52 protein-coding genes (1 of these 52 only partly in view) are annotated in these 56,277 nt (G+C 71.0%); 34 read left to right on the top strand and 18 right to left on the bottom strand.

The window, feature by feature from the left end; translation table 11 throughout:
- Window positions 1-675 carry the 3' portion of a hypothetical protein gene (locus tag AB0M88_RS03205; protein ID WP_364094594.1) on the top strand. 99 nt of this gene lie to the left of the window's left edge, so the window shows 675 of its 774 coding nt (coding positions 100-774); its start codon lies off the left edge, out of view; the stop codon is at window positions 673-675.
- Window positions 676-683: 8 nt separating this feature from the next.
- A complete protein-coding gene (locus AB0M88_RS03200; protein ID WP_364094591.1) occupies window positions 684-1,334 on the top strand; it encodes a hypothetical protein in 651 nt (216 codons plus the stop codon).
- Here AB0M88_RS03200 and AB0M88_RS03195 read toward each other — a convergent pair.
- A complete protein-coding gene (locus tag AB0M88_RS03195) occupies window positions 1,288-2,019 on the bottom strand; it encodes an alpha/beta fold hydrolase (protein ID WP_364094589.1) in 732 nt (243 codons plus the stop codon). The two genes, AB0M88_RS03200 and AB0M88_RS03195, sit on opposite strands and share 47 nt — an antisense overlap.
- A gap of 58 nt (window positions 2,020-2,077) precedes the next feature.
- On the opposite strand from AB0M88_RS03195, the gene AB0M88_RS03190 reads away from it, so the two are divergent.
- Window positions 2,078-3,025, top strand: a complete 948-nt coding sequence (locus tag AB0M88_RS03190) for a YafY family protein (RefSeq protein WP_364094586.1) — start codon at window positions 2,078-2,080, stop codon at window positions 3,023-3,025.
- Window positions 3,026-3,032: 7 nt separating this feature from the next.
- On the opposite strand, the gene AB0M88_RS03185 is transcribed toward AB0M88_RS03190, so the two are convergent.
- Window positions 3,033-3,707: a GNAT family N-acetyltransferase gene (locus AB0M88_RS03185; RefSeq protein ID WP_364094583.1), complete on the bottom strand. Its 675-nt coding sequence runs from the start codon at window positions 3,705-3,707 to the stop codon at window positions 3,033-3,035.
- 80 nt (window positions 3,708-3,787) lie between these two features.
- On the opposite strand from AB0M88_RS03185, the gene AB0M88_RS03180 reads away from it, so the two are divergent.
- Together AB0M88_RS03180 and AB0M88_RS03175 are read left to right on the top strand one after the other, a co-directional pair.
- Window positions 3,788-4,603: an alpha/beta hydrolase gene (locus AB0M88_RS03180; RefSeq protein ID WP_364094580.1), complete on the top strand. Its 816-nt coding sequence runs from the start codon at window positions 3,788-3,790 to the stop codon at window positions 4,601-4,603.
- On the top strand, window positions 4,596-5,147 hold the full coding sequence (locus AB0M88_RS03175; protein ID WP_364094577.1) for a TetR-like C-terminal domain-containing protein: 552 nt from the start codon (window positions 4,596-4,598) through the stop codon (window positions 5,145-5,147). The genes AB0M88_RS03180 and AB0M88_RS03175 overlap by 8 nt, the downstream gene beginning before the upstream one ends.
- 1 nt (window position 5,148) lies before the next feature.
- Here the strand turns inward: AB0M88_RS03175 and AB0M88_RS03170 are convergent, their stop codons facing one another.
- On the bottom strand, window positions 5,149-6,465 hold the full coding sequence (locus AB0M88_RS03170; RefSeq protein ID WP_364094575.1) for an FAD-binding oxidoreductase: 1,317 nt from the start codon (window positions 6,463-6,465) through the stop codon (window positions 5,149-5,151).
- Between the two features lie 81 nt (window positions 6,466-6,546).
- On the opposite strand from AB0M88_RS03170, the gene AB0M88_RS03165 reads away from it, so the two are divergent.
- The 6 genes from AB0M88_RS03165 to AB0M88_RS03140 all read left to right on the top strand — a co-directional run bounded on the left by AB0M88_RS03165 (window position 6,547) and on the right by AB0M88_RS03140 (window position 17,260).
- Window positions 6,547-7,362: a helix-turn-helix transcriptional regulator gene (locus tag AB0M88_RS03165; protein ID WP_364094572.1), complete on the top strand. Its 816-nt coding sequence runs from the start codon at window positions 6,547-6,549 to the stop codon at window positions 7,360-7,362.
- A gap of 103 nt (window positions 7,363-7,465) precedes the next feature.
- Window positions 7,466-10,990 (top strand): hypothetical protein, encoded by a 3,525-nt coding sequence (locus AB0M88_RS03160; RefSeq protein ID WP_364094570.1) that lies wholly within the window; start codon window positions 7,466-7,468, stop codon window positions 10,988-10,990.
- A 99-nt stretch (window positions 10,991-11,089) separates the two neighbouring features.
- The gene (locus AB0M88_RS03155) at window positions 11,090-14,161 is read left to right on the top strand and encodes an EAL domain-containing protein (protein WP_364094567.1); all 3,072 of its coding nucleotides are present in this window, start codon (window positions 11,090-11,092) and stop codon (window positions 14,159-14,161) included.
- A complete protein-coding gene (locus tag AB0M88_RS03150) occupies window positions 14,158-15,420 on the top strand; it encodes a pyridoxal phosphate-dependent aminotransferase family protein (RefSeq protein ID WP_364094564.1) in 1,263 nt (420 codons plus the stop codon). Before AB0M88_RS03155 ends, AB0M88_RS03150 begins: the two co-directional genes overlap by 4 nt.
- A gap of 2 nt (window positions 15,421-15,422) precedes the next feature.
- On the top strand, window positions 15,423-16,880 hold the full coding sequence (locus tag AB0M88_RS03145; protein ID WP_364094561.1) for an MFS transporter: 1,458 nt from the start codon (window positions 15,423-15,425) through the stop codon (window positions 16,878-16,880).
- A complete protein-coding gene (locus tag AB0M88_RS03140) occupies window positions 16,877-17,260 on the top strand; it encodes a nuclear transport factor 2 family protein (RefSeq protein ID WP_364094559.1) in 384 nt (127 codons plus the stop codon). The genes AB0M88_RS03145 and AB0M88_RS03140 overlap by 4 nt, the downstream gene beginning before the upstream one ends.
- Before the next feature lie 167 nt (window positions 17,261-17,427).
- On the opposite strand, the gene AB0M88_RS03135 is transcribed toward AB0M88_RS03140, so the two are convergent.
- The gene (locus AB0M88_RS03135) at window positions 17,428-17,625 is read right to left on the bottom strand and encodes a hypothetical protein (RefSeq protein ID WP_364094903.1); all 198 of its coding nucleotides are present in this window, start codon (window positions 17,623-17,625) and stop codon (window positions 17,428-17,430) included.
- A 267-nt stretch (window positions 17,626-17,892) separates the two neighbouring features.
- On the opposite strand from AB0M88_RS03135, the gene AB0M88_RS03130 reads away from it, so the two are divergent.
- A complete protein-coding gene (locus tag AB0M88_RS03130; protein WP_364094556.1) occupies window positions 17,893-18,261 on the top strand; it encodes a hypothetical protein in 369 nt (122 codons plus the stop codon).
- A 139-nt stretch (window positions 18,262-18,400) separates the two neighbouring features.
- Here AB0M88_RS03130 and AB0M88_RS03125 read toward each other — a convergent pair whose 3' ends face one another.
- Window positions 18,401-18,670, bottom strand: coding sequence for a hypothetical protein (locus tag AB0M88_RS03125; RefSeq protein ID WP_364094553.1), 270 nt, complete (start codon window positions 18,668-18,670; stop codon window positions 18,401-18,403).
- A gap of 184 nt (window positions 18,671-18,854) precedes the next feature.
- Between AB0M88_RS03125 and AB0M88_RS03120 the strand changes: the two genes are divergently transcribed.
- The 4 genes from AB0M88_RS03120 to ugpC are packed head-to-tail and all read left to right on the top strand — an operon-like array spanning window position 18,855 to window position 23,131.
- Window positions 18,855-20,141: an ABC transporter substrate-binding protein gene (locus AB0M88_RS03120; protein WP_364094551.1), complete on the top strand. Its 1,287-nt coding sequence runs from the start codon at window positions 18,855-18,857 to the stop codon at window positions 20,139-20,141.
- The gene (locus tag AB0M88_RS03115) at window positions 20,138-21,082 is read left to right on the top strand and encodes a sugar ABC transporter permease (RefSeq protein ID WP_364094549.1); all 945 of its coding nucleotides are present in this window, start codon (window positions 20,138-20,140) and stop codon (window positions 21,080-21,082) included. The genes AB0M88_RS03120 and AB0M88_RS03115 overlap by 4 nt, the downstream gene beginning before the upstream one ends.
- Complete coding sequence (locus tag AB0M88_RS03110; RefSeq protein WP_364094546.1) at window positions 21,082-21,915, top strand: carbohydrate ABC transporter permease; 834 nt, start codon at window positions 21,082-21,084, stop codon at window positions 21,913-21,915. The genes AB0M88_RS03115 and AB0M88_RS03110 overlap by 1 nt, the downstream gene beginning before the upstream one ends.
- Window positions 21,916-21,925: 10 nt before the next feature.
- Window positions 21,926-23,131: a sn-glycerol-3-phosphate ABC transporter ATP-binding protein UgpC gene (gene ugpC, locus AB0M88_RS03105; RefSeq protein ID WP_364094543.1), complete on the top strand. Its 1,206-nt coding sequence runs from the start codon at window positions 21,926-21,928 to the stop codon at window positions 23,129-23,131.
- Window positions 23,132-23,412: 281 nt separating this feature from the next.
- On the opposite strand, the gene AB0M88_RS03100 is transcribed toward ugpC, so the two are convergent.
- The gene (locus tag AB0M88_RS03100; protein WP_364094540.1) at window positions 23,413-24,531 is read right to left on the bottom strand and encodes an acyltransferase; all 1,119 of its coding nucleotides are present in this window, start codon (window positions 24,529-24,531) and stop codon (window positions 23,413-23,415) included.
- A gap of 97 nt (window positions 24,532-24,628) precedes the next feature.
- Here AB0M88_RS03100 and AB0M88_RS03095 point away from each other — a divergent pair, with 97 nt between their 5' ends.
- From AB0M88_RS03095 to AB0M88_RS03085, 3 genes are all read left to right on the top strand, one after another.
- Window positions 24,629-26,263, top strand: a complete 1,635-nt coding sequence (locus AB0M88_RS03095; RefSeq protein ID WP_364094537.1) for a glycoside hydrolase family 43 protein — start codon at window positions 24,629-24,631, stop codon at window positions 26,261-26,263.
- 98 nt (window positions 26,264-26,361) lie between these two features.
- Window positions 26,362-27,078, top strand: a complete 717-nt coding sequence (locus tag AB0M88_RS03090; RefSeq protein WP_364094534.1) for a dienelactone hydrolase family protein — start codon at window positions 26,362-26,364, stop codon at window positions 27,076-27,078.
- Between the two features lie 14 nt (window positions 27,079-27,092).
- Entirely contained in the window at window positions 27,093-27,608 is a 516-nt protein-coding gene (locus AB0M88_RS03085) for a DUF6368 family protein (RefSeq protein WP_364094531.1), read from the top strand.
- On the opposite strand, the gene AB0M88_RS03080 is transcribed toward AB0M88_RS03085, so the two are convergent.
- Complete coding sequence (locus AB0M88_RS03080) at window positions 27,577-28,218, bottom strand: GNAT family N-acetyltransferase (protein WP_364094529.1); 642 nt, start codon at window positions 28,216-28,218, stop codon at window positions 27,577-27,579. The genes AB0M88_RS03085 and AB0M88_RS03080 overlap by 32 nt on opposite strands.
- Window positions 28,219-28,297: 79 nt before the next feature.
- Here AB0M88_RS03080 and AB0M88_RS03075 point away from each other — a divergent pair, with 79 nt between their 5' ends.
- On the top strand, window positions 28,298-29,521 hold the full coding sequence (locus AB0M88_RS03075) for a serpin family protein (RefSeq protein WP_364094526.1): 1,224 nt from the start codon (window positions 28,298-28,300) through the stop codon (window positions 29,519-29,521).
- On the opposite strand, the gene AB0M88_RS03070 is transcribed toward AB0M88_RS03075, so the two are convergent.
- The 3 genes from AB0M88_RS03070 to AB0M88_RS03060 form a co-directional block, all read right to left on the bottom strand.
- Complete coding sequence (locus AB0M88_RS03070; protein WP_364094523.1) at window positions 29,518-30,999, bottom strand: family 16 glycosylhydrolase; 1,482 nt, start codon at window positions 30,997-30,999, stop codon at window positions 29,518-29,520. The genes AB0M88_RS03075 and AB0M88_RS03070 overlap by 4 nt on opposite strands.
- Before the next feature lie 1,089 nt (window positions 31,000-32,088).
- Window positions 32,089-33,915 carry an anthranilate synthase family protein gene (locus tag AB0M88_RS03065; RefSeq protein WP_364094520.1) on the bottom strand — a complete coding sequence of 609 codons (1,827 nt, stop codon included), beginning with the start codon at window positions 33,913-33,915 and terminating at the stop codon, window positions 32,089-32,091.
- A gap of 170 nt (window positions 33,916-34,085) precedes the next feature.
- On the bottom strand, window positions 34,086-34,319 hold the full coding sequence (locus tag AB0M88_RS03060) for a hypothetical protein (RefSeq protein ID WP_364094518.1): 234 nt from the start codon (window positions 34,317-34,319) through the stop codon (window positions 34,086-34,088).
- Between the two features lie 202 nt (window positions 34,320-34,521).
- Between AB0M88_RS03060 and AB0M88_RS03055 the strand changes: the two genes are divergently transcribed.
- The gene (locus AB0M88_RS03055; protein WP_364094515.1) at window positions 34,522-34,896 is read left to right on the top strand and encodes a response regulator; all 375 of its coding nucleotides are present in this window, start codon (window positions 34,522-34,524) and stop codon (window positions 34,894-34,896) included.
- A 45-nt stretch (window positions 34,897-34,941) separates the two neighbouring features.
- Here the strand turns inward: AB0M88_RS03055 and AB0M88_RS03050 are convergent, their stop codons facing one another.
- A complete protein-coding gene (locus tag AB0M88_RS03050) occupies window positions 34,942-35,775 on the bottom strand; it encodes a polysaccharide deacetylase family protein (protein ID WP_364094512.1) in 834 nt (277 codons plus the stop codon).
- Between the two features lie 219 nt (window positions 35,776-35,994).
- Between AB0M88_RS03050 and AB0M88_RS03045 the strand changes: the two genes are divergently transcribed.
- Window positions 35,995-38,169, top strand: a complete 2,175-nt coding sequence (locus tag AB0M88_RS03045; RefSeq protein ID WP_364094509.1) for an MMPL family transporter — start codon at window positions 35,995-35,997, stop codon at window positions 38,167-38,169.
- A 52-nt stretch (window positions 38,170-38,221) separates the two neighbouring features.
- Here AB0M88_RS03045 and AB0M88_RS03040 read toward each other — a convergent pair whose 3' ends face one another.
- Together AB0M88_RS03040 and AB0M88_RS03035 are read right to left on the bottom strand one after the other, a co-directional pair.
- Window positions 38,222-39,010, bottom strand: a complete 789-nt coding sequence (locus tag AB0M88_RS03040) for an ABC transporter permease (RefSeq protein WP_364094507.1) — start codon at window positions 39,008-39,010, stop codon at window positions 38,222-38,224.
- On the bottom strand, window positions 39,007-39,900 hold the full coding sequence (locus tag AB0M88_RS03035; protein ID WP_364094505.1) for an ATP-binding cassette domain-containing protein: 894 nt from the start codon (window positions 39,898-39,900) through the stop codon (window positions 39,007-39,009). Before AB0M88_RS03035 ends, AB0M88_RS03040 begins: the two co-directional genes overlap by 4 nt.
- A 110-nt stretch (window positions 39,901-40,010) precedes the next feature.
- Between AB0M88_RS03035 and AB0M88_RS03030 the strand changes: the two genes are divergently transcribed.
- Genes AB0M88_RS03030 through AB0M88_RS03020 form a run of 3 tightly spaced genes read left to right on the top strand, consistent with a single transcriptional unit; the run spans window position 40,011 to window position 41,592 of the window.
- On the top strand, window positions 40,011-40,265 hold the full coding sequence (locus AB0M88_RS03030) for a hypothetical protein (protein ID WP_364094502.1): 255 nt from the start codon (window positions 40,011-40,013) through the stop codon (window positions 40,263-40,265).
- Window positions 40,190-40,936: an ATP-binding protein gene (locus AB0M88_RS03025; RefSeq protein WP_364094501.1), complete on the top strand. Its 747-nt coding sequence runs from the start codon at window positions 40,190-40,192 to the stop codon at window positions 40,934-40,936. Before AB0M88_RS03030 ends, AB0M88_RS03025 begins: the two co-directional genes overlap by 76 nt.
- Window positions 40,936-41,592, top strand: coding sequence for a response regulator transcription factor (locus AB0M88_RS03020; protein WP_364094498.1), 657 nt, complete (start codon window positions 40,936-40,938; stop codon window positions 41,590-41,592). The genes AB0M88_RS03025 and AB0M88_RS03020 overlap by 1 nt, the downstream gene beginning before the upstream one ends.
- Window positions 41,593-41,643: 51 nt before the next feature.
- Here AB0M88_RS03020 and AB0M88_RS03015 read toward each other — a convergent pair whose 3' ends face one another.
- Complete coding sequence (locus AB0M88_RS03015) at window positions 41,644-42,213, bottom strand: helix-turn-helix domain-containing protein (protein WP_364094497.1); 570 nt, start codon at window positions 42,211-42,213, stop codon at window positions 41,644-41,646.
- Between the two features lie 85 nt (window positions 42,214-42,298).
- On the opposite strand from AB0M88_RS03015, the gene AB0M88_RS03010 reads away from it, so the two are divergent.
- From AB0M88_RS03010 to AB0M88_RS02990, 5 genes are all read left to right on the top strand, one after another.
- A complete protein-coding gene (locus AB0M88_RS03010; protein ID WP_364094494.1) occupies window positions 42,299-43,192 on the top strand; it encodes an NAD(P)H-binding protein in 894 nt (297 codons plus the stop codon).
- Window positions 43,193-43,273: 81 nt separating this feature from the next.
- The gene (locus tag AB0M88_RS03005; RefSeq protein WP_364094493.1) at window positions 43,274-44,230 is read left to right on the top strand and encodes a cyclase family protein; all 957 of its coding nucleotides are present in this window, start codon (window positions 43,274-43,276) and stop codon (window positions 44,228-44,230) included.
- 95 nt (window positions 44,231-44,325) lie between these two features.
- The gene (locus tag AB0M88_RS03000) at window positions 44,326-44,538 is read left to right on the top strand and encodes a 4-oxalocrotonate tautomerase family protein (protein ID WP_364094490.1); all 213 of its coding nucleotides are present in this window, start codon (window positions 44,326-44,328) and stop codon (window positions 44,536-44,538) included.
- Window positions 44,539-44,923: 385 nt separating this feature from the next.
- Complete coding sequence (locus tag AB0M88_RS02995) at window positions 44,924-45,310, top strand: nuclear transport factor 2 family protein (RefSeq protein WP_364094487.1); 387 nt, start codon at window positions 44,924-44,926, stop codon at window positions 45,308-45,310.
- A 745-nt stretch (window positions 45,311-46,055) separates the two neighbouring features.
- A complete protein-coding gene (locus AB0M88_RS02990) occupies window positions 46,056-46,817 on the top strand; it encodes a hypothetical protein (RefSeq protein ID WP_364094484.1) in 762 nt (253 codons plus the stop codon).
- Window positions 46,818-46,822: 5 nt separating this feature from the next.
- Here AB0M88_RS02990 and AB0M88_RS02985 read toward each other — a convergent pair whose 3' ends face one another.
- Genes AB0M88_RS02985 through AB0M88_RS02970 form a run of 4 tightly spaced genes read right to left on the bottom strand, consistent with a single transcriptional unit; the run spans window position 46,823 to window position 50,777 of the window.
- Window positions 46,823-47,644, bottom strand: coding sequence for a carbohydrate ABC transporter permease (locus AB0M88_RS02985; protein WP_364094482.1), 822 nt, complete (start codon window positions 47,642-47,644; stop codon window positions 46,823-46,825).
- The gene (locus tag AB0M88_RS02980) at window positions 47,641-48,564 is read right to left on the bottom strand and encodes a sugar ABC transporter permease (RefSeq protein ID WP_364094479.1); all 924 of its coding nucleotides are present in this window, start codon (window positions 48,562-48,564) and stop codon (window positions 47,641-47,643) included. Before AB0M88_RS02980 ends, AB0M88_RS02985 begins: the two co-directional genes overlap by 4 nt.
- Window positions 48,549-49,820 (bottom strand): extracellular solute-binding protein, encoded by a 1,272-nt coding sequence (locus AB0M88_RS02975; RefSeq protein WP_364094478.1) that lies wholly within the window; start codon window positions 49,818-49,820, stop codon window positions 48,549-48,551. Before AB0M88_RS02975 ends, AB0M88_RS02980 begins: the two co-directional genes overlap by 16 nt.
- 18 nt (window positions 49,821-49,838) lie before the next feature.
- Window positions 49,839-50,777, bottom strand: coding sequence for an N-acetylmuramic acid 6-phosphate etherase (locus AB0M88_RS02970; protein ID WP_364094476.1), 939 nt, complete (start codon window positions 50,775-50,777; stop codon window positions 49,839-49,841).
- A 445-nt stretch (window positions 50,778-51,222) separates the two neighbouring features.
- On the opposite strand from AB0M88_RS02970, the gene AB0M88_RS02965 reads away from it, so the two are divergent.
- The 4 genes from AB0M88_RS02965 to AB0M88_RS02950 form a co-directional block, all read left to right on the top strand.
- On the top strand, window positions 51,223-52,578 hold the full coding sequence (locus AB0M88_RS02965) for a DUF1343 domain-containing protein (RefSeq protein ID WP_364094474.1): 1,356 nt from the start codon (window positions 51,223-51,225) through the stop codon (window positions 52,576-52,578).
- The gene (locus tag AB0M88_RS02960) at window positions 52,575-54,251 is read left to right on the top strand and encodes a serine hydrolase (RefSeq protein WP_364094471.1); all 1,677 of its coding nucleotides are present in this window, start codon (window positions 52,575-52,577) and stop codon (window positions 54,249-54,251) included. Before AB0M88_RS02965 ends, AB0M88_RS02960 begins: the two co-directional genes overlap by 4 nt.
- A 23-nt stretch (window positions 54,252-54,274) precedes the next feature.
- The gene (locus AB0M88_RS02955; protein ID WP_364094470.1) at window positions 54,275-55,195 is read left to right on the top strand and encodes a MurR/RpiR family transcriptional regulator; all 921 of its coding nucleotides are present in this window, start codon (window positions 54,275-54,277) and stop codon (window positions 55,193-55,195) included.
- Between the two features lie 109 nt (window positions 55,196-55,304).
- The coding region (locus AB0M88_RS02950) for a serine/threonine-protein kinase (protein ID WP_364094467.1) at window positions 55,305-56,277 on the top strand (973 nt) is incomplete at its 3' end.

Raw genomic sequence — 56,277 nt, 5'->3', positions numbered from 1 at the left:
ACCTCCGCCGCCGACGGGGCGAGCGACGGCCGGAACGCCAGCTACTGGTACTCGACGATCTTCATCGCCATCGCGTTCTTCGGTCCCCTGTTCGTCCTCTTCGCGGCCAACCTGGTCGCCGGCGGCGCCCGCCGCAGCCGGGCCGAGGAGATGCTGAGCGTCACGCCGACCACGGACACGCGCCGGACCTGGGCGATGTGCCTGGGCATCGCGCTTCCCCTGGCCGCAGCGGGCGTGATCGGCGTGGCCGCCATGGCTCTCATCGACAGCCTCAACACCATTTCGCCTGACGACCAGATGACCGCGGGCGAGCTCGCCCAGCTGCCGTTCGTCCTCGCCGGGGCCGGACTGCTCGGCGTGCTCGCCGCCCGGTGGCTGCCCTTCACCGGCGGCGTGCTGATCACGTTCGCCGCCGCGACCATGGGCGCGCTCGTGGTGTTCGGCCGGTTCGACTCCGGCATCTGGTGGATGTGGTGGACGACCGGAACCACCTTCGAGAACCGGGCGCCGGTTCCGGGCGAACCGTGGCTGCACGCCGCCTATCTGGCCGGGCTCTGCGCCTGCGCCGTCGTTGCCGCGGTCTACCGCGACCGCGCCCAGTGGACCCGCCTGGCCGTCGTCGGCCTGCCGGTCCTGGCCACTACCCTCGTTCTGGGCTGGCTCCAGCTGCCATGACAGCCTCGGTGGCGTGGGAGCTCGTCCGCAGCGGCCACCTGGTGCGCAGCCTGCGACTGGCCCCGTTCGGGCCCGGCGTCGCCGCGGTCGTGGTGCTCCTGGTCGCCCGTCGCGGTGGCACCCACGACGTCGCCGGAGACCTGCGCACGCTGGGCCTGCTGCTGGCGCTGGGCAGCGGTTACGTGCTCGACGACGGCGCGGCGGTCACGCTGCAGGCCAGCCCGTACGGCCTGGCCCGGCGGCTCGGGCTGCGCATCGGCTGTGCGGTGGTGGCGGTGGCACCACCGTGGACGGTGATGCTGATTCGCCTGCTTCCCTCCGCACCGGCCGGCGATCGGTGGGCCCTCGGTCTCGGCCTCACGGTCGAGCTCGCCGCCGCGCTCACCCTGGTCTGGGCGGTGGCCGCCTGCGGCCGCCGGCACGGCGTCGAGCACCCCGGCATCATCACCACTCCCGCGCTCCTGGCGGTGCTGCTGCTGGCGACGTCGATCTCCCGGGCGCCGATGCTGGTCGGCACCGGCCCGCAATGGACGGCGGCCCACCTGCGGTGGTCGGGCGTCCTGCTCGGCGCGGCCGCGGTGCTCGTGGCCGCGATGCGCGATCCGGCCGGGGTCAGGAGCCGGCCAGCAGGAGGGCGGCGAGGTCGGCCGGGCGGCTGAACATCGGCCAGTGCCAGGTGGGCAGTTCGGCGTAGTGCCAGTCGTCGCCGGCCATGTGGCGGAAGAGCGGTGCGCTCGCCGCCAGTGCCTCGATCTGGGCCACGGTGAAGCTGCAGGTGATCGAGTAGCGCGGCAGTTTCTCCCAGGCGCCGGTCAGCCGCATCGGCGCGGTGGCGGTGGCGTACGGCTGGGGCGTGCCGAACTCGGCCAGCCGGTGCAGCGTCGCCTCGTCGACGCCCTCGACGCCGGCGGCCAGGGCGGCCCACGGCGGGGGTGGCAGCAGCCAGCCGTCGCCCTGTTCGTCGACGACGGCGCGGTCACGGGCCGCCTGCTCGGGGCCGGCGAAGTCGGCCTGGGCGGCGCCGTCGGGCAGCGGGCCGGTGTCGACGTAGACCAGGCGGGCGACCCGGTCGGGCACCCGGTCGGCGGCGTTGGTGGTGACCAGCCCGCCGTAGCTGTGGCCGACCAGCACGACGTCGTGGAGGTCCTCCCAGCGCAGCAGGTTGACGACGTCGTCGGTGTGCACGCCGAGGTCGACCGGCGGCGCGGCGAGGTGGGAGCGCTCGGCCAGGCCGGTGAGGGTCAGCGGGTAGACGTCGTGGCCGTGCGCTCGGAGCGTGTCGGTCACCGGCCGCCAGGACCAGCCGCCGAGGAAGAAACCGGGAACGAGGACAAAGGTCGTCATGCGGTCGAGGCTACGATCGATACCGGACAGTATCCGCCCGGATAAACCAGGGATGTTCATGACCCGGCCGACCGCCCGCGTGCTCGCCCTGCTGGAGATCCTGCAAGGGGGCGGCTCGATGACCGTCGGCGCGCTGGCGGAGCGGCTCGGTGTCGACGAGCGGACCGTCCGGCGGTACGCCACGCACCTGTCCGACCTCGGCATTCCGGTCGAGGCGCGGCGAGGGCGGTACGGCGGATACCGGCTGGCCCCGGGATACAAACTGCCGCCGCTCATGCTCACCGACGACGAGGCGGTGGCGGTGCTGCTCGGCCTGGTCGCCGGGCGCCGCAGCGGGCTGGTCACGGCCGAGCAGGCGGCCGCGGACAGCGCCACCGCGAAGATCCGCCGGGTGCTGCCGGCCGCGCTCGGCCGGCGGATCGACGCGCTGCTGGCCAAGCTCGACGTCACCGCGCCGATGCGGAACGCCGCGCCGCCCGAGGCCGGGGTGCTGCTCGTCCTCGCTGAGGCGGCCCGGCACGGCCGGCCGGTCCAGATGCACTACACGAGCTGGCGCGGGGCCGGCGAAGGACGCCGCTTCGATCCGTACGGCCTGGTGTTCCACTCGGGCCGCTGGTATGCGACCGGGTTCGACCACGCGCGCGGTGCGGTGCGCACGTTCCGCCTCGACCGGGTCGACTCGGTCCGGCCGCGCGAGGGCGCGTTCGAGGTGCCGGCCGGCTTCGACCCGACCGCGCAGGTGCTCGCCGGCCTGGCCGCGGTGCCCTACGCCCACCAGGTCAGCGTGGTGCTGCGGACCGACCTGGCCTCGCTCCGCGGGCGCCTGCCGGCCGGCGTCGGCACGCTGACCGAGGTGCCGGGCGGCGTACGGCTGGAGACCCGGGCCGAGCACCTCGACGGCGCCGCCCGGATGCTCGCCGGCCTCGGACTGCCGCTGCGGGTCGAGCAGCCGGAGGCGCTGCGGGACGAGCTGCGCGCGCTGGCCGCCCGGCTCGCCGAGGCCTGACCACGGATCAGTGACGCCAGTAGGTGATGCCCTCGCCGATCGGGCGGAAGCCGCACGTCTCGTAGAGGAGCTTGCCCTCACCGGTGGCGTTGAGGATCGCCCGCTGGGCGCCCGAGGCGACGCAGACCGCTCTCAACAGGGCGGTGCCGAGGCCTCGGCGGCGGAAGGGCGGCCAGACGGCCATGTCGAAGACCCCGGCCAGGCCGGAGGAGGAGGCGAAGGACCAGGCGCGGCCGGCGAAGCGGCCCTCGTCGTACGCGGCGGCGTACCAGGCCCGGGTGGGCCGCAGCCGGGTGACCGCCAGTTGGCCGGCGTAGGAAGCGTGCTCGCCCTCGTAGTCGGTGGAGGACGTCTGCAGCTCGACGCGCGGGTCGGCGGCGGTCATGCCGGTGAGGTCGGCGGCCATCCACCACGGGGACCAGCCGCGCTCGAAACCGGCCCGGAGCAGGGGAGCGGGGTCGACGTCGAGGCTCAGCCAGGCGCCGACCGGCCGGGTGCCGGCGCGCAGCAGGCCGCGCAGGAGCGTCGCGTCGGTCAGGGTGGACGGGAACATCAGATTCCGGCCGTCCGGGCCGTCGGTCCAGGTCAGCGGGCCGTCCTCCCAGACGGCGCCGCCGAGGTTGGTGGCCCGGTAGCGGAACCACTCGGTCTGTACGCGCTCGCAATCGGCAACCGTGATCACGGTCGCATCTTGCCATGTTGACAGTTCCAGCTAACGGGATTAGCTTTTGGCTAACGACGTTAGCCACACCGGAGGTTGTCATGAAGCTGGATGTCAAGGGCGGGACGCTGGCGTACGAGGTGGCCGGCGCGGGGCCGCTGATCGTGCTCGCGCACGGGATGGGCGACAGCCGGGAGGCCTACCGGTTCGTGATGCCGGCGCTGGTCGAGGCCGGCTACCGGGTCGCCGCGGTCGACCTGCGAGGGTGCGGGGAGTCGAGTGCGGTGTGGGACAGCTACTCGCGTACGGAAATCGCGGGTGACCTGATCGCCCTGATCAGCCACCTCGGGGATCCGGCCGTTCTGGTCGGGCACTCGATCTCGGGTGGGGCCGCGACCATCGCCGCCGCGCTGGAGCCATCGCTGATCACCGCCGTCGTCGAGCTGGCGCCGTTCACGCGGAAGCAGCAGATCCGGCTCGGCGACTTCACGAACGGCCGCTACCGCAAGGGCGCGCTTCGACTGCTCGGCACCGGCATCTTCGGCAGTGTCCGGATCTGGCGCGACTACCTCGACGTGGCCTACCCGGGGCGGCGGCCGGCCGACTGGGATGCCCGCCTGGCCGCGATCGACGCGATGATGCGCGAGCCCGGCCGCATGAAGGCCATGCAGAAGATGGGCCGGACCCCGCCGGCCGACGCCGGGGCCCAGCTGCCGAACGTGCGGTGCCCGGTGCTGATCGTCGAGGGCACCCTCGACCCCGACTGGGCCGACCCGGAGGCCGAGGGCCGGGCGATCGTCGCCGCGCTGCCCGCCGGCCGCGGGCGCCTTGCGATGATCGAGGGCGCGGGGCACTACCCGCACGCGCAGTACCCCGAGCGGGTGGTCGAGCTGATCCTGGAGGTGGCCCGTGCCTAGGGCGGGACTGGACGCGGCCACGGTCGCGGCGGCCGGGGCGGCGCTGGCCGACGAGGTCGGGTTCGCCAACCTGACGATGGGGTTGCTGGCCGAACGACTGGGGGTGCGCACCCCGTCGCTCTACAAGCACATCGCCGGCCAGGACGACCTGAACCGGCGCATCGCGGCCCTCGCCCTGGACGAGGCGGCCGGCGCGATCGGCACCGCGATCCAGGGCTGTGCGGGCCGCGACGCGCTGGCCGCGGCGGCGCGTGCCTTTCGTGACTACGTGCTGGCCCACCCCGGTCGTTATGCGGCCACGATCCCTCTGGTGGCCGACGACAGCCTCGCCGCCGCCGGCAGCCGGGCCCTGGACGCGTTCCGGGCCGTGCTCCGGTCCTATCCGATCAAACCCGAGAACACCGACCACGCGCTGCGGACGGTACGCAGCCTGCTGCACGGCTTCGCCACGCTCCAGTCGGCCGGCGGCTTCCAGTGGTCGGCCGACGTCGACGAGAGCTTCGAGTGGCTGATCGACTTCGCCGACCGGGGTCTCCGCGGGTAGCTCAGAGCTCGTGGTTGGCCTGGAACAGGCGGCCCGGGTCGACCTGATCACGGACCGCCCGCAGCCTGTCCAGGACCCCGGAGCCGAACGCCCGGCCCGGGTCGACCCTCTCCTCCTGGAAGTTCAGATACTCACGGCCGCGCGACCATTCGCCCAGGCCGTCGATGACCCGCTGGGTGTGCCGCAGAGTCTGCTCGGCGAAACCGCCGATCATCATGCCGCCGGAGACGAGCTGGAACTGGCCGTCGATCGCGCTCAGCGCACCGCCGCCGGCGACCGGCCGGGCCATCGCGCCGCCCAGGTGCCGGACCTCGACCGCCAGCGCCAGGTCGTTGCCGGAGCCGGGGCCGGCCACCTCGATCAGCCGGTCCACCGCCGCGGCCGGGAAGTCGTCCAGCAGCGCGGACCGGCCCCAGCCGGGCGTCGGGTGTTCGGGGTCCATGTGGATGCGGACCACGGCCGAGGGCGGGACCTCGGCGAACGTGTCGACCTCGGGTTTCAGCTCGTGGAACGGCCTGACGTTCTCTTCCGGAGACGATCCGAGGACCGCCCCGTCGATGATCACGAGGTTGCGCCCGCGGAACGGCTCCGGCACCTCGGGGATCAGCGGGAAGTTCATGTGCCGGTACGACAGGGTCATCTCCTCCGGCGCGTCCGACACCACCTCCTGGAAGCGGGTGAGTACCCGGTGCGCGTCCCGCTGGTCCCACAGCATCATTCCGGCGTAGACCGACTTCAGCTCGAACAGCGCGAACTCCAGCGAGGTGACCAGGCCGAAGTTCGCGGCACCGCCTCCGCGCAGCGCCCAGAACAGGTCGGCCTCGTGCTCGGCGTCGGCCCGCACCAGCGAGCCGTCGGCGGTGATCAGCTCGACCGCGGTGACGCTGTTGACGGCCAGCCCCCTCGACCGGCCGTACCAGTTGATGCCGCCGCCGAGCGTGTAGCCGACCACCCCGGCGTCCGGCGACGAGCCGTGCGGGGCGGCGAGGCCGTGGGCACTCGCCCGCTCGGCGATCGGCCCCCAGAGCGCTCCGGCTTCGACCCGGGCCCGGCGATCCTCCGGCGCGACGGAAATAGCCGGCATGCTCGACATGCGAACGAGCACGCTGCCGCTCAGATCGCCCAGCGGATACGCGTTGTGGCCGGTGCTGAGCGGCGCGACCCGCATACCCTCGGTAGTTGCCAGCCGGACCACCTCGGCGGCCTCGGCCACGCTGGTGGGGAACGCGATAGCGGCCGGCCGCAGGTCAGCGACGAGAGCCCAGGTCGTACGGGCCTCGTCGTAGCCGGCATCGCCGGGCCTGATCATCGTTGTCATGCGGCGACCATCACCGACCGTGGCCGCCCTTACCAGGGGAGCGTCTGTGCCCCGCTGACGATGAACAGTCAGAATGGCCCGGTGAGTTCGCGTGAGCTGGCCTCGTTTCTGCGCTCCCGTCGGGCCGCGCTCCAGCCGGACGAGCCGCGCGCCCGCCGCCGCACGGCCGGCCTGCGGCGCGAGGAGGTGGCCGCCCGGGCCGCGGTCTCGGCCGACTACTACCGCCGGCTCGAGCAGGCGCGCATCGGGCCGCCGTCCGCGCAGGTCGTGGCGTCGCTGGTGCGGGCGCTGGAGCTGACCCCGGACGAGCGCGACTACCTCTACCGGCTCGCCGAGCGCCCGCTCCGAACCGGCCCGGTGCTGACCGATGTCGTCGACCCCGGGCTGCGGCAGATCGTGGAGAACCTGGGCGACTCCCCGGCCGCGGTGATGAGCATGATCGGCGACAGCCTGCTGCAGAATCGGGCCGCCTCGGCGCTGATGGGCGACACCACCGGGCTGACCGGTGACGAACGCAACACGACCTACCGCTGGTTCACCGACCCGTCCACGCGGGCCATGCACCCGGCCGAGGAGCACGAGGAAGAGGGCCGCGCCCGGGTGGCCAACCTGCGCGCCCGGGCGGCGACCGTCGGAGACCCGCGAGCCGGCCGACTGATCGGGCTGCTGCGCCGGCGGAGCGCCGAGTTCGAGCGGTACTGGCTGGAACACCGGGTGGCCATCTGCCGCTCGGGCACCAAGACCGTGCTGCACCCGCTGACCGGCCCGATCGACCTCGACGTGCAGATCCTCGACCACACCGGCGTCGGCCAGGTGCTGGTCGTCTTCACCGCTCCGCCGAACTCGCCCGCGGCCGGGAAGCTGCCCCTGCTGACAGCGGCGCCGTCTGCCTCGTAAGGATTTTCGCAGGTCTCGCGGGCCGCCCGGGTCTCGACCATCGCGGTGGGTTTTAGGTATGCGTGCTCAACCCTCGGACCGTCCGGCCGACCAGGATCGCCATGTGACCTACCCTTGTCCCTTCTGCGGAGCGGCCGCGTCCAGCGAGGCCGGTTGCCCTGCCTGCGGTCGAGGTCCCGACCGGCTCGCGCTCGAGGTCGTCCGCCTCGACGGCGTCATCGCCGAACTCACGACGCGGCTCACGGCCGCCCGCCTGACGGCGCAGCGGCTCGACGGAGAGCTGAAGCAGACCTGGGTGCGCCGGGCGGCGGCTGCGGCCGAGGTACGCGCCGAAGTCGCCCAAGCCCAATCGCCGGCCGTCACCGGCCTCCCTCTCGGCGCCACCCCGCCCCGCGCCGATGCGTCCCGTTCACACGACCCCAACGCCCCTCAGCCTCGCGGCGCTGAGCCCGGCCCGCATGGCCGCAGCACGCCTCGGCCTCGCCGCGATGCGTCCCGGGTGGACGGCGGCGCGTCCCCAGCTCGCGCCGACGCCTCGACCAAGTGGATCCAGAACTCGCTGTTCCTGCTCGGCGGCCTGCTCCTGGCCGTGGCCGCGATCGTCTTCACCGCCGTCGCCTGGGCCCAGTTCGGCGTCGGCGGCCGGGCCGCTGTGCTGGCCGCGTTCACGGGCGCGGCCCTCGCCGTACCCCCGCCGGCCGTGCGCCGCGGCCTGGCCGCGACCGCCGAGACCTTCGCCGCCATCGGCCTGCTGTTGATTCTGCTGGACGGTTACGCCGCCTGGTACGTCAACCTGCTCGACGTCACCCGCCTGTCACCCTGGTCCTACGCCGCCCTGGTAGTCGCCGCGACCGCCCTGACCGCGCTCGCCTTCCCGCGCCTGACCGGCCCCCGCTTCGCGGCGCTGCTCCTCGCCCAGCCGGTCCTGCCGCTGCTGCTGGTCCCGGCGGGCTTCGCGGCGGCCGGCCACGCCTACACCTACGCGGGCGTGCTGGCACTCGACCTGACCGTGCTGGTCCTGGCCCGCGGCCCCCTCCGCATCATGGGCGGGTTGCTCGCGGGTGCGGCCTTGCTGCCGACCGGCGCCTTGGCCCTGACGGCGCTGCTCTCAGCCGAAACCCTGGGCCGCGCCACAGTCGCCGGCGCCGCGCTCCTCCTGACGGCGGCCCTCCCGCTGACCGCGCTCGCTTTCCTCGCCCCCCAGTTGAAGGGGCCGGCCGACCGCTCCGCCGCGACACCTGACGCCGCTTCGGTTCTGCGCGTGGCCCGCGCCATCTTCGCCGCGCTGATGGTTGTCGAGGTCGCCGTGATCGCCGTCCGGATGGCGGTGCTGGTCGCCCCGGGGCAGGTCTTCCTGGCCGACTCGCTCGCCCTTCTCGGCGTCGCCATCCTGGCCGCAACGGTCCGGTCCGTCTGGCTTGACCGCGTCGTCGGCCGGGGCGTTCAGATCGGGGCCGGCATCGCCCTGTTCCCCTTCGCCGTGGCCGCGCTCGGAGCCGGCGTCTCGGATGCCGTTGACACCCTGGATACCGCGCGTCCTCCGCTCAACGCCACCCTGACCACACTCGTCCCCGCCGCCGACCCGAGCCTGCTGCCGGCCCTGGCGAGCCTGGCCGCCGCGGTCGCCGTCACGGTTCCCTCCGCGTGGCGCCGCCTGACCGTTCTGTCCGCCGGCACGCTGACCGTCCTGGCCGTCCCGGCCGCCCTGCACCTGCCGTGGTGGACCGCCCCGATCCTCGACCTGGCGGCCACAGCGGCGGCCCTGTTCCCGGCCACCCGCTACCGCGCCCCGTCGCTCGCCGCCTTCTGGGCGCCGCCCGCTTCGCCGCCGCCCGCATCGGCAGAGTCTGCCGTGGGGATGCCTGCTTCGCCGGCGCCCGCATCGGCAGCGAATGCCCCAGCCGTCCCTTCGGCCACGCCCGCAGCCCCCTTCACCTACAGCAGCGAGCTCGTCGCGGCCCTGCTCCTGACCGCGCACGGGGTGACCGCGGCCTTCGGCAACGCAGCCGTGGCCGCCGCGACCCTCACCGCGCTCGCCGCCCTCGCCGTCGCCGTCACCCTCCTGACCCGCCGCGGCCCGCGCCGGATCGAGCTGGCCGGTCCGGGCGTCTTCGTCAGCCTCCTGACCCTCCCGGCCATTGCCTGGGCGACCACCGCTGCCCTGACCTCGTCGCCGCTCTGGCCGCCCCGGATCGCCCTGGCCGCCGCGCTGCTCCCGCCTCTGGCGCTCCGCCTCCGGGGCCGCCGCCTGGGTGACCTCCGCCCGTTCGCCCTGGCCGCCGCCCTCCTGCCGATCACTGTGGCCCCCACCTGGGCGGTCCCGGCCGGTGACTCCGTCGGCATCTACGCCGGCGTGGCGCTCCTGACCCTGTCCTTCCTCGCCGCCGACCGCGCCGGCTGGTTCGCGGCGTTCCTCCCCGCCGCCGCGTTGGTGACCGCCACCGCTGAGCCCGTCTGGCGCCTCCTTTTCGTGAAGCAGACCCCTGACGTCCCGGCCTCGGCCGCCATCGCCGTCCTGCTCGCAACCGCCGCCACGCCGAGGGTCATCAAGAGAGCCACCGGCCTTCTGGCCCTCACCGCCGCGCTCGCGCTCGCCGCGGCAGGCGTCCCGTGGCCCTGTCTTCCAGCGGCGGAACTCCTACTCGGTCTCGCCGGACTCGTGGCGGCCGCTCTCCGGGCCCCCACCCCGTACGGAATCCCGGTGATCTCCCTCCTCCTGGCCGGGGCCGGCCTGGCCGGCACCACCCCGAGCCGGCCCGTCCTGACCGCCGCCGAAGGTGCCGTCCTGATCGCCGCCGCGGTTGTCGGCGTCGCCGGCCGCACCCGGACGGCCCGGGTGATCGGCTGGCTCTGCGCGGTCGCCGCCGGCATCGGCGTCGTACACAACGTGGCACCGGGCGACGACGCGTTCCCGGTTCTCGGCGTGGCGGCCGGGACCCTTGCGCTGTCCTGGCTTCTGCACCGCACGGCGCGGCATCTCGAGTCCCGGGCGGTCGAGGCCGCCGCGCACGCCACCGCGGCCCTGTCCTTACTGCTCACGCTGGGCGGTGAGCGCACGGCGCCGGCGGTGGTCTGGTTCGTCTGGGGTGCCGCGCTCGCCGTGCGGGCGCTGCGCCGTGATCGCCGGGACGCCTACCTGGTCGCCGCCGGGTCGGCCGAGCTGGCCGGGTGGTGCTGGCTGATGGTCGTGCATCACGTCGGGCTGGTCGAGGCGTACTCGGTTCCGGCCGCGGCCGTCGCCCTGCTGGCCGGTGTCCTGGCCCGCCGCCGGCAGCGGGAGCTCACGAGCTGGGCCGCCTACGGCCCGGCGCTGGCCGCCGGGCTGCTCCCGAGTCTGGCGTCGATCGCCGGGAGCGACGGCCAGTACCCGCGGCGCCTGCTGCTCGGGCTGGCCGGGCTGGCGATTCTGCTGGCCGGTGCCCGCGTCCGGCTCCAGGCGCCGGTCGTCGTCGGCGGGGGCGCGCTGGCTCTGGTCGCGCTGCACGAGCTGGCGCAGGTCTGGGATCTGGTTCCGCGGTGGATTCCGCTCGCCGCGGCGGGACTGCTGCTGGTCGCGCTGGCGGCGACGCTGGAGCGGCGGCGCCGCGACTTCGACCGGCTGCGGACGGCGCTCACCCGCATGAGCTGACGGAGTTGCGGTTGGGTTGCGGGCGCCGGCGGTTGGTTGAGCCGGCGTCCGGCATGCCGATCTGGGTGGCACATGTTCCCCCGGAAGATCGGAGCACCGATGAGTGCCGCGGCGCGCCTGCAAGCCTGTTTCGCGGGCTGGATGGTCGCACTGTTGACGGTCTTCTACTGCTTCCCGGCGATCAGCATGTTCACCTGGGCGGCGATCGGGTTGTCCGCCGCGGCGGGCGTGCTGGTGGGCGTACGCCTGAACCGGCCCTCGAAGAAGCTGCCCTGGTATCTGCTGTCCGCCGTCCTGGTCAGCTTCACCGCCGGTGACACGACCTACAACGTCCTGACCGACTACCTGGGCCGGGCGAATCCGTTCCCGTCGCTGGCCGACGCGTTCTATCTGCTGGTCTACCCGATGCTCGCCGTCGCCCTGCTGATCTTCATCCGGGTGGGTTCGGGCACCGACAAGCGGGCCGCGCTGCTCGACGCGCTGGTGCCGACGGCCGGACTGGGCCTGCTCGCGTGGGTGTTCCTGATCGCGCCGTACGTGCACAACGGTGACCTGACCATGGCCGAGAAGCTGACCTCGGTCGGCTACCCGCTGGGTGACGTGCTCGCCCTGGCCATGCTCGCCCGCCTGCTGACCGACGCCGGCCGCAAGCCGCTCGCCCTCACCATCCTGGGCGGCGGGATCACCAGCCTGCTCGTGACCGACGTGCTCTACGGCCTGCGCCAGCTCGCCGGCACGTGGCACGTCGGCGGCCCGACCGACTCCGGCTGGGTGCTGTTCTACGCCGCCACCGCGCTGTCGGCCCTGCACCCGTCCATGCGCCGGCTCACCGACCAGCAGGAGCGGCCGAAGGCGCCGGGTGGCCGCCGCATCGTCGCCATGTCGCTGGCCGCCCTCATCGCGCCGGCCGTGCTGCTGGTCGAGGACCTGGGCGGCGGCATCCACGACGCCCCGATGATCGCGACCGCCTCGGCCGCCATGTTCCTGCTGGTCATGGGCCGCGTCGCCGGCCTGCTCAAGGGGCAGCGGGAGACCGCGGGCCGCGAGCGCACGCTCCGGCTGAGCGGCGCCGACCTGGTCGCCGCCGGCACCGAGGTGGAGGCCGCGGCCGCGCTCCGCAAGGCGGTCGACGACATGATCCCGGCCGGCCGGTCGTACGTCTTCCACATGCGCGGCGTCGACGCCGAGGCCGAGGACCTGCGCACCGGTCCCGGCGCCGTCGAGCAACACGCGGTCGGCGAGATGGACGACGACATCAAGACGGTGCTGAAGGACTTCGAGCAGGTGCTCACCGCCGAGATCGTCACCGCGGGCCGGCGCCAGGGCAGCCCGAACCGGCGCAAGCAGGCTTTCCTGGCCGCCGACGAGGACCTGCTGGCGATCATCCAGCCGGCCTTCGAGTCGTTGATGAACCAGGGAACCATGGCGGTCGAGCGGATCGTGCTCACCGACGAGGTCACCCGCCGCAACAGCGAGGACTACTTCCGGGCGCTCATCCAGAGCGCGTCCGACGTCATCATGATCGTCGGCGACGACGAGCTGATCCGGTACGCCAGCCCGTCCGCCCTGCCGGTCTTCGGGCGTACGGATCTGGTCGGCACCCCACTGAAGGGCCTGATCGCCCGCACCGACCACATCGAGCTGCGCCACCTGATCGACCAGGTGCGCAACGGCCAGGGCCCGCGCGACGGCGTCGACCTGACCGCGCTCTCCGGCGAGGACCTGCTGCTGCAGGTCGAGGTGAGCTGCCGCGACCTGCGCGACGACCCGGCGGTCGGCGGCCTGGTCGTGACCATCCGCGACGTCACCGAGCGGCGCCGGCTGGAGAGCGACCTGGCCCACCAGGCCTACCACGACTCGCTCACCGGGCTGGCCAACCGCGCCCTGTTCCAGAACCGGCTCCAGCAGGCGGCCCTGATCGCCGAGAACGGCGACCGGCTGGTCGGCGTGCTCTTCATCGACCTGGACGACTTCAAGGAGATCAACGACAGCCTCGGGCACGCGGCCGGCGACCAGTTGCTGGTCGAGGTCGGCAAGCGGATCACCGACGTGGTGGGCCCGGTGAACACGGCCGCGCGTACCGGCGGGGACGAGTTCGCGGTGCTGGTCGAGCAGATCGACGACCCGGCCGAGGCGGAGGAGATCGCGGCCCGGATCGTGGCCGCGCTGGCCGAGCCGATCGACGTCACCGACGCGACCGGCTCCCAGCACCAACTGCACGGCGCGGCCAGTGTCGGCGTGGCCACCAGCAGCGAGGCCGAGGGCATCTCGGAGCTGCTGCGCCGGGCCGACGTGGCGATGTACGGCGCCAAGACCGAGGGCAAGAACACCTGGCAGCGCTACCAGGACGAGGTCCACCACGCGATGATCCGCCGGCTGGAGATGCGGTCGGCGCTCAACGAGGCGGTCCCCGGCGACCAGATGCGCCTGCGGTTCCAGCCCATCGTCGACCTGCCGACCGGCGAGATGATCGGCCTGGAGGCGCTGGTCCGCTGGCAGCACCCGGTGCGGGGCCTGCTCGGCCCGAACGAGTTCATCGAGCTGTCGGAGGAGAACGGCTCGGTGGTCACGATCGGCGGCTGGGTGCTCCGCGAGGCCCTGCAGACGTTCGCCGCCTGGCGGGCCGAGGCGCCGGACAGCCTGCTGCGCTACGTCAGCGTCAACGTGTCGGCCCGGCAGTTCCGCCACCCCGGCTTCGTCGAGCGGGTACGCGAGGTGCTCGCCGAGACCGGCAGCCGGCCCGAGTGGCTGCTGCTCGAGATCACCGAGAGCCTGGTGCTGCACGACGCCGACCAGGTCTGGCGTGACCTGCGCGAGCTGCGGGCCCTCGGCGTACGCATCGCGATCGACGACTTCGGCACCGGCTACTCGTCGCTGAGCTACCTGAGCCACATGCCGGTCGACGTATTGAAGATCGACAAGTCGTTCATCGACGACATCCTGCTCAACCCGCAGCAGATGGCGCTGGTCGAGACGATTGTCGCGCTGGCCCGCACGCTGGATCTGGCCGTGGTCGCCGAGGGCATCGAGCTCGCCGAGCACCGCGACGCGCTGGTCCGGATGGGCTGCCCCTACGGACAGGGCTACCTGTTCTCGAAGCCGGTCACCGCGCAGGAAGCGGGCGCCTGGCTCACCTCTGAAGAAAACCCCATGGTGAAAGGAACCACATGACCCTCGCCTCCCTCACCGGATCCGGCCTGGATTTCGTGAAGCGCGAGCAGCGCTGGGCCGACCTCGAGCGGCTGCGCAGCGGCAACCCGATGTACGACGCGACGATCGAGGAGATCAAGGGTCGCCGGATCCGGGTCGGCGACCACTGGCTCGCCGACTTCGCGTCCTGCAACTACCTCGGCTTCGACCTCGAGCCGGAGATCATCGACTCGATCGACGTGCAGGTGAAGCGCTGGGGCACCCACCCGAGCTGGTCCCGCCTGCTCGGTAACCCGGCGCTCTACCCGCAGATCGAGGAGCAGCTGACCGAGCTGCTGGACGCGCCGGACACCCTGGTGCTGCCGACCATCACCCACATCCACATGTCGGTGCTGCCGATCCTGGCCGGCAAGGGCCACATCTTCCTCGACTCGCAGGCCCACAAGACCATCTACGACGGTTCGATGTACGCCCGCGGCCTGGGCGCCACGGTCCAGCGGTTCCGGGCCAACGACCCGGCCCACCTGGCCGAGCTCCTGAAGGCGGCGCCGGTCGGCGAGGCCAAGATCGTGGCGATGGACGGCGTCAACTCGATGACCGGCAACGCGCCCGACCTCAAGGCGTTCGCCGCGGTCGCCCGCGAGTACGGCGCACTGCTCTACGTCGACGACGCGCACGGCTTCGGGGTCATCGGGGAGCGGGCGGCCAACGAGACATCGCCGTACGGCATCCGGGGCAACGCGATCGTCAAGTACTCCGGCGAGACCTACGACAACATCGTGCTGGTCGGCGGCTTCTCCAAGTCGTACTCGTCGCTGCTCGCCTTCCTGGCCCTGCCGACCTGGCTGAAGAACCACCTGAAGGTGTCGGCCCCGCCGTACCTCTATTCGGGCCCGGCCCCGACCGCCTCGCTGGCCACCGTCCTGGCCGGTTTCGAGGTCAACGCGAAGCGGGGTGACGCGATCCGCGCCGACCTGTACCGCAAGAGCATGAAGGTGCTCGACCACGTCCGGGCCCTCGGCGTCTTCACCCCGAACACCGGCAACACGCCGGTCGTCGAGCTGCCGCTGGCCGCCGGCGAGGACATCGACGCGGTCGGCAAGCTGCTCTGGGACCGCGGCATCTACGTCACGCTGGCCGCCTACCCGCTGGTCCCGCGCGACCAGGTCGGCTTCCGGGCCCAGCTCACCGCGGCCAACACCGACGAGGAGATCGACGAGCTGAACGCCGTCATCACCGAGCTCGCGCGGGCCGGCAAGCTGCGTACGACCGAGGGCTGACGATGGCTCTCGCCGGTCCGCTCGCGCCTCTGCGCCACCAGCAGTTCCGGATGCTGTGGACCGGCATGAGCGTCTCGCTGGTCGGCGACGGGATGCTTCTCGTCGCCCTCGCATGGCAGGTCTACACGCTGTTCGGGGTGCCGCGTGCGATGTCCGCGGTCGGTGTCGCGCTGTCGCTCCCGCAGGTGGTCACCCTGCTGTTCGGGGGAGTGGTCAGCGACCGCTTCGACCCGCGGCGCGTGATGCTGGTCAGCGACATCGTGCGCGGCACCGTGCTGGCCGTACTGGCTGTGCTCAGCATCACCGGGACACTGACGTCCCTGTGGATGGTGCTCGGCCTCATCGCGGTCTACGGCGCCGCGGCCGGCTTCTTCGGACCGGCGTTCGACGCGCTGGTCCCGCGGATCGTGCCGGAGGAGGACCTGGTCGCGGCCAACGCGCTCGACCAGTTCGTCCGGCCGGCCGGTCTGCAGATCTTCGGCCCCGCCCTCGGCGGAGCGGTCATCGCCGCCGTCGGCTCGGGCTGGGCCCTCGCCGGCGACGCCGGGACTTTCCTCATCTCGGCGATTTGCCTGCTCATCATGAGACGTACGATTTCTCGCGTACCCGATTCACACCAGTTCCCCGCGTCCGCGGAATCCTCGGATGACGTTCCGTCCGTCTGGGCGGAGATCAGAGAGGGCGTCTCGTTCGTCCGCGGGCACGTCTGGTTGTGGGGTACGTTCCTCTCGGCCACCTTCACCTACCTGCTGTTCGTCGGCCCGACCGAGGTTCTCCTGCCCTACCTGGTCAAGCACGTCATGCACGGCACCGCCGGGCAGCTGGGCCTGATCCTCACCTCGGGCGGCATCGGCGCGGTCACGGCCGCGCTGCTCGTCGGCTGGGCCGGCATCCCGCGCCGGTTCATCACCTACATGTACGTCACGTGGGCGATCGCCACGCTGGCCGTGGCCGGCTACGGCCTGGCCACCCACACCTGGCAGCTCGCTCTCGCGTGCGTCCTGGTCAACGGCCTGGAGGCGGCGGGAACGGTGGCCTGGGCGACGACCAAGCAGCGCCTCGTACCCGAGGGGATGCTCGGCCGGGTGTCCAGCGTGGACTGGTTCGTCTCGACCGCGCTGCTCCCGCTCTCGTACGCGCTGGCCGCCCCGGTGGCGCAGGCGATCGGCGTGCGGCACACCCTGCTCGGCGCCGGGCTGCTCGGTGCCGTGGTCACGTTCGGCTTCCTGTTCCTGCCCGGCATGCGGGTCCCGGAACGGATGACGTCGCACTCCCTGTCGGGCGACCCGGTCCCCACCAGGGTTTACCTGGAACGGCCGGACGGGTTTCCGCCCGGTCGTCTGCCGTCGACCGGTCCCGGGTCGGCGGCAGACGAGTCGATCGCTAGTGTGCCCACGGTCCCCGGGCCGGTGGCCGCCGGTCGGGAGGGCTCCGAGATGGAGAAAGAGGTGGCCGCATGAGCGGACCGATCCAGGCGGTTCACGATCTCAGCGAGGCCTTCGCGGCCCGCGATCTCGACACGGCGCTGGGCTGTTTCGTGCCCGACGACGAGATCGGCTACGCCGGTTCGGAACGCGACGAGGCCGCGAACGATCGGGGCGGCGTCGCCGCCCTGCTCGGCAAGCTCTTCGCTCGCGACGAGTCCTATTCGTGGCAGCCCACCACGGTCACGATCCACCAGTACGGCCCGACGGCCTACGTCTTCGCCGAGGCGGACGGCCTGGTGCGGCACGACGACGAGACGGAGGAGTTCTTCGCCTACCGTCTCGGCGGCCTGGTCGAACTGGTCGACAACCGCTGGCTGTGGCGACACTGCCAGGGCAGCGAGCCCACCGGATGATGCGGCGGACGACCGAGTGACGAAGCAGAGCCGGCGGGGCGACCCGCCGGCTCTGCTTTTTGGCGGGTGGCCGGTCCGCGCTGTCTCGCAGAGCCTGCCGGTTGGCCCGTCACGAATACGCCTTATCGCCGGTCCGATCCCTTCGCGTGCCCGTGTTTCCGGGACCGTCAGCCCCTTTGGCGCCCCCGGCCGCGTGCTGGTGGCTTCGCACGATCGTCGCGTCGACCTGAGCGTCGCCGTCGAGGTCGCCGTCGAGTTTCGGCCAGAGCGATGACCTGCGCCTTCCATCTGACCCACGTGCCGCCGGCGGCCCATCGGCTGGACCTGCGGTGGGCGCTCTGCCACGGGCCGTAGCGTTCGGGCAGGTCACGCCATGGCTAGGCCGTGTTTCGTAGTCGTCGATGTTTCGGCGTGGCGGTGTTCGATAACTGTTGCAGTCCGGAGCCGACGCGGCTGGCCTGGACGGTGAGGGTGGACTCCACCGTCAGCCGCGCTCATCCGTACGCGGCCGGCGCCCGCCGCGACCCTCGGACGTAGAAGGAACCGCCGGGTGGTATGCCGGGCCGAGTCGGCCGATCAAGGGGCGGCTGGAGCACCAAGACCTATCTGGCCTGCAGCAAGGCCGCAAACTCATGGCCGTGCTGGTCACCGCCGGTCAGCGTGGCGACAGCCCGCAGTTCATCAGTGTGCTGGCCAAGTGTCGTCCGGAGATCGTGTTGGCCGACAAGGCGTTCACGTCCAAGGCCAACCGCAAGAGTGACCAGGACGCGCACCGCAGGGCCAAGGGGGGCCCAAGGCGGCCGCCCGGCCGCCTTCGACTCCCAGCTCTACCGCCTGCGGCATGCCGTCGAATGCGGCATCAACCAGCTCGAACAACACCGCGCCATGGCCACCAGGTACGACAAACCCTCACCATCGCCGCCATCAACCAAGGGCTTCGCGCCCTGCGAAACACGCCCTGGCCGGCGCGTTTGACCCAGCAGATCGCGTTGATGACCTGACGATGATCCACCGCGGCCGGGCTGTGCCGGCAGCATGACTGCCAACCCAGCCCACTCGTCATTGCTCACATCACCACGGGCCGCACATCGCCCAACGACCATCATCCGTGATCGCTATGCATGATCCGCGAGACCGAACCTAGCGGCCGGCGGCGATTGCCTGGGCGACCTGCAGGAGCTGGTCGTGGTCGGGCCGGAAACCGGCCGCGATGTCCGGGTGCAGGTGCTCCCTGGTGCGCTCCAGGAGCTGCCGGCACACCGCCTCGACCGGTTCCCCGGCGTACGTCTGCCGGGTCTGCTCGGTCGCGGCCTGGAGGGCCGACGTGAGCTGCTCCTCGAGCGGCCGTCGCAGTTTCTCCTCGACCGGGTTGAGGCTGTGCGGATCCAAGGTGATCTGCGGCTCGGTCATGAACGAAAGCTCCCTCTGGCTCGACGGCGCGACGCGGATACCCATACCTCTCTCCGGGATAAACGCGCCGGCGGCGAGATCGTTGTTTCGGAGTTTGCCCGGTCACGTAGGGGGGCAGTGGGATCACGGACCGCTAAAGTGACACCTGTCACTTCAGCGGGTGAACCTGCCGGATGGAGGGTTTATGACCGAGCCCGACCGACATCCGCAACGGCGTTCCCGACGCGCCCGGGCCCTGGCGGCCGGTGTCGCGCTCGCCCTGGCCGGCCCACTGGCCGCCTGCGGATCCAGCGACGAGGGCGGCGTGCCCGTCCTCAACCTCTACCAGTTCCCCGTCGAGCACATGCAGGACGTGGTCGACACCTGCAACCAGCAGGCCGCGGGGAAATACCGGATCGACTACCAGGTGCTTCCGCGCACCGCCGACGACCAGCGCATCCAGATGGTGCGCCGGCTCGCGGCCAAGGACAGCAGCATGGACATCCTGGCCCTCGACGTCACGTGGACCCAGGAGTTCGCCAGCGCGAACTGGATCAAGGAGTTCACCGGGGCCGACAAGTCGCAGGTGGAGAACGGGACCCTTCCGGGTCCGCTCGCCTCCGCGACCTACAACAACAAGCTGTACGCGGCGCCCGCCAACACCAACGTCCAGTTGCTCTGGTACCGCAAGGATCTCGTCCCCACCCCGCCCCGGACGTGGGACGAGATGATCCAGATGTCCCGCCAGCTCAAGCAGCAGGGCAAGCCCTATCAGGTGCTCACCATGGGCGCGCAGTACGAGGGCCTGGTCGTCCTGTTCAACAGCCTGGTCGCGAGCGCCGGCGGCAAGGTGGTCAGCGACGACGGCAAGACGGCGATCATGGACGCCGGGGCGGTCAAGGGGCTCCAGGAGCTCAAGACGTTCGCCACGGCCGGTGTGACCAGCCCGTCGTTCTCCAACATGATCGAGGACGACGTGCGGCACGCGTTCCAGAACGGGGACGGCGCGTTCGAGCTGAACTGGCCGTACGTCTACGCCTCGATGCAGAGCGAGGATCCGGCGCTGCTGAAGAACTTCGGCTGGGCGCGGTACCCGGGGATCGACGCGAGCACGCCGAGCATCACCACGATCGGCGGCTCCAATCTGGCCGTCAGCTCGTACAGCAAGCACTCCGACCTGGCCTTCCAGGCCGTGCAATGCATGCGGGGGCCGGAGGCGCAGAAATATCTCGCGGTCAATGCCGGTGAGCCGCCGTCGATCGAGTCGGTCTACAACGACCCCGACATGGTCAAGGCCTACCCGATGAAGGAACAACTGCTCGACGAGTTGAAGAACGCGTCGCCCCGGCCGCGGACCCCGGCCTATCAGAACCTGTCGACCGTGGTCGCCGCGCAGTTGTCGCCGCCGTCGTCGATCGACCCACCGAAGACCGCGGCCTCGCTGAAGAAGGCGATCCAGGACGCGATCGACTCGAAGGGGGTGCTGCCGTGACCGCGGTCGCCACGCCAGAACAGAGCACGGCGAAACAACGGGCGAAACGATCCGCGCTCAGCGAGGGCAAGCGTCAGGAGAGGAGACTCGGCTGGCTGCTCTGCGCACCGGCCGCGATCGTGATGGTCGCGGTGACCGCCTATCCGATCCTCTATTCGCTGTGGCTGTCGTTCCAGCGCTATGACCTGAAGTTCCCGGACGAGCGCAAGTTCGTCGGCCTGTCGAACTACGCGACCGTTCTGAGCAACAACTACTGGTGGACCGCGTTCGGCGTGACCGTGCTGATCACGGTCGTCTCGGTGGTGGTCGAGCTCGTTCTCGGCATGGCCCTGGCGCTGCTGATGCACCGCACGGTCATCGGTCGCGGCCTGGTGCGAACTTCCGCTCTGATTCCGTACGGGATCGTCACCGTCGTCGCCGCGTTCAGCTGGCGCTACGCCTGGACGCCCGGCACCGGTTATCTGGCCAACCTGGTCACACCGGACGGCGCTCCGCTGACCGAGCGGGCCGACGCGCTGGCCATCATCATCCTGGCCGAGATCTGGAAGACCACGCCGTTCATGGCCCTGCTGCTCCTGGCCGGGCTGGCGCTGGTGCCCGACGACCTGCTCAAGGCGGCCTCGATGGACGGGGCGAGCTGGTGGCAGCGGTTCACCAAGGTGATGCTGCCGGTGATGAAGCCGGCCATCCTGGTCGCGCTGCTGTTCCGCACGCTCGACGCGTTCCGGGTGTTCGACAACATCTACGTGCTGACCAACGGCGCCAACGAGACGTCGTCGGTGTCGATGATCGCCTACAACAACCTGATCAAGGGCCTGAACCTCGGCATCGGCTCGACCATGTCGGTGCTGATCTTCATCGCGGTGGCGATCATCGCGTTCATCTTCGTGAAGCTGTTCGGCACGGCGGCGCCCGGCAGCAGCGACGACGGGAGGCGCTGATGGCTACCGTGACCGCCGGCACCAAGGTCAAGTACGGCGTTCTGGACGCCATCGTGGTGATCTTCGCGCTGTTCCCGGTGCTGTGGATCGTCTCGCTGTCGTTCAAGACGACCGCCACCCTGACCGACGGCAACTTCATCCCCCGGCAGTGGACCTGGGACAACTACCGGACGATCTTCCAGACCGACCAGTTCGTCCGGGCGCTGATCAACTCGATCGGCATCGCACTGATCTCGACCCTGATCGCGGTGGTGCTCGGCACGATGGCCGCGTACGCGATCAGCCGCCTCGATTTCCCGGGGAAATCGCTGCTCGTCGGGGTTTCGCTCTTGATCGCGATGTTCCCGCAGGTGTCGCTGGTGTCGCCGCTGTTCAACATCGAGCGCAACACCGGCCTGTTCGACACCTGGCCGGGGCTGATCCTGCCCTACATCACGTTCGCCCTGCCGCTGGCGATCTACACGCTGTCGGCGTTCTTCAAGCAGATCCCGTGGGACCTCGAGAAGGCGGCCAAGATGGACGGCGCGACCCAGGGCGAGGCGTTCCGCAAGGTGATCGCCCCGCTGGCCGCGCCCGGCGTCTTCACCACCGCGATCCTGGTCTTCATCTTCTGCTGGAACGACTTCCTGTTCGCGATCTCGCTGACCTCGACCGAGCGTTCCCGCACGGTGCCGGCCGCGCTGTCGTTCTTCACCGGCGCGTCCCAGTTCGAGGACCCGACCGGCGCGATCTCGGCCGCGGCGGTCGTCATCACGATTCCGATCATCCTGTTCGTGCTGTTCTTCCAGAGGCGCATCGTCGCGGGCCTGACGTCCGGCGCGGTGAAGGGTTAGGTGTGCTGAATTGGCTGACATCGTTCTCGACAAGGTGACGAAGAAATACCCGGACGGCACGACGGCGGTGCACGAGATCGACCTGTCGATCGCCGACGGCGAGTTCATCATCCTGGTCGGCCCGTCCGGCTGCGGGAAGTCGACCACCCTCAACATGATCGCCGGGCTGGAGGACATCACCTCGGGCGAACTGCGGATCGCCGGCCAGCGGGTCAACGACAAGGCGCCCAAGGACCGCGACATCGCGATGGTGTTCCAGTCGTACGCGCTGTACCCCAACATGACCGTGCGGGAGAACATGGCGTTCCCGCTGCGGCTGGCCAAGCTCGACAAGAAGGTCATCGCCGAAAAGGTCGACGAGGCGGCGAAGGTTCTCGAGCTGACCGAATACCTCGACCGCAAGCCGGCCAACCTCTCCGGCGGCCAGCGCCAGCGGGTGGCGATGGGCCGGGCGATCGTCCGCAGCCCGAAGGCGTTCCTGATGGACGAGCCGCTGTCCAACCTCGACGCCAAGCTGCGGGTGCAGATGCGCACCCAGGTGTCCCGCCTGCAGAAGCAGCTGGCGACGACCACGGTCTACGTCACCCACGACCAGACCGAGGCGATGACGCTGGGCGACCGGGTCGTGGTCATGCGCGGCGGCTACATCCAGCAGGTGGGCGACCCGCAGACCCTGTACGACAACCCGCTCAACCTGTTCGTGGCCGGGTTCATCGGCTCCCCGTCGATGAACTTCCTCGCCGTGACGCTCGAGGACGGCAAGCTGCGTACGCCCCTCGGCGACCTGCCCCTCGGCGACCGCCTGCGCCGGACCCTGACCGCCGCCGACGCCCCGAACCAGCTGATCCTGGGCATCCGGCCCGAGCACTTCGAGGACGCCTCGCTGATCGAGGAACACCAGCGGGCCCGCGGCTTCGAATTCACCGCCCCGGTCGACCTGGTCGAATCGATGGGCTCCGACAAGTACGTCTACCTGACCGTCGAGGGCGACCACGCCGCCTCGGCCGACCTGGAAGATCTGGCCGCCGACGCGGGCGGCGCCGACCTCCCGCCGCAGGACAGCCTGGTGACCCGCCTGTCCGCCGAGTCGCGGGTGCGCGACGGCCGCGAGGCCCGGGTCTGGATGAACCTCGACAAGATCCACCTGTTCGACCCCGGCGACGGCCGCAACATCACGCTCGAGGAGGGCCAGGCGGCCGGCGTGGCCACCTCCTGAGGCCGGGGGAGGCCGGCGGGCACCACCGCCGGCCTCCCGCGCCGGCGAGGTGACGGTTCACGTGGCCGCCCGGCCCGGGGTCGACGACGGCCTGCAGCGGCGGTCCAGAACCGCTCGCGCGCGACCGGGAAGTTCGGGTCGTCGAGCACGGCGTCCGGCATGAGGCCGCGGTAGGTCTCCTGCCAGCACTGGACATGCACGAGCGCCATCCGGGCGGCGTCCTCGGCCCGCGCCGGGCGAATCGTCAGCGAGTTGCCCACCGCGGAAATCGTAGGGCCCCGTTACTCGGCCGCCTCGTGTACCAGAGGCCTCGCCGCCGGGGGCACGGTTCGGACGACGGGCGGCGCCGGGGTGGAGGGACGGGCGGCCGTGGCCAGGGCCCGCCACGAGCGGTAGCGCTGGAACGGCAGCTCGAAGGCGTGGGCGAACAGCCACGCGGCGGCGAGCGAGACCGGGACTCCCACGACCACCACGAAGATCCAGGTGTGCGGGCCCTTCTCGGCGTAGTGGGGCGCCACCTTCTTGGCCAGCACGGTCAGGATCGGCAGGTGGATCAGGTAGAGGCTGTAGGAGATCCGGCCCAGCCCGTCGAGCCGCCTCAGCCAGGAGAGACGGCCGTTCGCCACGGCCATGATCAGCATGGTCAGGCCGGGCGTGATCGCGAGGTCGATCCAGAAGTAGTGGTGCCCGGTCCAGTACGAGCCCTTGAGGTGGATCACGTAGAGCACCGGCAGGATCGCCGCCGCCGACAGCCAGTGCCACGGCAGCTTCGCCCGTATCCCGGCGGCCACCAGGCCGGCCACGAAGACCGGGGCCAGGTGCCAGGTCAGGCCGGTGTCACCCTCCGGGGGGACGCCACGGACCACCCCGTACGCGATGAGCGGAACCGTGATGGCAGCCAGCAGGACCACCGCCCCGAGTCGCCGCCGGATCAGCAGGAAGAGCGGGAACAGCAGGTAGAGCTCGGCCTCGACGGCGACCGACCAGAACGCGCCGTTGGGCGTCTTGGCGTGGAACACGTCCTGCAGCAGCAGCCCGAAGACGGCGATCGACCGGTGGGTCGGCTCGCCCTTGTGGGACGCCGGCACGTGATAGGCGATGAGCAGGCTGAACGCGAGCGCCGCCCAGTAGGCGGGCAGGATCCGCCAGGCGCGCCGCCGCAGGAACCGCGCGACCCCGCCCAGTTTCCACTGGTCGGCCGCGGGGCCGAGGGCGAGCGAGAAGCCGGAGAGCGCGAGGAAGAAGACGACGCTGAGCCGGCCGTACATCGCCCAGGTCAGATAGGCCGGGCCGGTGTTGTGCGGGAAGTGCTTGAACGAGAGCAGCCAGGCGTGGAACAGCATCACGTAGAGCGCCGCCAGGCCGCGCAGGCCGTCGAGCCCCGCCACCCGTTTCGCCACGAAACGCTATACGGACTTGACTCCCGGATGGTTCAAAGCGGTCGCAATTTACGGTATAGTCGCGAAACTTACGAGATTTCTCGGCTTGAGGATGGGCATGACCAGCGATACGACGACTGAGCAGCGCACCATCCACAATCCGGTGCTGCCCGGCTTCCATCCCGACCCGTCGATGCTGCGGGTCGGCGCCGACTACTACATCGCCACCTCGACCTTCGAGTGGTTCCCGGCGGTGCGACTGCACCACTCCACCGACCTGGTCACCTGGCGGCCGATGCACGGCGCGCTGACCGAGAAGCGGCTGCTCGACCTGACCGGGGCGGCCGACTCGTGCGGGGTGTGGGCGCCCAACCTGACCTGGGCCGACGGCCTGTTCTACCTGGTCTACACCGACGTCGCGACGTTCCTGTCCGGCTATTGGGACCCGCAGAACTATGTGGTCACCGCCACCGACCCGGCCGGGCCGTGGTCCGACCCGGTGGTGCTGCACGGCCGCGGCTTCGACGCCTCGTTCTTCCACGACGACGACGGCACGACCTGGATGCTGTCGATGGTCGCCGACTGGCGCCCGGGGCGGAACCGGTTCGCCGGCATCTCGATCCAGCAGTACGACCGGGACGCCCGCCGGCTGACCGGCCCCGAACACATGATCTTCAAGGGCACCGAGGCGGCGCTCACCGAGGGCCCCAACCTCTACCGGATCAACGGCTGGTACTACCTGGTCACCGCCGAGGGCGGCACGAGCTGGGAACACCAGGTCACCGTCGCTCGCTCCCGCGAGCTCCTGGGGCCGTACGTGACGGATCCGGCCGGCCCGATGGTCACGTCCTTGGGCCGTCCCGACCTCACGCTGCAGAAGGCGGGCCACGGCAGCCTGGTCGAGACCCCGACCGGCGAATGGTTCCTGGCCCACCTGGTCGGCCGCCCCTACACCCCGCTGGGCCGCTGCGTGCTCGGGCGGGAGACCGCGATCCAGCGGGTCACCTGGTCGGAGGACGGGTGGCCGCGGGTGGAGGACGGCATCCCCCACGACGACGTGCCCGGTCCCGGGGCGGTCTCGGTGTCGGCGGCGGAGTCGGGCCTGACCGAGGACGCCGACGAGTTCGACTCGCCCACGCTCGGCCCCGACTGGTCGACGCTGCGCCGCCCGGCCACCCCGGACTGGGTTTCGCTGTCGGCCCGGCCCGGTTTCCTGCGCATCTCCGGCGGCCAGTCGGCGGCCGGCCGCCAGCGGCCCAGCCTGGTCGGCCGCCGGGTCACCGCGTTCCGGTGCGAGCTCGAGACGGTGGTCGAGTTCGAGCCCCGAAACTATCGGCAGCTGGCCGGCCTGACCGCCTACTACAACTCCCGCAACTGGTACTACCTGCACGTCACCGCCGACGACGACGGCCGCCCGGTCCTCGACCTGCTGGCCTGCGACAACGGCCGGGTCGGCGTCGTGCCCGGGGTGCGGCGCCCGCTCACCGGCGGCCTCGGCGTCGGCCTCCGCGCCCGCTTCGACGGCCCGTCACTGACCTTCGCCTGGGCCGGCCGCCCCGGCGAGGGCCCCTGGCAGGACGTCGGGCCGGTCCTCGACGCGACCACGCTCTCGGACGAATACGCGGCCAACGTCGTGGCCGGGGAGCCCGAGGCGTGGGGGTTCACCGGAGCGTTCCTCGGCCTGTGGGTGCAGGACCTCGGCGCCGAGGGTGGCTTCGCCGACTTCGACCGGGCGGCCTACCGCACCTGGTGAGAAGGGCCGCACGTGGGAGGGGCCGGCCGGCCGCCACCGACCGGCCCCGCGGTCCTCGATATTCGCCCCGAGGTCGCCGGGGCCGTAGGCTGCGGCGCATGGCCGCCCCCGATTTCCCCCAGCCGTTCGTGCTCTCGGTTCCGCCGGTCGAGCCGGAACGCCGCGGCCGTGTCGACCTCTACCTGCCCGCCCCATCGCAGCCCCGGCCGGCGATCGTGTTCGTCCACGGTGGTCCGGTGCCGGCCGGCGTGACCCCGACGCCGCGCGAATGGCCGGTCTTCCGAGGCTACGGCTCGCTCGCCGCGTCGCGCGGCCTGGTCGGCGTGACGGTCGACCACCGCCTCCACGACCCCGGCGCCTTTCCGGCCGCGGCCGATGACGTCGCCGCCGCGGTCGAGCTGGCGCGGGCCGACCCGCGGGTCGACCCCGACCGTGTTGCCGTCTGGTTCTTTTCCGGCGGCGGCCTGCTGTCGGCCGACTGGCTCCGCGCGCCGGCACCGTGGCTGCGCTGCGTGGCCCTCACCTACCCTCTGCTGGCCGATTTTCCGGGCTTCCCGACCGACTCCCGGTTCCGCCCGGTGGAGGCGGCGGCCACCACGGTGCCGGTCGTGCTGACCCGTGTCGGCCTCGAAAACCCGGCGATCGCCGCCACGGTCGAGGCGTTCGTCGAGGCCGCCCGCGCCGGCGACACCCCGCTGACCGTCGTCGACGTGCCCCACGGCCACCACAGCTTCGACATGCTCGAAGACACCGACGAGTCCCGCCACGCGGTCGAGCAGGCCTTCGCCGCCGTCGAGACACACCTCGCGTGCTGAAAGACAGCGTTGCCATGGCCGGACCCGCCGCCTGCGTCCTACTGCCCGAAGCCTGGGCCGCCGGCCACATCGCCGCATTCCACGAGTGGCTGGCGTCGTGGCTGATCGCGGCCGGCGACAACGGGTGGCGCACGCCGTCCGGTGGCGGCCCGATCACCGTCGAGGTCGGCGCCCGCGAAAGTGAGGACGCCGACGAGGCCACCGGCCTGCGGCGGGCGCTGGGCTACCTGCCCGGCACCGAGATCGTGCTGGCCGCCGCCGTGAACGGCCCCGACGACCACCGTTTCCTGGCCGAGCTCGCGGTCGCCACGGCCCGCCGCTACGACGGCGTGATCGATCTCGACGGCCTGCTCCCGGCGGGCGGCCCGGACTGGAAGGAACGATCCCGGGCCACGATCCGGGCGCTTCCCGGCCGGTGGCACGAGATCCCCTACCGTACGGCCTGGGGCGGGGCCGCCGCCTATCACGTGGTCGACCCGGACCTCCTCGCGGCGTGGCTCAAGCACCCGGGTTTCGGGATGGTGAAGTAACGACGCACACCGCGTAGGGTGCGTCGTCCCGCTCGCCCGCCAGCCCCTCGACCAGGCCGCGGCTGCGGATCTCGCCCGCATAGCGCATCCCGATCCGCTCCATGACCGCCCGCGACCGCACGTTGTGCCGGAGCGTGCACGACACCACGGCCCGCACCCCCAGCGTGTCGAAGGCGAACGCCAGCGCGGCCCGACCCAGCTCGGACGCGTAGCCCCGGCCCCAGAACGCCCCGCGCACCGCCCACCCGATCTCGACCCAGGCCTCGTGGTGCCCTTCGCGCACGGCACGCACCCACGGCTCGTCCGGCAGGAACCGGTAGAGCTGCCCCCAGTCGTCGTCGACCGGAGTGCGCGACAGCCCACCGCGGCCGACGACCTCGCCGCTCGCCCGGTCGTAGGCGATCCACTTGTGAACCCCGTGTCGCCGCCACGACTCGCCCATGGCCCGTGCCGACTCCTCGACCTGCGCCCAGCCGGGCATCTCCGGGCTGTACCACGGCCAAACCGCGTCGTCGCTCTGCACCAGCCACAGGTCGCGGGCGTTGCCCGGGCCGGCCGGCACCAGTCGCAGCCGCGCCGTGACCCGGCCACCCGCCGCCTCAGCCCCCATCTCGGCGCCGAAATTACCACCGACCGGGAACCCTCGCCGCCCGCCCGCCGTCTCACCCGGCACACAGGAGGGCGACGCCTTGAAAAAGACTCTGACCGTGGCGGTGGCCTGCGCCGTACTGCTGCTGGCCGCCTGCGGATCCCCGGCGCCGCGCGGGGACGCCGCGCGCATCGACGAGAAGCTGGTCGCCGACCTCAAGCCCGGCGACGCCCGGACGGTCGGGCAGGCCGTCGACGACTTCGGGTTCGACCTGTTCGGCACGGTCGCCGACGGCCGGACCAACACGATCATCTCGCCGCTGTCGATGACCGTGCTGCTGGCCATGCTGCTGGCCGGGGCGGACGGCGACACCGCGACCGAGATCGCCAAGGTCCTGCATCTGAGCGACCGCCGCGACGTGCGGGTCGGCGCGCTGTTGCGGCAACTCTCCGACACCGACGAGGCCACACTCTCGGTCGCCGACGCGCTCTGGGCCGGTCACGGTGTGCCGCTCGTGAAGGACTACTCCGAGTTCCTGACCAAGACCTTCGGCGCCACCCTGCGCAACGGTGACCTCGGCTCGCCGGCCACCGCCAAGGACATCGACAAATGGGCCGCCAAGAACACCAACGGCCTCATCGAGGGCATCGCCGACGACCTCGAGCTGCCCGACCCGACGGTCGTGCTGGTGCTGCTCAACGCGGTCTACTTCCTCGGCCAGTGGAAGACCCCGTTCGACCCCCACCTCACCCGGCCGGAGCCGTTCCAGCAGGCCGGCGACGTGCCGATGATGCACCTCGCCGACGAAACCTTCGGCTACACCCAGCGCGCCGGCTATCGGATGCTGCGCCTGCCTTACGGCAAGCACGGGCGGTACGCGATGGAAGTCATGCTCCCCGACGACGGCCACACCCTGACCGACCTGCTCGGCACCCTGAACGCCACCGAATGGCGCTCCGCCGTCGCCGCCCTGAAGCCGACCACGATCGACCAGCTCGCCCTGCCCCGGTTCGAACTCCGCTGGCAGGGCCGCCTCAACGATCCGCTCATCCGGCTCGGGATGCCGACGGCGTTCGCGTCCACCGCCGACTTCCGCCCGATGTCGCCGGTCGCCCCGTCACTGTCCCGGGTCGTGCAGAAGACGTACGTGAAGGTCGACGAGAAGGGCACCGAGGCCGCGGCCGTCTCCGGCGGGGCCATGGCGACCTCGGCCAGGATAAACCCGCTGGTGTTCCGGGCCGACCACCCGTTCGCCTTCAGCATCTCCGACCAGCAGACCGGCACGATCCTCTTCCTGGGCGCGGTCACCGACCCCCGCAGTTAACCGGCGTTGTAGACCGCCAGATAGTCGATCTTCAGCTGGCCGCCGGAGACGGTCGACGAGGTCGGCCCGCCACCGAACGCGTCCGGGAAGCCGCCGCCCATCGCCAGGTCGAAGATGATGAAGAACGGGTGGTCGACCGCGTTCGACCAGGCCGAGCCGTCCACGCGGTCCTGGCTGAGCGTGAAATAGTTTCGGCCGTCCAGGAACCACCGGATCTTCTCCGGCGACGACGACCGGTCGATCTCCACGGCGTACGTGTGGAAGCCGGTCTGGCATCCGGCGCAAGCCTTCTCGCCGGAGCCGATCCCGCTCGACTCGCCGCACGGACCGCCCGGGCTGGTGCCGCAATGCAGGGTGCCGAAGACCGAACCGCGCCCGTTGACGTCCTCGAGAATGTCGACCTCGCCGATCTTCGGCCACGTCCCGCCGTCCCGCAGCCCGTTGCCGAGCATCCAGAACGCCGGCCAGTAGCCGGCCCCGCTCGACCGGGTCACGTTCGGCTGCTCGATCGACGCCTGCATGCGGACCTTGCCGCCCTTCGCCGCCCCGAACCCGTCGGATTGCGTCTCGAAACGACCGGACGTCCAACCATTCTTCGGGTCGGACCCCTGATGAACCGCCTTGAGGACCAGATGCCCGTCACCGTCGTGGAACACGTTGCGCGTGCTGTCCGTCATCGTCTCGATCTCGCCGGTGCCGAACTTGCTGCCCGGCCCGGTGTCATACCGGTATTTGCCGCCGAGCCCGCTGCCGGCCGCCCCGCCGAACGTGTCGGCAAAGGTCAGCGTGAACCCGGCCGGCGGCGCCGGCACACCGCCACCCCCGGAAGTCTTGGCCGGGCTGCTTTTCCTGGGGGCGGCGGCCGGCTTCGACGCCGCCGGCTTGGCGGTGGGTTGCGCACTCGACGGGTACGCGGCGTCCGGCGCCCCGTTCCCGGCGGCCCGAGTCGTCGCGCCCCGGGTGAGCGCGGCGTCGGAGGCGTCCGGCGTCGACCCGTTGCTCCGGTGCATCGTGAAGACGGCCGCGGCCGCCACGAGCACGAGCACGACAGCCGCCGCGGCCCCGCCCATCACCAGCCGCGACGAGCGCTCGGCGTGCCGGCCGGGCTCACCGTTCCATTGCTCGTAGGGGTGACCGGCCCGGAGCTCGCCGCCGCCCGGTTCAGCGGAGTCTCCGGGGGCGTCCCCGGCGGCGTCTCTGGCGGCGTCTCCGGCGCGGCGGATCGGGAGGCCGTCCCGGTCGCCGGGGTCGTAGGGTTCCGCGAGCCGACGGTCCTGCTCCTCGTATCGTCCGACGGCTTGATAGCCGGTCGGCTCGTCAACCCAGGAGGCCGGGGAGCCGGGACCGTAGGCCGGCCCGTGCGGCTGTGGAAGCCGCTGCCCCGGCAGCTCATCTCCCCACTGATCGCGGGCCTCAGCATGGTGATCCCACGGTCCAGACGGCCGGCGACGGTCCGACGGGCCGTAGGAATCCGACATGTCGCTCCTCAAATCGCTCAACACTCTGGCAGGTGGCGGCGGCAAACCTAGCCGCCCCCCAACCACGACCAACAACCCGAACCGACCGTTTTTCCAAGATCTGCACCGGCTCCCGAGAATCCGTTATCCCAGTCTGTGGCCCTTCTTAGCCGCGTATTAAGTACCGATAAAGCGGGCCGGAATCCCTCGCCCCACCGTCGACGGGACGACGGTTCGCCCTTGGGCAGTGCCGCATCCGAGAGATCAGGCCGCCGGGGCCGCCCTGGTCCACTCGGCCGGGGGACAGGAGGCGTTGCGCGACCGTGAGCCCAGCCGTCGCCGGTCAGCCGATCATGGCGAGCGCCGGCCGGGCCGAGGTTGGCTGGACGGCCCGGGCATGGGTCGTTTGGTGGTGGGGGCAGGGGTAGCTCGGGCATGGGGCCGGCCGGGCAGACGGGGTCGGGTCGGCGACTGCGCAGGGGGCTGGTTGGGTGGCACCGGGCATCGGCCGGTTGGGTGGCCGGACACGGGGTCGGCTGGGCGGGATCAGCGGCGGACCGCCCACGAAGTGAGGGTGTCCTCGTGGATGACGGCCGCGGCCGTCCTCGTCGCCACCGTAAGCAAACGGCTGGATGATGAGTTCACCGGCGCGGCACCCGCTTAAGCGCCCAATCGCGGGCGGCGGCCCGGTCTCCGGGGCGACGCCCCACTCTCGGGTGACCCGCTCGACGAGCTCGGCGGCCTCTGTTTCCTCAGCCCGGCCAGCACCGCGAGCGAGGTGAGTCAGCCCCGGCCAGAAGCGCCTCAAGCCCGAGCCGAATGAGCCGGTCGGAGCCGACGATGCGGTGCGGAAACTCCTGGCGCGCGACCAGCCGGGGTAACAGCACGGATCGCGCCGAAGAGAACCCGCCCGCGAGCCGCTGAAGCCTCGGCCAGCCGCAGGGCCGGCCCTCGGAGCCGCCCGCCACGGGTCCGTCGCGGGCCGCCGGCCCTCTTCGCCGACGTGCCGGCGGCCGACCTCGGCGACGACGGAGCGGTCGCCGGACAAAGTTGAGGGCCGGTGGCCCAAGCGGAGGCTCTCGATCCCCTTGGACCACCGACGTTCTTTCGCTACCCGTTCGTGGCCGGGCTAACCACATCCGGCCGTGGGGATTCGGACAGCAGGGGTGGGAGCAGGTCGGCGAGGACGGCGACGCCGTCGCGGCTCAAAACCGACTCCGGGTGGAACTGGACGCCGGCGAAGGACGGGCCTCGCAGCGCGTGCACCGTGCCGTCGGCCGTGTCGCGGGCGATCGAGACCGGGCCGTAGGGGCTGTTCAGCGACGGTGAGTGGGCGGTCGCGGCGAAGCTGGAGTAGAAGCCGACCCGGCGGCGGGTGCCGAACAGGTCGACTTCTCGGGCGAGGCCCTGGTAGGGGGACTCTCGGCGGGCGAGCGGCAACCCCAGCAGTACGCCGAGTATTTCGTGGCCGAGGCACACGCCCAGCAGCGGCCGCCCCGCGTCGAGCAATGCTCGCGTGAGGGTTCGCATCGCCGCCATTTTCGGGTCGGACAGGTCTGAGGGGTCGCCCGGTCCCGGGCCGACGACGACCAGGTCGAACTGCGACGGTGTCAACAATGACGACCAGGGTGAGACGGTCACGGTCAGGCCCAGCGCCTTCAGCACGTGGGCGAGCATCGCGGTGAACGTGTCCTCGCCGTCGACGATCAGGGCGCTGCGGTTCGCCAGGGACGGCAGCACCAGGGCGTCCGGTGTGCGCGAGTCGAGCCAGAAGCGGGACAGGTCCTCGTTGCGGGCGGCCAGTGCCGCGCGGACCTCCGGGGACTCGCCTTCCGGGCGTACGGAAATCGGCGCCGGCGCCGACGCGCCCAGCGCGCCCAGGATCCCGGCCGCCTTGGTGTGGGTTTCGGCGACCTCGCCGGCCGCGGTCGAGTGTCGCACCAGCGTCGCGCCGACCGGCACCCGCAGGAGGCCGGCGGGCGAGATTTCGGCGGTCCGGATGAGGATCGGCGCGTCCAGTGTCTGCCGCCCGGCCGCGTCGTGGTCGAGGAGCGCGAGGACCCCGGCGTAGTAGCCGCGGCCGCGGCGTTCGTGGCGGGCGATGACCCGGCAGGCGTTCTCGATCGGGCTGCCGGTGACCGTCGGGGCGAACATGGTCTCCCGCAGCACGTCGCGTACGTCGAGCGAGCCCTTGCCGGCCAGCAGGTATTCGGTGTGGGTGAGGTGGGCCATCTGTTTGAGGTAGGGTCCGGCGACCTGGCCGCCGTGTTCGGCGACCTTGGCCATCATTTTGAGTTCCTCGTCGAGCACCATGTAGAGCTCTTCGGTCTCTTTGGGGTCGCGGAGGAAGTCGATCAGTGAGCCGGAGCCGTTGCGGAAGGTGCCGCTGATCGGGTTCATCATGACGATGCCGTCGGCGACGCTGACGTGGCGTTCCGGGGTGGCGCCGACGAGGATCCGGGTGCCGGTGCAGACCAGAAACGTCCAATATGTCCCGGTCTCCGCAGTCAGCAACCGGCCGAAGGCGGCCCGGGCGGCGGCCACCGGGTCGCCGCCGACGCGGGCCTCGTAGACCCGGTGGATCACGAAGTTGGCGCCCTCGCCGTGGCCGATCTCGTCGCGCAGCACCCGGTCGACGATTCGTCCGTACTCGTCGTCGGTCAGGTCGAAGGAGCCGCCGGTGACGGTGAGCGGGGCAGCCGGGAAATCGGCGAGCGGTTGAAGAGTGCGCGATGAGATCCGCAGGCACTCGAGCGGCGCCTCGTCGTCGACGCAGGCGAAGCCGCGTTCGGTGATCTGCCGGTAGGGGATGAGCGCGAGCGTGGGCCGGCCGGGTTCGAGCGGGATCTCGGCGAGCGTGGGAACGGTGATGACGTCTCCGGTCAGCACCTCGACGTGGTCGGCGCCGTCGCGGTGGAGCAGGGCGAACGGTTGCATCGGGGGTCCTCTTCCTGGAAAAAGGGGCGCCGCCGAGGTGAGGCCACGAAAAAACGGCCGCCTCGGTGAGGCGGCCGCGTGGTTGGTTACGCGCGGGAGATGTGGCCGCCGGTCAGGCGGGCCACCACATCATGTTCGAATGCGCGCGCATGCCGGGAGCATACGGCCGGTCAGGCGGCGAACGCCAGCCGCACCGCCGTACGCGCCCACTGCATGCGGCCGAGCGCGCAGTCGGGGTGCTCGCCGAACTCCTGGGCGACCAGTTCGGCGCAGCCGGCCTCGCCGAGGCGCCCGACCGTGTCGAGGACGGCCTGGCGGATCGACTCCGGGGTGGGCTGCTGGGAACGCTGCAGGTCAGAAACGAAGAGCGCCTCGCTGCGCAGGTGCTGGTCGAACGCGATCATCGAATTCCTCCGGCCGGGCGGTCTACTTGGTCGGTTGCCAACAGGAGACCGGAGCCGGGCTGCAACAGTGCTGCAGGTGGGTTGCGGGTGGGTTGCGGACGGCGGGCGGTCGGCTTTCGCGAGCGGACGTCACAACGCGGACCAACCGGATATGGTGCGAAATGGCAGATTAAAGATCGGCCAACCAACCGGGGGGAATACCGTGACGGTGGTCCTGGTCGCCGACGACGACGCCGACATCCGCGACCTGGTGGCCTTCAAGCTGGAACAGGCCGGTTTCGAGGTTATCCCGGTCGAGGACGGCCACGCCGCGCTCGAACAGGCCCAGGCCCGCAAACCGACGCTGGCCGTGCTCGACGTGTCGATGCCCGGGCTCTCCGGCATCGACGTCTGCCGGACACTGCGCGCCGACCCGGCCACGGCCGGCATTCTGATCATCATGCTCACCGCCCGGGTGCAGGAGCAGGACGTCGAGGGCGGGTTCAGTGCCGGCGCCGACGACTACGTGACCAAGCCGTTCAGCCCGCGCGAACTCGTCTCCCGCACCCAGACGCTGCTGAGCCGGACCCGCGCGTAAGCCCCCGCACCGTCGGCACGGCGCCTGCCGGCAACCCCCGGTGATCTAGGGGATGTAGTCCTCGAGCCGGGCCGGTGTCAGGCCCGCCTTGTGGATCGCGTTGAGCACGGCCAGGAAGTCGTCGACGAACCGCGGGCGGAAGTGCATGAGGATGATGTCGCCCGGCTTGACCCTGTGCACGCTCTGGTAGAAGACGACGCCGTGGTCGGTCGTCTCGTGCCAGTAGAACGCCGCCTTCATCCCGCAGTCGTGCACCACCTTGAGCGTGGTCGCGTCGTGCGTGCCACCCGGTGGGCGGAACAGCGTCGGCCGCTTCCCGTAGTACTTCTCCAACTTGTCGGCGCCCCCGCAGATCTCCTTCTTCTGGAAGTCGTAGGAGCGGCCCTTGAGATCGGGGTGGCTGATGGTGTGGTCCTCGATGATCGCGCCGGCCTGGTCCCGCAGCGGCTTGAAGTAGCCCGGGTCGTCCTTGATCGCGTTGACCTCGAGGAACAGCGTGATCGGCACGTTCGCGGCCTGGAACAGCTTCAGCGCCATCGGGTCCTTCGACCAGCCGTCGTCGATCGTGATGAAGGCGATCTTCTGGTCGGTCGGGATGCTGCTGAACCAGCCCGCGCTCCCGCCGCCGGGGAGCGTCACCTTGGTCGGCGCGGGCGGCGGCCCGAACTTGGGGACCCGCTTGCGCAACGCTTCCGGCAATGCCGCCAGGGCGGCATCCCGCGCGCTGATCGTGGGCGCGGTCGCGGCCGGCGGGGAGACTTCCGGCGCGGCGCCTGCCGCGGCCTTCGATTCCGTACGCGGTGAGCCCGTCCCGCCCGAGCAGCCGGCGAGGACCGTCAGGACCGTCGCCGCCGCCGCGACCACCCGGATTCTTCGCACGCGCCCGTCCTCACCTCGGTTTGATCTTCACCCGTGTTGATGGGCCGAGGAGGGCGAAAAGTTGCCTGCGCGTGGACTTCTTCACTTTGGTCAACGAATCGGCGGGGTCAGCGCGTCGGCATCCGGTTTCTGAGCGGCGGGTCCGGGCTCAACGGCGGGGTGATCTTGCCGAAGAGTGGAGTCGACCCTGCTCGACCCGTGCGCTCGGAGGATCGTTTCGTGGCATCGTTGCTCTACCGCCTGGGCCAGTTCTCGTACCGCCGCCGGTGGCGGGTGCTGCTGATGGTCGTGGCGGTGCTCGGGCTGCTCGGCGTCGGCGCGGCGACCCTGTCCGGGCCGACCACGAACGCGTTCAACATCCCCGGCACCGAGTCGACGCGGGCGCTGGCCGTGCTCAAGGACAAGATGGGCGTCGGCGCGGACAACGCGAGCGCCACGGTCGTCTTCACCGCGCCCGGCTCCGCTCAGGTGACGGGCGCTTCCCAGCGGGCGGCGATCGAGAATGCGGTCGCCACTCTCCGCCGGGCGCCGCAGGTGGCGAGCGTGGGCGATCCCTTCTCGGCGAAGACGATCTCGCGGGACGGGCACACGGCGTACGCGTCGATCAGCTATAGCGTCGCCGACGGCGACGTCACCGATGTCGCCCGGGCCGCGCTGTTCTCGGCCGGTCGTTCGGTGCGGAGCGCCGGCCTCGAGGTGGAGTTCGGCGGGTCCGCCACCCAGGCCGGAGACGGCGCCGGCGCGACCGAGGGCATCGGCATCGTGGTCGCCGCCGTGGTTCTGATGATCACGTTCGGTGCGCTGGTCGCGGCCGGGCTGCCGCTGCTGACCGCGATCCTCGGGGTCGTGGCCGGGATGACGGGCATCCAGATCGCGACCGGGTTCTTCGACCTCAGCGCGTCGACGTCGGCGCTGGCGACCATGCTGGGCCTGGCGGTCGGCATCGACTACGCGCTGTTCGTGGTGTCGCGCTTCCGCCACGAGCTGCTGCGGGGCCACCCCGGGGAGGTCGCGGCCGGACGCGCCGCCGCGACCGCCGGATCGGCGGTCGTCTTCGCCGGCCTGACCGTGATCATCGCGCTGGTCGCGCTGTCGGTGACCGGGATTCCGTTCCTGACCGCGATGGGCCTCGCCGCGGCCGGCACGGTCCTGATGGCCGTGCTCATCACGTTGACGCTGATTCCGGCGCTGCTCGGCTTCGCCGGCCGCAAGGTGCTGCCGCGGCGGGCCCGTCGTCTCTCCGCCGCGCCGTCCACGACCGCGGCCGGCTTCGGCGAGCGGTGGGCGCGGCTCGTCCTGAAGAACCGGGTCGTGGCCGTGCTGATCCCGCTCGGGCTGATCCTGGCCGCGGCGGTGCCCGCGCTGCACCTGCACCTGGCGCTGCCGGACGACAGCACCGCGGCGCCGTCGAGCACCCAGCGCAAGGCCTACGACCAGCTGTCCGCCGGCTTCGGAGCGGGCTTCAACGGTCCCCTCCTGATCGTGGTGTCGGCCGAGCCCGGCGGCGCCTCGGCCGCCGCCTCCGTGGCCCGTTCCGCGATCGCCGCGCTGCCCGACGTCGTGGTCGTCACCGCGCCGGTGGTCAACCCGGCCGGTGACACCGCACTGCTGACCGTCATCCCGGGCAGCGGCTCGACGTCGCCGGCGACCAAGGACCTGGTGGCGACCATTCGCGCGCTGCCCGCGCACCGCGACTTCGCGGTCACCGGCACCACCGCGGTCAACATCGACGTGTCGGACAAGATGGCCCACGCGCTGATCCCGTACCTGGCGATCGTGGTCGGACTGGCGTTCCTGCTGCTCATGCTGGTGTTCCGCAGCGTGCTGGTGCCGCTCAAGGCGACGCTCGGCTTCCTGCTGTCGGTGGTGGCGGCGTTCGGCGCGCTGGTCGCCGTCTTCCAGGACGGCCACCTGGCCGGGCTGCTCGGCGTCGAGGCGACCGGCCCGATCGTCAGCATCATGCCGATCTTCCTCATCGGCATCCTCTTCGGCCTGGCCATGGACTACGAGGTCTTCCTGGTCACCCGCACCCGCGAGGAGTACGTCGCCGGCGCCGCCCCCGACGAGGCGGTCGTGACCGGCCTGCGCCACGGCGCGCGCGTGGTGACCGCGGCCGCCCTCATCATGATCAGCGTCTTCGCCGGCTTCATCCTGGCCGACGACTCGATCATCAAGTCGCTCGGTTTCGCGCTCGCGTTCGGAGTGGCGGTCGACGCCTTCCTCGTCCGGATGACGATCGTGCCGGCGGTGTTGTCACTGCTCGGACGCGCGGCCTGGTGGCTGCCGTCCTGGCTCGACCGCCTGTTGCCCCAGGTGGACGTCGAGGGCTCCTCGGCCGTCGCGGCCGAGCCCGCCGCTGCTCCCTCCGAGCCGGAACTGCCGGTCGCCGCCTGACGATGGGGCGGCTGCGGTGAGCGTCGCGCCTCCGAGCCCAGGCCACCTCAACTCACGCGTCCCGCCTCCGGAACAGTGTCAGCGCGGCCGACAGGACCGCCGCGGTGAAGATGACGAATATCGCCGCCGAGGGCCAGCGGGCGAGCATGTGCATCTCGGTTTCGCTGCCGCCGGAGGCCTCGCCGGCCCAGCTGACCAGCTGCTGGCCGGCGGTGAACGGCAGGAATTTCACCGCCGGGGTCAGCCAGTGCAGCGAGGGGGCGAAGGAGAGACGCAGGACCAGCTGTTCGACGATCAGGGGGACGGCCAGGATGGTGACGAGCGGCGCCGGAACGCTGCGGAAGAGCTGGCCGAGCGCGGTTCCGACCACCGACCAGAGCAGGCCGAGCAGCACGTAGCCGGCGAGCACCTGGCCCAGCGGTCCGGTGGTCAGGCCGGGCAGACCGTCCCACCAGATCATCCCGGCCGCGGTGTTCAGCACCATCGAGACCAGCGTGACTATGACGGCCGTGATGCCGACCACGATGACCTTCGCGGTCAGCAGCCGGGCCCGCTGGGGGATCGCGGTCAGGGTCGGCTGGATGGTGTTGTAACGGTATTCGTGGCCGGTCGCGAAGATGCCGATCGCGGCCAGGAAGACGGCCAGGAGCGGGACGGGGAAGGACGCCCCGCCCGCCGTCACGACGTCGGCGACGATGCGGGGGTCGGCGCCCGCGTGCCGGGTCGCCCCCGCGAGCACGGCGGCGGCCGCGAGATTGAGCAGCAGGCCCGAGGCGATCAGCCACCAGGTGGAGCGGATGGTGCGCAGCCGCACCCATTCGAAGCGCAGCGCGTCGCTCATGCCGGGACCCCCACGAACTCCTCGGCGCCGCCGGTCGCGGTCATGAACGCCGCCTCCAGCGACGCCGTCACGGTGGTCAGCTCGTGCAGCGGGATGCCGGCCCGGAAGGCGATCTCGCCGACCTCGGCCGCGGCGCGGTCGGTGATCCGGAGCGAGTCGTCGTCGCCCAGTTCGGACCCGGCGATCAGGCCGGCCAGTTTCGCGGCGCCGGGGCTGCGGACGATGACGGTCGAGCGGGTGAACTCGCGGACGAACCCGGCGACGTCGCCGGCATAGATCAGTCGGCCACGGCCGATGACGACCAGACGGTCGGCCATCAACTCCATCTCGGAGAGCAGATGGCTTGAAACGAATACCGTACGGCCCTCCGCCGCCAACGACCGCAGGGTGTCCCGCAACCAGTGGATGCCGTGCGGATCGAGCCCGTTGGCCGGCTCGTCGAGGATCAGCGTGCCCGGATCGCCGAGCAGCGCCTGGGCCAGGCCGAGCCGCTGGGCCATGCCGAGCGAGAAGCCCCGCGGCCGACCGCCCGCGACCTCGGCCAGCCCGACGAAGTCCAGCACCTCGTCGGCCCGGGCGTACGGGATGCCGCTGCCCGCCGCGAGCATGCGCAGATGGTTGCGGGCCGTACGGGTCGGGTGGAAGGCCCGCGCCTCGAGCACCGCCCCGATCTCCCACATCGGGTGCCGGATGGTGCCGAACCGGCGCCCGCCGAACCGCGTCTCCCCGCCGCCGTGGTCGAGGTCGAGCATCAGTCGCATGGTCGTCGACTTGCCGGCCCCGTTCGGGCCGAGGAAGCCGGTGACCATGCCCGGGGCCGCCTCGAACGACAGGTCGTCGACCGCCGTCCGTTCGCCGTACCGCTTGCTCAGCGCATGTGCCGTGATCATGCCGGTGACGCTAGGAGCGCGACCGGTTGCGGGGCATCGGTCCATCGCCAGGGCCCCACCCTTACTTTCGTCGGGGGTGCCGGGCCGGCCCCGATTTGTAGGGTGGGTCCATGTGGCTGTTCCTGCTGGTCGTGGCGGCCGGATCGGCTCTGCTTCCGGTCCACGCGAGCTGGGTTCTCCTGCCCGCCGCCGCGCTCGCCTACGTCGCCGGCCGCAAGCTCGCCTCGCTGGCGGCGGCGGTCGGGGTGTTCGCCGTGGTCGCCGGGGCCGGTCTGGCTTCGCGGAACTGGTGCGGCGGGCGGCGGAGGCCGGCTTTCCCGTACGCCTGGAGCACACCGGCCGCGTCCCCGACTGGTCACCGCTGACCTCTCAGGCCGCGCACCGGGTCGTACGGGAAGCGCTGACCAACGCGGCGCGACATGCCCCCGGAGCGCGGGTGACCGTGACCGTCGACCACCGTGACCGGGACACCCGCATCGAGATCGTCAATGAGGCGCCCGGGTCGGCGGGTCCGGTCGGCGGCGCCGGCGGGCAGGGGCTGATCGGCCTCGACGAGCGGGTCCGTCTCGTCGGCGGGTCGTTCACCGCCGGCCCCTCCGAAGGCGGCTGGAAGGTCACCGCCCTTCTGCCGCTCAGCGGCCCGCCCCGGCCGCCGGGCGACTTCGACGTCACCGCCAGCCGGCGGATCGCGCGGCGGCACCTCGCCCTGACCGCCGCGCTCCCGCTCGCCGTCGTGGCCGCCCTGTTCGCCGCGCTGGTGCTGGCGCAGGCCCTGACCGCCACCCGCACCGGCCTGTCCGTCGACCGCTACCGGGCACTGCGCCTCGGGGAAGCCGAGCAGCAGGTGCGATCCGTGCTGCCGCCGCACCAGGCCCAGGGCCCGATCCGGCTCATCGCCGAATCGTCTCCGCCCGCCGGATCCCGCTGCTCCTACTACCACGCCGGATCCTCGCTGACCGACACCGCGCCACGGGTCTACCGGCTCTGCTTCGCCGGCGGGACGCTGGTGGCCAAGAACCGGTTCGAGCGCGCCTGATGGTCCGGGTGCTGCTCGCCGACGACGAGGCGATGATCCGGGCCGGCGTCCGGGCGATCCTGGCCACCGACCGGGCCATCGAGGTGGTCGCCGAGGCGGCGGACGGCCACGCGGCGGTCGAGATGGTGCGCGCCCACCGTCCCGACGTCGCCCTGCTCGACATCCGGATGCCGGTGCTCGACGGGCTGCGCGCGGCGGAGGAGATCGGGGCGGTGGCGCCCGCGACGGCCGTCGTCATGCTCACCACGTTCGGCCAGGACGAGAACATCAGCCGGGCCCTGGGCAGCGGCGTCTCCGGCTTCCTGCTCAAGGCGTCCGACCCACGCGAACTGATCACCGCCGTGCACGCGGCGGCCGGCGGCGCGGCCTACCTCTCGCCGGCGATCGCCCGCCGGGTCATCGACGACTACCGCGACCCGGCCCGCTCGCTGGCCGCCCGCGCCCGGGAGTCGGTCGCCGCCCTCACCGACCGGGAACGCGACGTGCTGGCCCTGCTCGCGGCCGGCCACTCGAACGCCGAGATCGGCCGCACCCTCCACCTCGTCGAGGGAACGGTGAAGGCCCACGTCAGCTCGATCCTCACCAAGCTGGACGCCCGCAACCGCGTCCGCGCCGCGATCCTCGCCTACCGGGCCGGCCTGGGCCCGGGACTCTGACGGGCGACTTCGCCGGACCGGACCGCCCGTTGAGGTGAGGTTCGTACGCGCCTAGAGGTCAGCGTCCGCGTCGCGGATGCCGTCGAGTACGAGGGTCACGTACCTGCGCCAATCGCCGGTACCGGTCATGTTCGCCATGGCACCACGGGTGATGAGGGCGAAGTCACCGTTGAGAAAGTCGTTACGGAGGCGGCCGGTGCTGATGGCGCGTCGGACGATGCCTTCGGTGATCGTGGAGAACTCTGTCTTCAGGGCGGCTATGTCGTCCCAGTTCGGTTCTTCGGGGCCGAGCATCGCGAAGCGGAACGCGGCGTCGGTCTGCGCGGATTCCAGATAGCCGAACAGGAGCGTCTCGAAGGCCGCCCAGGGGTCCTCGACCTCTTCGGCGGAGCGGGCCAGGGCGGTCATGGTCTCGAACCTGCGCCCGATGATGGCCGCGAGTAGAGCCTGCTTGTCGGCGAAGTGTCGATAGAGGGTGCCCACGCCCAGGCCGGCACGCTCGGCGATCTCGTCCATCTGCACGGCGTCGCCCCGCTGGGCGAACAGTTCGCTGGCGGCATCGAGGACGGATTCGCGGTTGCGCCGGGCATCGGCGCGCAGCGAGCGTTCAGAAGCGGTCATGGCCGCTCCATCGTAGTTGACATTCGAATAAGATCGACGCTAGATTCCGGAACCGGAGTTCAGCTTCATCTTAGGAGGCATTCTCATGATCGTGGTCACCACGCCGACCGGACAGATCGGCAGCCAGGTTGTTCGACGACTGCTCGACCACGGCAGCGCGGTCCGGGTGATCGTCCGTGACGCTTCGCGCCTGGACCGCGCCGTCCGCGAACAGGTCGAGACCGTCGAAGGCTCCCACGACGATTCGGCCGTGCTCGACCAGGCGCTACCCGGGGCCGATGCGGTCTTCTGGCTGGTACCGCCGAACCCCCACGCGTCAAGCGCCGCCGAGCACTACCTGACCTTCGCCCGGGCCGGCGCCGCCGCTGTCACCCGCCATGAGGTCGGCCATGTCGTCGGCGTCTCCAGCGCCGGGCACGGCTGGCCGGCCCCGGCCGGCATCCTCTCCGCGGCCTTCGCCATGGACGCCGAGCTCGCGCGGTCGGGCGCGGCCTACCGGGCGTTGTCGATGCCGTTCTACATGGAGAACCTGCTCCGACAACTCGATGTGATCCGCGGGCAGGGCGTGTTCTACCTGACGTGTGCCGGCCATCTTCCGCTCGCATCGATCGCGACGCGTGACATCGCCGGCCGGGCTGCCGACCTGCTCACCGATCGGTCCTGGACCGGGCAGGAAAATCTCCCGCTGTTCGGGCCCGACCGGCTGACCCCGGACGGCATGGCCGAGGTGATCAGTCAGGAGATCGGACGTCCGGTCGCCTACCGCCGCATGACCCCGGACGACTTCGCGTCGATGCTGCGCTCGCAGGGGGCGAGCGACCAGGCGGTCAAGGACCGGATCGAGATGAACACCGCACAGGAGCACGGCATCTACGACGCCGACTGGACGCACGCCGAGCCCGCGGCCACCGACTTCCGGACGTGGTGCCGGGACGTTCTCGGACCGGCCGTCGATGCCATCCGCGCCGACGTGGTCTGAGGCTTCGCGATCGGGGCCGGGGGTGTCGGTTTCGCCTCCGTCCGACATCGGCGCCGGATGAGCCCACCGAAAGGAGAAACGATGGGAATTGACGCTACAGCCTCCACTGTCATCGGAAACGGCAGCACGCAAGGCTTTGCCACGATCGCGCGGGCTGCGGCAGAACTGGACCGGGACGGCAAACTGCGGCCGTTCTACGATCTGTCGCAGGAGTATTCCGACCGCATGCCGCTCAATCCGTTTTCCGCACCCGTGTCGGTGACCTATCAACCGACCCAGGCGGTCTCCGCGCACCGCGCCAACGGCGAGGTCTTCTCCGGCCCGCTCGGCAGCCAGGGTACGGAGATTGATGCGCTCGGACACTTCGGTCACCTCGACCCGGACGGCGTGGTGAGGTACTACGGCGGTCTGACCCAGGCCGAGGTGAAACCTACCGACGACGCGCCGCTGCGACATCTCGGCATCGACCAGGCGCCCCCGATCGTGACCAGCGCCGTCCTGCTCGACGCCACCGTGCTCGAGGGCCGGGCCATGACCGCCGGCGAGCAGGTCAAAGCCGCCGATATCGAGGCGATGCTGGCGAACCAGCGAGTACGCGACCTGCTCCCGGGCGACGCCTTGTACATCTACACCGGCTGGGAGGGGAAGTGGTCGGCCGACAACCCCGATCCGTCCAGGACCGAGTACTACAGCCACGGACCGGGCCTGTCCCGGGATGCCGCGGAGTACATCGACACCAAAAAGATCGTGTGCGTCGGCCTGGACGTTCCGTTCATCGACGCGGTGGCCGACGGCTACCTCCAGGGCACCGGCAGCCCACCGGCCGACGCTCCCGCCGATCTGCCGTTCTTCGCTCACCACCACAACCTGACCCAGGCCGGCATCTACCAGGTGCACAACATGCGGCTCAGTGAACTCGCCGCCGATCGGGTGTACCTGTCGGCCACCGTCATACTGCCGTTGCGAATTCGAGGCGGAGCCCACTCCCTGGTTCGCCCCGTTGCCATCGGATGTCCGTACCGGCCCGCCGGGCAGTGACACGCGGCCTGGTCAGATGCCGCCCGCCGGCGGCGGCGTAGTCCGCGACAGGCAGCAATCGCTGACCTGGACAACCATCCAGCAAGGAGCACGTCATGCCCTTCGCCAACCTGAAGGTGCCAGCCGGCACCCTTACCCCGGCGCAGAAGGAAACGCTCATCGCCAAGGTCACTGATCTTTACGCTGATACCTTCGGCGAGGCTGTGCGCGACAGAACGATGGTCCTCATCGACGAGGTCGTGGACGGCGGGTGGGGCATCCGCGGTGAGGTCCTCACCCTCGCCAGGATCCAGCAGCGCAGCGCCTGAATCGCGTTCGCCGGGCGATACCGGCGGCCGCCGGTTGGTCGTGCGGCTTCGGCGCCGCTGCCGCGCTGGCGGTCACCCGCGGGACGGGGGCGTGGTTCGGGCCGACCGGCGAAGTCATCCGGGACAGCGCGGAGCTGACCGGGCTGATCGGCCTGTCCGCGGCCCTGCTCGGCACCCGCATCGCGTGGGCGCCGCCGATCGGGTGGACCGCCGTCCAGGTCATCTTCGGCGACCCGGCCGGCAACGGCGTCCTGTTCTGGCTCCTCCAGCCGGCCGGAAACCGCACCGCGTCGATCACCGCGGCGGCGCTGCTGCTGGGCGGCCTCGGAGCGTACGCCTGGCGGCCGGGACCGCCGGCGCCGCCGGCCGAGGTCACAATGGGGTCATGACGGAGCGGGACGAGCGCACCCGGGCGGCCATCGAGCAGCACTGGCAGGCCTCGGAGAGCGGCGACATCGAGACCGAGCACGCCATCTACGCCGACGAAGCGATCCTCGACTACCCCCAGTCCGGCGAACGCTTCCGGGGCCGGGCGACGATCGCGGCCCAGCGCGGCGGCCACCCGGCCGACCGGCACTTCACCGTCCGGCGCATCACCGGCGGCGGCGACCTCTGGGTGAGCGAGTGCGTCATTACGTACGACGGCGCGCCCACCCACTCGGTGAGCATCATGGAGTTCGCCCATGAGCGGGTGGCGCACGAGACGCAGTACTTCGCCGACCCGTTCCAGGCGGCACCGGCGCGGGCCGCCCTGGCCGAACGGATGCCCTAGACGCTTTGACGGACATCCGAGATGGCCCCGGGAGGATGTCCAGGGCTCGTGGTGACCGCATCCTCAGGCAGGTGGCCAGGATTCGACCTGACCAAGATCGCGGTTCGGAAATGGGTCAAGCAGGCCGAGTCGGATGCGGGCACCCGCGATGTCGGCTGCCCTCGGATGAGTGGGCGGCGCTTGCCCGGTTGCGGCCGGGAGAATCGCCCGCTTCAGCACGTTGACCTCCTGAAGCGGGCGACGGCCCTCTCCGCGATGGAGACCCGTAATATCCGTTCATCGCCGTGGCGGCATCACCCATATCGACGGGTGGGAAGGCTCGCCACCGTCGTCGACCTGGCGTCGCGCTCGGGGATGGGTCGGGCCGTTGTCGACGACTTCGCGACCGACCTGGTCGGGCCGCCCTGTCCGAGGCGCTTGGGCGCCGCGGACCGGCTGATGGGCTCGTTGTCCATTCCGATAGCGGCGTCGATACATCAGCGCTCGGCATGGCCGCCTCGCCGGCCGGAACGAGCTGCTGTTGCCGGTCGACCGGTGTGGCCGATGCCGGGGGAAGCCGCAGCCAGCCGGGATCCCGAGCAACGCCTCCGCGGTTCTGCGTCCTCCCTACTGGTCACGCGCCCAGAACCGATGAGGACCTGTCCCCTGGGACACGAACAAGGGACCCGATCGAGATGTGTCGGCGGGCCGGAAGCGGGTAGCAGGGGGTGATTGGAACGAGTCGATGAAGTGCGAGGTGAAAGGCGTGGCTGCCACCAGGACGGCCAAGAAGCAGACGAGCCGGAACGACACTCCGAACACCCCCGAGGTCAGTGAGAGCAAGATCGCCCGGATGAAGGTGGGCGATCTGCGCCGGGAGTTGACCAAACGCGGGGTCAAGGGCACCGAGGAGCTCAAGAAACCGGAACTGGTCAAGAAGCTGATCAAGGCGGAAGTGCGGTCGGCCAAGGGCGGCCGGAAGAATCCGACCAGTCGTAACGACACCCCGAATACTCCTGAGGTCAGCGAGAGCAAGATTGCCCGGATGAAGGCGTCCGAGTTGCGAACCCGGCTGGCCCGGCGTGGCGTCAAGGGCACGGCTGACATGAAGAAGGCGGAGCTGGTCGAGAGGTTTATCAAGAACGAGGTCGCGAAGAAGTCGGGCGGTAAGCGAACGGGAAAGCACACCTCGCCGTCCGTCGATTATTCGCAGGAGATCCGGTCGACCGCCGACCGGCCGGAACGGGACGGGCGCAGCCTGGTCACCACCGATCACGAGGTCATCCGGAAGTGGGCGCAGAGCCGCCGGGCGGTGCCCTCCACGGTTGCCGGCACCCAGCATGACGGCCACCTCGGCGTCCTGCGGTTCGATTTTCCCGGCTACTCCTCCGGCGACCGGCTCGTCGAGGTGAGCTGGGCGGAGTGGTTCGAGGCGTTCGACAAGCGGCGGCTGAACTTCATTTATCAGGAGCGGCGCAGCGGTGGCGAGCGCAGCAACTTCTTCCAGCTGGAGAACCCCGACGAATAACGACGCTAGCGGCCCATGCCGGCGGTCAGGCCCTGGACGATCTGTTTGGTCGCGATCAGGAACAGGACGATCAGCGGGACCGTGGCGATGACCAGGCCCGCGAACAGGGCCGACCAGTTGGTCTGGAATTCGCCGAAGAACTGGGTCAGGCCGACCGGCAGCGTGTAGCGGTCGGTCGTTCGCAGCAGGACCAGCGGGAAGAAGAAGTCGTTCCACAAGGGAACGAACCGGAATACGACCACCGTCGCGATCGCCGGCTTGACCAGGGGGACCATCACCCGGGCGAAGATGCGGAAGTCGCCCGCGCCGTCGATGCGGGCGGCCTCCTCCAGTTCGCGGGGGAGGGTGCGGAAGAAGGCCGACATGATGAAGATGGAGAACGGGATTCCGCTCGCGGCATAGATCAGGATCAGGCCGAGCCGGGAGTCGGTCAGGCCGAGGCTGCCGAGAAGGTAGAAGATGGGCACGATGCCGAGGCGGACCGGGAGCATCAGGCCGGCCAGGAAAAAGGCGATGAGGGTTCCGCTTCCGCGGAATTGATAACGGCCGAGGACGTACGCGGCGGGCAGCGAGACAACCACATCGAGGGCCACCGCGCCGATCGTCACCAGGGCCGAGTTCTGGGCGTAGGTACCGAACGACGCCTGCGTCCACGCGGTCGAATAGCTGGAGAAGTCGAGTGTGGACGGCAGGGCCAGCGGGTGGGACAGCACTTCACGATTCGGGCGCAGCGAGTCCAGCAGCATGATGGCGAGCGGGATCAGCGCGGCCGCCGCGTACGCCCAGAGCAGGAGGTAGCCGCCCAGCCGCACCACCCGGGTTCTCACGACAGGGCCGCCTCGCGCCGGCGGACGATCCGGTTGGCGATGACCGCGATGCCGAACGTGAACAGGAACAGCAGTACGGCGAGGGCCGACGACTGGCCGATCGCGTTGACCCCGCCCTCCTGGAAGGCGACCCGGTAGAAGATGAGCCCGAGCACGTCGGTGGCGCCGCCGGGGCCGGTGGGCTGGTTGCCCTGGGCGCCTTCGAGCGAATAGACGAGCTCGAACGTGTTCATCGAGCCGATGAACGTGAGGATCGAGACGACGCCGATCGACGGCAGCAGCAGGGGCAGCGTCACCTTGCGGAAGCGGTGCCACGCGTTGGCGCCGTCGACCCGGGCCGCCTCCGAGTATTCCGGGGGCAGACCGGCCAGTGCCGCGCCGAAGAGCAGCACCGGGAAGCCGACGTACTGCCAGGCGTTGACCAGGATCACCACCGGCAGCGCGGTCGCCGGATCGCCCAGCCAGGGCCGGGCCAGAGAGTCGAGCCCGACCCCGTGGAGGAAGGCGTTCAGGGGCCCGAAGGCCGGGCTCAGCAGCAGGCTCCACAGGTAGCCGACGACCAGCCCGCCGATCAGGTAGGGAACGGTGTAGACCGTCCGCAGGAATCGGCGGGCCACCGGCAGTTCGAACAGCAGCACGGCGACGAGCAGGCCGAAGGTGTTCTGGACGACCATCGTGCCGGCGAAGAACACCATGGTGTGCCAGAACGCCGGCCACAGCTGGTGGTTGAGCGGGAACGTGCTGAACAGGCTGGAGAAGTTGCCGGTGCCGGCGAAGTCGCGGCGGGCGGTGCCCTCCCATCGGAAGAAGCTGTCGGCCAGCGCCGACACCAGCGGATAGACCATGAAGATCGTGTAGAGCAGGAACGCGGGCAGAAGGAACCAGACGACCTTGCGCCAGCGCATTACGGCTTGAACCACTGCGAGATGCCGGTCTGGATGTCGGTCGCGACCTGGGTCGCGTTCTGCTGGCCGAGCAGCAGCTTCTGCAGGCCGGCCGCCTCGAGGTCGCTGCCGAGCGGGGTGCCGTAGCGGAAGTCGACCAGCATCAGGTAGGGCGTCGGGTCATCGCGGTAGGCGGAGACCATCTGCCCGAGCAGCGGGTCGCTCGACTGCACGCCCTTGACCAGCGAGACCTGTTTCAGCTTGTCGGCGACCAGCTTCCCGAAGTCGGTGGTGGTCATCCACTGCAGCAGTTCCAGCGCCTCCTTCTGGTGCGCCGACTTGGCGTTCAGGCCGTAGGACGCGTCGACCCAGCCGACCTGCAGCGGCTTGGTCGCCACCGCGCCGGGCGCCGGGGGAACGTTGAACACGCCCAGGTCGAGGTCCGGGTTGATCGCCTTGATCGGGGCGAGCGCGAACGAACCCTCCGGAATCATCGCCGCCTTGCCGGTCGCGAACAGCGTCTGCACGTCGGTCTCGGCCAGGCCCATCTGGTCCTTCGGGAAGTACGGCTGGAGTTGCTTGAGCACGTCGAGCGAGGCCACATAGGACGGGTCGGTGAACTTCGCCTGCCCGGCCAGCACCTTCTTCTCGAAATCCGGTCCGCCGTAACGGGTCGCGGCGAACGTGTCCTTGTAGAGCGGCAGCAGCCAGGTGTCCTTGCCCGCGGCCGCGAACGGCGTCACCTTGGCGGCGACCAGCTTCTGGGCCGCCGCGATCATCTGGTCCCACGTCGTCGGCGGCTGCAGCTGGTACTTCGCGAAGATGGCCTTGTTGTAATAGACCTGGAACGTCGACATCTCCAGCGGTACGCCGTAGACCTTCCCGTCCTTCTTCCCCCGCGCCCCGTCCAGGGCCGAGGTCTCGAAATTGGACAGTCCGGCCACCTGCCCGTCGAGCGGGGCGAGATCGCCGGCCTGGATCAAGGGCTGCACCCCGCCGTACGACCGGAGCTGAGCCACATCCGGCCCGCCGGCCTGGGTCAGCCCGGTGGAGAGGATGGTGTTGTATTCGGTGGACTTGTAGGGCTTGAAGTCGACCGTGATGTGCGGGTGCGACTGGTGGAACTCGGCGAAGATCTGCTTGTAGACGGCGGCGTCCTCGGGCCGCCATGACCAGAGCGACAGGGTGACGTCGCCGCCGCTGTCGTTCGAGGATCCCGTCGCGGTGCAGGCGGCGGTACCGGCCATCATGGCCGCGACCGCGAGAACCGCGAGACCGTTGCGCGCATTCATCTGGCGTCCCCTTTCGCGTCAGTCTCTTTCGAGTCCGGCAATCGCCAGTGCCTCCCGGACCCCGCCCGCCGCTTCCTCCAACGCCTGCTTCGCCGTGCCGACGGGCACGTCGGCGAGCAGGGAAACCAGTGCGATCCGGCAGTCGCCGCCGGCCCGTTCCGCGGCGTCGGCGCACACCCGGGCGTCGAGGCCGGTCGCCTCGGCCAGGATCCGCACGACGCGGCCACGCAGCTTCGCGTTGCGCGGGTCGAGCGCCACCATCAGATTGGAATAGGTGCGGCCCATCCGCACCATGAGCGCGGTCGAGAACGCGTTGAGCAGCATCTTCTGGGCGGTGCCGGCCTTCATCCGGGTGGAACCGGCGACGGCCTCCGGCCCGGTCGCCACGGCGACGTGCACATCGACCTCACTGCCGAAGGTCGCGCCCGGGTGGGCGGAGATCAATACCGTACGCGCTCCGGCCGCTCGCGCCGCGGCGAGAGCTCCCATGACGTACGGCGTCCGGCCGCTGGCCGTGAGGCCGACCGCGACGTCTCCCGCCCGGAGTTCGCCGCCCTCGGCCGCCCCGTTCGCCTCGTGGTCCTCGACGTTCTCGACCGAGCGTCGCACCGCCTCGGGGCCGCCGGCCTGGTGGGCGACCACCCAGAGCGGGTCGATGTTGTAGGTCGGGATCAGCTCGGCCGCGTCCATCACCGCGACCCGGCCGGACGTGCCGGCGCCGAAGTAGTGGACCTGGTGGCCGCCCTTGAGCGCGTCGGTGGCGAGGTCGACCGCCACGGCCAGGGCGGGGAGGACCGCGCGCACGGCGGCCGGCACCTTGGCGTCCTCGTCGCTGATCATCCGGAGCATGTCGAGCGTGCCGACGAGATCGATGTCGAGCGTGTCGGGGTTGCGTTCCTCGGTCGGGGCGATGACCCAGGGCGAGGTGTCGGCGGTTCGGTTCGTCTCAGGCGGCACGATTGGAACTTTCCACCCTGGCTCCGATCGAGTCAAGAATCTACCACTGTCCTAGATCCACACATCGAAGGTGATTGACGTCTCTCGGGTGCGGTAGGTAACCTTCGGACTCATCTAAATGCCGGTCAATAAGTGTCAGGCCAGGCGTCTACATCGGCCTTCTCGCGTACGCCCGGCGAGCAACGGGGGCCCGCGGGTGGGCGCTGTCCGGCGCCCAGCCGCGCCCCGCTCTGCGCCGGGCCAGTGCATCGTCGCCGGGCGGCGGAATCCCGGGCCGTGCCGGGTCGGGGCCGCGTGTCGCGTCGCGGGCCGTAACGAGTCGGGCCGTGTGTCGTATCGCGGGCCGTAACGAGTCGGGCCGTGTGTCGTATCGCGGGCCGTAACGAGTCGGGCCGCGTGTCGTATCGCGGGCCATGAGGATCGGGCAGCCGAGGAGGGAGCGGACATGGCGGTCGATCGTCGTGGGCTACTCGCCGGTGCGGTGGGAGCGCTGGCCCTGGGGACGGGCGCGTCCGTGGCCGCGGGGCCGGCGGCGGCCGCGGCAGCCGGGCCCGGTTCGCCGATCCGGCTCGTGCCCTCGCCGGGAAGCCCCGAGCCTTCGCCGGGACGGCCCGGCTCCTCGCCGGGACGACCGGTCCGCACCGGCATCGAGCGGCTGATCGACTCGCGCTACGCGATGCTGCGGGGGCAGCGGGCCGGGGTGATCACCAATCCGACCGGGATCCTGCCCGACCTGCGACACGAGGTCGACGTGATGCACGGCGACCCGTCCGTCGACCTGGTCGCGGTGTTCGGGCCCGAGCACGGCTTCCGGGGCACGGCTCAGGCCGGCGGCTCCGAGGGCTTCTACGACGACCCGCGCACCGGCCTGCCGGTCTACGACACCTATCAGAAGAGCGGCCGGGCCCTCGCCGACGTCTTCACCGCGTCGGGCGTCGACACGATCCTCTTCGACATCCAGGACGTGGGCGCGCGGTTCTACACGTACATCTGGACGCTTTACGACTCGATGGTCGCCGCCGCGCTGGCCGGCAAGCGGTTCGTCGTGCTCGACCGGCCGAACGCGATCTCCGGCCGGTCGGCGTCCGGTCCGGTGCTGCACCCCGAATATTCCACCTTCGTCGGCCGCAAACCGATTGCCCAGTCGCACGGGATGACGGTCGGGGAGCTGGCTCGGATGTTCAACGCGGTCTGGGTTCCGGGGGAGGCCGGCCGGCCGGTTCCGCTCGCGGTGGTGGAGCTGGCCGGCTGGTCCCGCGACATGTACTACGAGGACACCGGCCTGCCGTGGGTGCCGCCGTCGCCCAACATGCCGACGGTCGACACCGCGGTCCTCTATCCCGGGACGTGTCTGTTCGAGGGCACGCAGGCGTCCGAGGGGCGAGGCAGCACGCGGCCGTTCGAGATGATCGGTGCGCCGTACGGGAACTGGCTCTGGGCCGAAGCCCTGACCGCCCAGCGGTTGCCCGGCGTGGTCTTCCGCGAGAACTACTTCACGCCGACCTTCTCGAAGTTCACCGGTCAGACCGTCGGCGGGGTGCAGGTCATGGTGACCGACCGCCGCGCCCTCGACCCGATCCGTACCGCGATCGCCATGATCGTCTCCCTGAAGGCGGTCTATCCCCGCGATTTCGCATGGCGGCCGGACAACTGGATAGACGATCTGACCGGCTCGTCGATGGTGCGTGAGGCCGTCGACGCGGGCCGGAGCACCGACGAGATCGTGGCCGGCTGGCAGGGCGAGCTGGCCGCCTTCCGCGCCCTCCGGGCGAAATATCTGATCTATAGGGGCGAGCGATGATGCAGACGCTGGCCGCGGCCGCCGCGGCGTTGACTCTCCTGACGGGCCCCGCGCCGGCTCCGGCCGCCCCGCCCGGGTCGGCCACGGCGATCCATTTCACGCCCGGGCAGGCGCTCCGCTACGGCAGCGCGGCCCAGGCCGGCCTCGTCCCGTCGGACGTCGACCGGATCGCCGACGACATCGCGCTCTACACGAAGCCGTCGCCGACCTATCCGGAATATCCCGGCGCGGTGGCCCTCGCCGCCCACAACGGCGTGATCGTCGCCCACGACACCACCGGCTACGCCCTGAAATACGCCGACGACAAGCCGACCGAGCTGCCGCCCGACCAGTGGATCCCGATGCGGCGCGACACCATCTTCGACATCGCCTCGATGACCAAGCTGTTCACCTCGCTCGCCGCCGTGCAGCTCATCGAGCGGGGGCGCCTCGGACTCGACACGCCGGTCGCGGCGTACATCCCGCAGTTCGCCGCCAACGGCAAGGGCGGCATCACGATCCGCAACCTGCTCACCCACACCTCGGGGCTGCCGGCCGACCCGAGCCCGTCCCTGTGCGACTACGCCACCAACGACGAGCGCTGGGCCGCCGTGTACGCCGTGAAGCCGGCCGCCGCGCCCGACACCGTCTACCTCTACAGCGACATGAACATGATGACGCTCGGCAAAGTCATCGAGACCGTCACCGGCCAGCCGCTCGACCAGGTCGTGCGGCAGCGCGTCACCGGCCCGCTCGGCCTGCGCGACACCATGTTCAACCCGCCCGCCGCACTTCAGCCCCGCATCGCGGCCGAGGAATACCAGCCCTGGACCGGCCGGGGGATCGTCTGGGGCACCGTGCACGACGAGAACGCGTACTGCGTCGGCGGCGTCTCCGGCCACGCCGGCATCTTCTCGACCGCGCACGACCTCGCGATCCTGGCCCAGACGCTGCTCGACGGCGGCTCCTACGGCCACGCGCGCATCCTCTCGCCGGCCAGCACGCGCCTGCTGTTCACTGACTACAACCAGGCCTTCCCCGGCGACTCCCACGGCCTCGGCTTCGAGCTGAACCAGCCGTTCTACATGGACGCGCTCAGCTCCCCGGTCACCGCCGGTCACACCGGCTACACGGGCACCGACATCGTCATCGACCCGCTCTCGCACTCGTTCGTCATCCTGCTGACCAACCGGGTGCACCCGAGCCGCAACTGGGGCAGCAACAACCCCGCTCGGCGAGCGGTGGCACGCGATCTCGCGCTCGCGATTCCCGTACGCCCGAGGTCCGGCCCGACCGACTACTTCTCCGGCACCGTCGATGCCACGAGCGCGACCCTCGGCGTACCGGTGAGCGTGCCCGCCGCCGGAGCGCGGCTCTGTTTCGATCTCTGGTATGACACCGAGCCCTCGGATGTCGCCTACCTCGAGGCGTCCTCGGACGGCGGCGCCACCTGGCAGTCCCTCGCCTCGTTCGCCGGCTTCGAAGGCCGCACCTGGCTCCGCGAGACCGCGGTCGTGCCCGGCGGCACCACCGATCTGCGCTGGCGCTACACCACCGACGCGCTCTATGAGGGCCGTGGCGTCTACGTCGACGGCATCCGGGTGACCGGGCCGCACGGCACGCTGTTCGACGATCGGCGCCCGGCCGACGCCGCCCGGGTCCAGCTCAGCGGATGGCGGGTCAGCCGGGTCTGACGGCTCGGCTACGTTTGACTGCCATGGCACGCTCCAGCGCTGTTCCCGAGCCCCCGCCGGCCGCCGAGTCGACGGTCGTACACATTCGCGCGCTGCTGCCGAGCCTGCAGCCGTCGATGCGGCAGGTGGCCGAGCAGGTGCTGGCCGACGCCAGCGCCACCGCGACCCTCACGGTCACCGAACTGGCGGCCGCCTCGGGCGTCTCCGAGGCGACGGTCATCCGCTTCTGCAAGGCGATCGGCTTCACCGGCTATCCGCCGCTGCGGCTCGCGCTGGCCGCCGAGGCCGGGCGGGCCCAGGGCGCCGACCGCAACGGCCGCGTCGTCGACACCGACATCCAGCCCGGCGACGACCTCGCCCACGTCGTCGAGAAAATCGTCTTCGCCGACGCCCGCGCGGTCGAGGAGACCGGCACCCAGCTCGACGTCGTCGTCCTCGGACGGGTGGTCGAGGCGCTGGTCCGGGCCCAGCGGGTCGACCTCTACGGGGTGGGCGCCAGCGCCTTCGTGGCCCTCGACTTCCAGCAGAAACTCCACCGTATCGGCCGCGTCGCCTTCGCCTGGCCCGACACCCACGTGGCCCTGACCAGCGCGGCCCTGCTCCGCCCGGGCGACGTGGCGATCGGCGTCTCGCACACCGGCACGACGACCGACACCATCGACGCGCTGACCGAGGCGCGTGCCCACGGCGCGGTCACCGTCGCCCTGACCAACTTTCCCCGCTCGCCGATCGCCCACGCGGCCGAACACGTGCTGACCACCGCCGCCCGCGAGACCACCTTCCGCTCCGGCGCCACGGCCAGCCGCCTGGCTCAGCTGACGGTCGTCGACTGCCTCTTCGTCGGCGTGGCCCAGCGCACCTACGCCCAGACCCTGGCCGCCCTCGACGCCACTCGCGCGGCCGTCGGCAGCCGTCACACCTCGACGCCCCGCCGCTCCCGTTAGTCACCATTTCGAAATGGCGCAGGTAATTGTCCGGCGAAATGTTCAGTGACCGCCGAGTAACCACAGACCGCCATTTCTCGACCATTTTCGGCCGAGGTACCGTGTCTTTGTGTCCGATCAGCCACGGGGAATTCTCGCCGAGCGTTACCGATTGATTCACCTTCTCGGCGAGGGCGGCATGGGGCGCGTTTGGGAAGCGCGCGACGAGTTCCTCGACCGCGCCGTCGCGATCAAAGAGATCTCGCCCCACGGCGTGTCCTCGTCGGACCTCGGCGACCTGCGCGAACGCGCGATCCGTGAGGCCCGCGCCATCGCCCGGATCGACCACCCCAACGTCGTTCGCATCTTCGACGTGATCAGCCCGAACGGCATCCCCTGGATCATCATGGAGCTGGTCCGGTCACGGTCGTTGCTCAAGGTGGTCAACGACGAGGGTCCGATGGCCCCGCGCCGCGCCGCCCACATCGGCCTCGAGGTCCTCGCGGCGCTCGGGGCCGCCCACCGGGCCGGCATTCTGCACCGCGACGTCAAACCGGCCAACGTCCTGATCACCGACGACGGCCACGCCGTGCTGACCGACTTCGGGCTGGCCGCGATCGCCGGCGACTCCGCGATGACCACCACCGGCGTCTTCCTCGGCTCACCGTCCTACCTGGCCCCCGAGCGGGTGCGCGACGAGCCCTTCGGGCCCAAGTCCGACCTCTGGTCGCTGGGCGCCACCCTGTACGCGGCGGTCGAAGGCCGCCCGCCCTACAAGAAGTCGTCGCCGATGGCCACGCTCGCCGCCCTGGTCGGCGACGAACCGGTCCCGGCGGCGGAGCACGCCGGCGTCCTCGCCCCGGTCCTCGAAGCCCTGCTGAGGAAGGACCCGGCCGAGCGCCCGGACGGCGAAGAGGCGCGGCGACTCCTGCACGAGGCGCTCGACCCGGCCGCCACGCTCGGCGCGCCCGCCGGGTCCGCTGGGCCGGGCGCGCCCGCCGGGTCCGCTGGGCTGGGCGCGCCCGCCGGGTCCGCTGGGCTGGGCGGGCCCGCCGGGTTAGCTGGGCCGGGCGGGCCCGCCGGGTTAGCTGGGCCGGGCGGGC

It is taken from the genome of Actinoplanes sp. NPDC051411 (assembly GCF_040682075.1).
In the GTDB taxonomy this organism is placed as follows: Bacteria; Actinomycetota; Actinomycetes; order Mycobacteriales; family Micromonosporaceae; genus Actinoplanes.
Note: the sequence above shows the minus strand (reverse complement) of the source record. Positions and strands in the feature narration are given on the sequence as shown.

Coding starts and splice junctions, on each gene's coding strand:
- AB0M88_RS03195 (WP_364094589.1), bottom strand. CDS start 2,019: ATGACGACCTTTGTCCTCGTTCCCGGTTTCTTCCTCGGCGGCTGGTCC.
- AB0M88_RS03190 (WP_364094586.1), top strand. CDS start 2,078: ATGACCCGGCCGACCGCCCGCGTGCTCGCCCTGCTGGAGATCCTGCAA.
- AB0M88_RS03180 (WP_364094580.1), top strand. CDS start 3,788: ATGAAGCTGGATGTCAAGGGCGGGACGCTGGCGTACGAGGTGGCCGGC.
- AB0M88_RS03170 (WP_364094575.1), bottom strand. CDS start 6,465: ATGACAACGATGATCAGGCCCGGCGATGCCGGCTACGACGAGGCCCGT.
- AB0M88_RS03155 (WP_364094567.1), top strand. CDS start 11,090: ATGAGTGCCGCGGCGCGCCTGCAAGCCTGTTTCGCGGGCTGGATGGTC.
- AB0M88_RS03150 (WP_364094564.1), top strand. CDS start 14,158: ATGACCCTCGCCTCCCTCACCGGATCCGGCCTGGATTTCGTGAAGCGC.
- AB0M88_RS03145 (WP_364094561.1), top strand. CDS start 15,423: ATGGCTCTCGCCGGTCCGCTCGCGCCTCTGCGCCACCAGCAGTTCCGG.
- AB0M88_RS03140 (WP_364094559.1), top strand. CDS start 16,877: ATGAGCGGACCGATCCAGGCGGTTCACGATCTCAGCGAGGCCTTCGCG.
- AB0M88_RS03130 (WP_364094556.1), top strand. CDS start 17,893: ATGGCCGTGCTGGTCACCGCCGGTCAGCGTGGCGACAGCCCGCAGTTC.
- AB0M88_RS03125 (WP_364094553.1), bottom strand. CDS start 18,670: ATGACCGAGCCGCAGATCACCTTGGATCCGCACAGCCTCAACCCGGTC.
- AB0M88_RS03120 (WP_364094551.1), top strand. CDS start 18,855: ATGACCGAGCCCGACCGACATCCGCAACGGCGTTCCCGACGCGCCCGG.
- AB0M88_RS03110 (WP_364094546.1), top strand. CDS start 21,082: ATGGCTACCGTGACCGCCGGCACCAAGGTCAAGTACGGCGTTCTGGAC.
- AB0M88_RS03095 (WP_364094537.1), top strand. CDS start 24,629: ATGACCAGCGATACGACGACTGAGCAGCGCACCATCCACAATCCGGTG.
- AB0M88_RS03090 (WP_364094534.1), top strand. CDS start 26,362: ATGGCCGCCCCCGATTTCCCCCAGCCGTTCGTGCTCTCGGTTCCGCCG.
- AB0M88_RS03085 (WP_364094531.1), top strand. CDS start 27,093: ATGGCCGGACCCGCCGCCTGCGTCCTACTGCCCGAAGCCTGGGCCGCC.
- AB0M88_RS03080 (WP_364094529.1), bottom strand. CDS start 28,218: ATGGGGGCTGAGGCGGCGGGTGGCCGGGTCACGGCGCGGCTGCGACTG.
- AB0M88_RS03070 (WP_364094523.1), bottom strand. CDS start 30,999: ATGTCGGATTCCTACGGCCCGTCGGACCGTCGCCGGCCGTCTGGACCG.
- AB0M88_RS03065 (WP_364094520.1), bottom strand. CDS start 33,915: ATGCAACCGTTCGCCCTGCTCCACCGCGACGGCGCCGACCACGTCGAG.
- AB0M88_RS03060 (WP_364094518.1), bottom strand. CDS start 34,319: ATGATCGCGTTCGACCAGCACCTGCGCAGCGAGGCGCTCTTCGTTTCT.
- AB0M88_RS03040 (WP_364094507.1), bottom strand. CDS start 39,010: ATGAGCGACGCGCTGCGCTTCGAATGGGTGCGGCTGCGCACCATCCGC.
- AB0M88_RS03035 (WP_364094505.1), bottom strand. CDS start 39,900: ATGATCACGGCACATGCGCTGAGCAAGCGGTACGGCGAACGGACGGCG.
- AB0M88_RS03030 (WP_364094502.1), top strand. CDS start 40,011: ATGTGGCTGTTCCTGCTGGTCGTGGCGGCCGGATCGGCTCTGCTTCCG.
- AB0M88_RS03020 (WP_364094498.1), top strand. CDS start 40,936: ATGGTCCGGGTGCTGCTCGCCGACGACGAGGCGATGATCCGGGCCGGC.
- AB0M88_RS03015 (WP_364094497.1), bottom strand. CDS start 42,213: ATGACCGCTTCTGAACGCTCGCTGCGCGCCGATGCCCGGCGCAACCGC.
- AB0M88_RS03010 (WP_364094494.1), top strand. CDS start 42,299: ATGATCGTGGTCACCACGCCGACCGGACAGATCGGCAGCCAGGTTGTT.
- AB0M88_RS03005 (WP_364094493.1), top strand. CDS start 43,274: ATGGGAATTGACGCTACAGCCTCCACTGTCATCGGAAACGGCAGCACG.
- AB0M88_RS03000 (WP_364094490.1), top strand. CDS start 44,326: ATGCCCTTCGCCAACCTGAAGGTGCCAGCCGGCACCCTTACCCCGGCG.
- AB0M88_RS02995 (WP_364094487.1), top strand. CDS start 44,924: ATGACGGAGCGGGACGAGCGCACCCGGGCGGCCATCGAGCAGCACTGG.
- AB0M88_RS02975 (WP_364094478.1), bottom strand. CDS start 49,820: ATGAATGCGCGCAACGGTCTCGCGGTTCTCGCGGTCGCGGCCATGATG.
- AB0M88_RS02965 (WP_364094474.1), top strand. CDS start 51,223: ATGGCGGTCGATCGTCGTGGGCTACTCGCCGGTGCGGTGGGAGCGCTG.
- AB0M88_RS02960 (WP_364094471.1), top strand. CDS start 52,575: ATGATGCAGACGCTGGCCGCGGCCGCCGCGGCGTTGACTCTCCTGACG.
- AB0M88_RS02955 (WP_364094470.1), top strand. CDS start 54,275: ATGGCACGCTCCAGCGCTGTTCCCGAGCCCCCGCCGGCCGCCGAGTCG.